44 protein-coding genes and 1 pseudogene (1 of these 45 running past the window's edge) are annotated in these 57,671 nt (G+C 70.5%); 21 read left to right on the forward strand and 24 right to left on the reverse strand.

Annotation, left to right across the window (positions count from 1 at the left end):
- On the forward strand, positions 1-802 hold an 802-nt coding region (locus tag ACLQ29_RS23935; protein WP_425773707.1), incomplete at its 5' end, for a CbrC family protein.
- Positions 803-866: 64 nt separating this feature from the next.
- On the opposite strand, the gene ACLQ29_RS23940 is transcribed toward ACLQ29_RS23935, so the two are convergent.
- Together ACLQ29_RS23940 and ACLQ29_RS23945 are read right to left on the reverse strand one after the other, a co-directional pair.
- Positions 867-1,847, reverse strand: a complete 981-nt coding sequence (locus ACLQ29_RS23940; protein WP_425773708.1) for an aldo/keto reductase — start codon at positions 1,845-1,847, stop codon at positions 867-869.
- 43 nt (positions 1,848-1,890) lie between these two features.
- Entirely contained in the window at positions 1,891-2,823 is a 933-nt protein-coding gene (locus tag ACLQ29_RS23945; RefSeq protein WP_425773709.1) for an NADP-dependent oxidoreductase, read from the reverse strand.
- A gap of 289 nt (positions 2,824-3,112) precedes the next feature.
- Between ACLQ29_RS23945 and ACLQ29_RS23950 the strand changes: the two genes are divergently transcribed.
- A complete protein-coding gene (locus ACLQ29_RS23950; protein ID WP_425773710.1) occupies positions 3,113-3,739 on the forward strand; it encodes a TetR/AcrR family transcriptional regulator in 627 nt (208 codons plus the stop codon).
- 48 nt (positions 3,740-3,787) lie between these two features.
- Here ACLQ29_RS23950 and ACLQ29_RS23955 read toward each other — a convergent pair whose 3' ends face one another.
- From ACLQ29_RS23955 to ACLQ29_RS23980, 6 genes are all read right to left on the reverse strand, one after another.
- Complete coding sequence (locus tag ACLQ29_RS23955) at positions 3,788-5,179, reverse strand: nitrate/nitrite transporter (RefSeq protein WP_425773711.1); 1,392 nt, start codon at positions 5,177-5,179, stop codon at positions 3,788-3,790.
- 53 nt (positions 5,180-5,232) lie between these two features.
- Positions 5,233-5,562: a Rieske (2Fe-2S) protein gene (locus ACLQ29_RS23960; protein WP_425773712.1), complete on the reverse strand. Its 330-nt coding sequence runs from the start codon at positions 5,560-5,562 to the stop codon at positions 5,233-5,235.
- Positions 5,562-8,078 carry a nitrite reductase large subunit NirB gene (nirB, locus tag ACLQ29_RS23965; protein ID WP_425773713.1) on the reverse strand — a complete coding sequence of 839 codons (2,517 nt, stop codon included), beginning with the start codon at positions 8,076-8,078 and terminating at the stop codon, positions 5,562-5,564. Before nirB ends, ACLQ29_RS23960 begins: the two co-directional genes overlap by 1 nt.
- Positions 8,078-8,425 carry a hypothetical protein gene (locus ACLQ29_RS23970; protein WP_007462233.1) on the reverse strand — a complete coding sequence of 116 codons (348 nt, stop codon included), beginning with the start codon at positions 8,423-8,425 and terminating at the stop codon, positions 8,078-8,080. The genes nirB and ACLQ29_RS23970 overlap by 1 nt, the downstream gene beginning before the upstream one ends.
- A gap of 16 nt (positions 8,426-8,441) precedes the next feature.
- Positions 8,442-10,568 carry a molybdopterin oxidoreductase family protein gene (locus ACLQ29_RS23975; protein WP_425773714.1) on the reverse strand — a complete coding sequence of 709 codons (2,127 nt, stop codon included), beginning with the start codon at positions 10,566-10,568 and terminating at the stop codon, positions 8,442-8,444.
- A gap of 137 nt (positions 10,569-10,705) precedes the next feature.
- A complete protein-coding gene (locus ACLQ29_RS23980; RefSeq protein ID WP_425773715.1) occupies positions 10,706-12,916 on the reverse strand; it encodes a hypothetical protein in 2,211 nt (736 codons plus the stop codon).
- Positions 12,917-13,176: 260 nt separating this feature from the next.
- Here ACLQ29_RS23980 and ACLQ29_RS23985 point away from each other — a divergent pair, with 260 nt between their 5' ends.
- Complete coding sequence (locus tag ACLQ29_RS23985; RefSeq protein WP_425773716.1) at positions 13,177-14,379, forward strand: low temperature requirement protein A; 1,203 nt, start codon at positions 13,177-13,179, stop codon at positions 14,377-14,379.
- Positions 14,380-14,424: 45 nt separating this feature from the next.
- Here ACLQ29_RS23985 and ACLQ29_RS23990 read toward each other — a convergent pair whose 3' ends face one another.
- Positions 14,425-15,144 (reverse strand): hypothetical protein, encoded by a 720-nt coding sequence (locus ACLQ29_RS23990; RefSeq protein WP_425773717.1) that lies wholly within the window; start codon positions 15,142-15,144, stop codon positions 14,425-14,427.
- Between the two features lie 27 nt (positions 15,145-15,171).
- Positions 15,172-16,053: an ABC transporter ATP-binding protein gene (locus tag ACLQ29_RS23995; RefSeq protein ID WP_425773718.1), complete on the reverse strand. Its 882-nt coding sequence runs from the start codon at positions 16,051-16,053 to the stop codon at positions 15,172-15,174.
- 107 nt (positions 16,054-16,160) lie between these two features.
- On the opposite strand from ACLQ29_RS23995, the gene ACLQ29_RS24000 reads away from it, so the two are divergent.
- The 4 genes from ACLQ29_RS24000 (at position 16,161) to gap (ending at position 19,637) form a co-directional block, all read left to right on the forward strand.
- Positions 16,161-17,315 (forward strand): sensor histidine kinase, encoded by a 1,155-nt coding sequence (locus ACLQ29_RS24000; protein ID WP_425773719.1) that lies wholly within the window; start codon positions 16,161-16,163, stop codon positions 17,313-17,315.
- Positions 17,312-17,914: a response regulator gene (locus ACLQ29_RS24005; RefSeq protein WP_425773720.1), complete on the forward strand. Its 603-nt coding sequence runs from the start codon at positions 17,312-17,314 to the stop codon at positions 17,912-17,914. Before ACLQ29_RS24000 ends, ACLQ29_RS24005 begins: the two co-directional genes overlap by 4 nt.
- A 119-nt stretch (positions 17,915-18,033) precedes the next feature.
- Positions 18,034-18,630: a TetR/AcrR family transcriptional regulator gene (locus ACLQ29_RS24010; protein WP_425773721.1), complete on the forward strand. Its 597-nt coding sequence runs from the start codon at positions 18,034-18,036 to the stop codon at positions 18,628-18,630.
- Positions 18,627-19,637: a type I glyceraldehyde-3-phosphate dehydrogenase gene (gap, locus tag ACLQ29_RS24015; protein ID WP_425773722.1), complete on the forward strand. Its 1,011-nt coding sequence runs from the start codon at positions 18,627-18,629 to the stop codon at positions 19,635-19,637. Before ACLQ29_RS24010 ends, gap begins: the two co-directional genes overlap by 4 nt.
- 102 nt (positions 19,638-19,739) lie before the next feature.
- On the opposite strand, the gene ACLQ29_RS24020 is transcribed toward gap, so the two are convergent.
- On the reverse strand, positions 19,740-21,158 hold the full coding sequence (locus tag ACLQ29_RS24020; protein WP_425773723.1) for an MFS transporter: 1,419 nt from the start codon (positions 21,156-21,158) through the stop codon (positions 19,740-19,742).
- An 85-nt stretch (positions 21,159-21,243) separates the two neighbouring features.
- Here ACLQ29_RS24020 and ACLQ29_RS24025 point away from each other — a divergent pair, with 85 nt between their 5' ends.
- Positions 21,244-22,209 carry an Lrp/AsnC family transcriptional regulator gene (locus ACLQ29_RS24025; protein ID WP_425773724.1) on the forward strand — a complete coding sequence of 322 codons (966 nt, stop codon included), beginning with the start codon at positions 21,244-21,246 and terminating at the stop codon, positions 22,207-22,209.
- 115 nt (positions 22,210-22,324) lie between these two features.
- On the opposite strand, the gene ACLQ29_RS24030 is transcribed toward ACLQ29_RS24025, so the two are convergent.
- On the reverse strand, positions 22,325-23,206 hold the full coding sequence (locus ACLQ29_RS24030; protein WP_425773725.1) for a hypothetical protein: 882 nt from the start codon (positions 23,204-23,206) through the stop codon (positions 22,325-22,327).
- 78 nt (positions 23,207-23,284) lie between these two features.
- Positions 23,285-25,723, reverse strand: coding sequence for an ATP-binding protein (locus ACLQ29_RS24035; protein WP_425773726.1), 2,439 nt, complete (start codon positions 25,721-25,723; stop codon positions 23,285-23,287).
- A 178-nt stretch (positions 25,724-25,901) separates the two neighbouring features.
- Between ACLQ29_RS24035 and ACLQ29_RS24040 the strand changes: the two genes are divergently transcribed.
- The 6 genes from ACLQ29_RS24040 to ACLQ29_RS24065 all read left to right on the forward strand — a co-directional run bounded on the left by ACLQ29_RS24040 (position 25,902) and on the right by ACLQ29_RS24065 (position 36,343).
- The gene (locus ACLQ29_RS24040) at positions 25,902-26,372 is read left to right on the forward strand and encodes a hypothetical protein (protein WP_425773727.1); all 471 of its coding nucleotides are present in this window, start codon (positions 25,902-25,904) and stop codon (positions 26,370-26,372) included.
- A 10-nt stretch (positions 26,373-26,382) separates the two neighbouring features.
- Entirely contained in the window at positions 26,383-27,438 is a 1,056-nt protein-coding gene (locus ACLQ29_RS24045; RefSeq protein WP_425773728.1) for a hypothetical protein, read from the forward strand.
- Positions 27,439-27,481: 43 nt separating this feature from the next.
- Complete coding sequence (locus ACLQ29_RS24050; RefSeq protein ID WP_425773729.1) at positions 27,482-32,212, forward strand: hypothetical protein; 4,731 nt, start codon at positions 27,482-27,484, stop codon at positions 32,210-32,212.
- A gap of 40 nt (positions 32,213-32,252) precedes the next feature.
- The gene (locus tag ACLQ29_RS24055; RefSeq protein ID WP_425773730.1) at positions 32,253-33,149 is read left to right on the forward strand and encodes an RICIN domain-containing protein; all 897 of its coding nucleotides are present in this window, start codon (positions 32,253-32,255) and stop codon (positions 33,147-33,149) included.
- Between the two features lie 359 nt (positions 33,150-33,508).
- Complete coding sequence (locus tag ACLQ29_RS24060; RefSeq protein ID WP_425773731.1) at positions 33,509-34,936, forward strand: MFS transporter; 1,428 nt, start codon at positions 33,509-33,511, stop codon at positions 34,934-34,936.
- A 36-nt stretch (positions 34,937-34,972) separates the two neighbouring features.
- Entirely contained in the window at positions 34,973-36,343 is a 1,371-nt protein-coding gene (locus ACLQ29_RS24065; RefSeq protein WP_425773732.1) for a carotenoid oxygenase family protein, read from the forward strand.
- A gap of 162 nt (positions 36,344-36,505) precedes the next feature.
- On the opposite strand, the gene ACLQ29_RS24070 is transcribed toward ACLQ29_RS24065, so the two are convergent.
- A complete protein-coding gene (locus ACLQ29_RS24070) occupies positions 36,506-38,581 on the reverse strand; it encodes an ATP-binding protein (RefSeq protein ID WP_425773733.1) in 2,076 nt (691 codons plus the stop codon).
- A gap of 550 nt (positions 38,582-39,131) precedes the next feature.
- Here ACLQ29_RS24070 and ACLQ29_RS24075 point away from each other — a divergent pair.
- On the forward strand, positions 39,132-39,539 hold the full coding sequence (locus tag ACLQ29_RS24075; RefSeq protein WP_425773734.1) for a nitroreductase family deazaflavin-dependent oxidoreductase: 408 nt from the start codon (positions 39,132-39,134) through the stop codon (positions 39,537-39,539).
- A 29-nt stretch (positions 39,540-39,568) separates the two neighbouring features.
- Here ACLQ29_RS24075 and ACLQ29_RS24080 read toward each other — a convergent pair whose 3' ends face one another.
- Positions 39,569-40,285 (reverse strand): VOC family protein, encoded by a 717-nt coding sequence (locus ACLQ29_RS24080; protein ID WP_425773735.1) that lies wholly within the window; start codon positions 40,283-40,285, stop codon positions 39,569-39,571.
- A gap of 172 nt (positions 40,286-40,457) precedes the next feature.
- Between ACLQ29_RS24080 and ACLQ29_RS24085 the strand changes: the two genes are divergently transcribed.
- Positions 40,458-40,757, forward strand: a complete 300-nt coding sequence (locus tag ACLQ29_RS24085) for a hypothetical protein (RefSeq protein WP_425773736.1) — start codon at positions 40,458-40,460, stop codon at positions 40,755-40,757.
- A gap of 92 nt (positions 40,758-40,849) precedes the next feature.
- Here the strand turns inward: ACLQ29_RS24085 and ACLQ29_RS24090 are convergent, their stop codons facing one another.
- Together ACLQ29_RS24090 and ACLQ29_RS24095 are read right to left on the reverse strand one after the other, a co-directional pair.
- On the reverse strand, positions 40,850-41,149 hold the full coding sequence (locus ACLQ29_RS24090; RefSeq protein WP_425773737.1) for a hypothetical protein: 300 nt from the start codon (positions 41,147-41,149) through the stop codon (positions 40,850-40,852).
- 220 nt (positions 41,150-41,369) lie between these two features.
- Positions 41,370-42,497 (reverse strand): hypothetical protein, encoded by a 1,128-nt coding sequence (locus tag ACLQ29_RS24095; RefSeq protein WP_425773738.1) that lies wholly within the window; start codon positions 42,495-42,497, stop codon positions 41,370-41,372.
- Between the two features lie 190 nt (positions 42,498-42,687).
- Between ACLQ29_RS24095 and ACLQ29_RS24100 the strand changes: the two genes are divergently transcribed.
- Positions 42,688-43,587, forward strand: a complete 900-nt coding sequence (locus ACLQ29_RS24100) for an ABC transporter substrate-binding protein (protein WP_425773739.1) — start codon at positions 42,688-42,690, stop codon at positions 43,585-43,587.
- 114 nt (positions 43,588-43,701) lie between these two features.
- Here ACLQ29_RS24100 and ACLQ29_RS24105 read toward each other — a convergent pair.
- Positions 43,702-44,106, reverse strand: a pseudogene (locus ACLQ29_RS24105) (5-methyltetrahydropteroyltriglutamate--homocysteine S-methyltransferase); the annotation flags it as partial.
- 29 nt (positions 44,107-44,135) lie between these two features.
- Here ACLQ29_RS24105 and ACLQ29_RS24110 point away from each other — a divergent pair.
- Together ACLQ29_RS24110 and ACLQ29_RS24115 are read left to right on the forward strand one after the other, a co-directional pair.
- Entirely contained in the window at positions 44,136-44,750 is a 615-nt protein-coding gene (locus tag ACLQ29_RS24110; protein WP_124818209.1) for a superoxide dismutase, read from the forward strand.
- 6 nt (positions 44,751-44,756) lie between these two features.
- A complete protein-coding gene (locus ACLQ29_RS24115) occupies positions 44,757-45,017 on the forward strand; it encodes a superoxide dismutase (protein WP_425773740.1) in 261 nt (86 codons plus the stop codon).
- Positions 45,018-45,169: 152 nt separating this feature from the next.
- On the opposite strand, the gene ACLQ29_RS24120 is transcribed toward ACLQ29_RS24115, so the two are convergent.
- Positions 45,170-46,018 (reverse strand): sigma-70 family RNA polymerase sigma factor, encoded by an 849-nt coding sequence (locus tag ACLQ29_RS24120; protein ID WP_425773741.1) that lies wholly within the window; start codon positions 46,016-46,018, stop codon positions 45,170-45,172.
- A gap of 69 nt (positions 46,019-46,087) precedes the next feature.
- On the opposite strand from ACLQ29_RS24120, the gene ACLQ29_RS24125 reads away from it, so the two are divergent.
- A complete protein-coding gene (locus tag ACLQ29_RS24125) occupies positions 46,088-46,507 on the forward strand; it encodes a DoxX family protein (RefSeq protein ID WP_425773742.1) in 420 nt (139 codons plus the stop codon).
- Between the two features lie 50 nt (positions 46,508-46,557).
- Positions 46,558-47,577: an NAD-dependent epimerase/dehydratase family protein gene (locus ACLQ29_RS24130; RefSeq protein WP_425773743.1), complete on the forward strand. Its 1,020-nt coding sequence runs from the start codon at positions 46,558-46,560 to the stop codon at positions 47,575-47,577.
- Here ACLQ29_RS24130 and ACLQ29_RS24135 read toward each other — a convergent pair.
- The 5 genes from ACLQ29_RS24135 to ACLQ29_RS24155 all read right to left on the reverse strand — a co-directional run.
- Entirely contained in the window at positions 47,564-49,072 is a 1,509-nt protein-coding gene (locus tag ACLQ29_RS24135) for a hypothetical protein (RefSeq protein ID WP_425773744.1), read from the reverse strand. The two genes, ACLQ29_RS24130 and ACLQ29_RS24135, sit on opposite strands and share 14 nt — an antisense overlap.
- An 82-nt stretch (positions 49,073-49,154) precedes the next feature.
- Positions 49,155-52,295 carry a non-ribosomal peptide synthetase gene (locus ACLQ29_RS24140; protein ID WP_425773745.1) on the reverse strand — a complete coding sequence of 1,047 codons (3,141 nt, stop codon included), beginning with the start codon at positions 52,293-52,295 and terminating at the stop codon, positions 49,155-49,157.
- Positions 52,295-56,356 (reverse strand): amino acid adenylation domain-containing protein, encoded by a 4,062-nt coding sequence (locus tag ACLQ29_RS24145; RefSeq protein ID WP_425773746.1) that lies wholly within the window; start codon positions 56,354-56,356, stop codon positions 52,295-52,297. The genes ACLQ29_RS24140 and ACLQ29_RS24145 overlap by 1 nt, the downstream gene beginning before the upstream one ends.
- Positions 56,353-57,591 (reverse strand): MupA/Atu3671 family FMN-dependent luciferase-like monooxygenase, encoded by a 1,239-nt coding sequence (locus tag ACLQ29_RS24150; protein WP_425773747.1) that lies wholly within the window; start codon positions 57,589-57,591, stop codon positions 56,353-56,355. The genes ACLQ29_RS24145 and ACLQ29_RS24150 overlap by 4 nt, the downstream gene beginning before the upstream one ends.
- On the reverse strand, positions 57,584-57,671 hold the final stretch of the coding sequence (locus tag ACLQ29_RS24155; RefSeq protein WP_425773748.1) for an SDR family NAD(P)-dependent oxidoreductase. The gene runs 4,313 nt beyond the window's last position; the window shows 88 of its 4,401 coding nt (coding positions 4,314-4,401); the start codon falls outside the window, past its right edge — the gene reads right to left on this strand; its stop codon occupies positions 57,584-57,586. Before ACLQ29_RS24155 ends, ACLQ29_RS24150 begins: the two co-directional genes overlap by 8 nt.

The following is a 57,671-nucleotide window of genomic DNA, read 5'->3' on the forward strand; positions in this document are numbered from 1 at the left end:
CACAGACGATCATGCGGTGGCCGTCCTCATTCCTGCGGGACCCGAGGTCACCTCACGAACGGCGGCTGCCGTACTAGGATCGGCGGATGCTAAGGCCTTTTTCAAAGAACTGGCCGGCCTGCGGCGGGCCCGGACGACGACCTGCGGCGTTGCGGCTTCGCCCGGATACAACACCGGTATCCGAACGAAACCGCGCCTTGCCGGATCGCCGTCCGGACTCCGCCTCGGCTCGGCCGCCCTTATGAAAAAGGCCTTAGCTGACGAGGAAGGCCTTCCGCGGTTTCCTTATCACCCGGATCCGGTCGGGACGGGTTCGATCGTGGCCGCCGAGGTGGTGTGCGCGTGCTGCGGACGGCGGCGGCCGTTCACGTATGTCGGCCCGGTCTACGCGGTGGAGAAGTTGGCCAGGGCGCTGTGTCCGTGGTGCCTCGCGGACGGCCGGGCGGCGGCGATGTTCGACGCGCAGTTCACCGACGCGAGCTGGCGGGTTCCGGACGACGTGCCTGCCGACGTGACCGAGGTGGTTCTCCGCCGGACGCCCGGCTTTGTGGGGTGGCAGCAGGAGCGGTGGTTGCACCATTGCCGCGACGCGGCGGAGTTTCATGGCGCGGTCGGGGCGGACGAGTTGGCTGACTTTCCGGACGCGCTGGAACACCTTCGGCGGGAGCAGGCCGGGTCTGGCTGGTCGGCCGAGGACAGGGACTGGTATCTACGAGCGCTGAGCAAGGACGGCCCGGTCACCGCGTATCTCTTCCGTTGCCGGCACTGTGGCAGTCACCTCGCGTACTCGGACTCGACCTGACCGTTTGTTCTCTGTCGCGAGGGCTCCGGCCTGCAACCAACCCACGTCTTGCCGCCGATCCGATTCAGCGGCGCGCCGGCGGTGGCTGCTCCGGATAGCGGCCGCCGGCCGCGGCGCCGGGCGGCGTGGCCGCGTCGATCGCGTTCAGCTCGGCCTCGGTCAGCTCGACGTCGACTGCCCGGGAATTTTCCGTCAGGTAGCGACGTCGTTTGGTGCCAGGGATCGGCACCACGTCAGGGCCGCGGCTGAGCACCCAGGCGAGTGCCAGCTGGGCGGCGGTGATGCCCTTGGCGGTGGCCAATTCGCGCACCCGCGCCACCAGCTCCATGTTGTGCCGCAGATTGTCGCCCTGGAATCGGGGCGTACCGCGCCGGTAGTCGTCGGCTTCCAACTGGGTGAGGTCGGTGATCGCGCCGGTCAGTAGCCCTCGCCCGAGCGGGCAGTACGCCACCAGCCCGATGCCCAGCTCGCGCAGGGCGGGCAGCAGTTCGGTCTCCGGCTCCCTGCTGAACAGCGAGTACTCATACTGTCCGGCGGTCACCGGGTGCACAGCGTGAGCCCGGCGCACCAGGTCCGCCGGGGCCTCGGAAATGCCGAGGTGGCGCACCTTGCCGGCCGCGACGAGCTCGGCCAGCGCGCCCCAGGTCTCCTCAATGGGCACCTGTGGATCGACGCGGTGCTGGTAGTACAGGTCGATGTGGTCCACGCCGAGCCGGCGCAGCGACGCGTCGCAGGCCCGGCGCACGTAGTCAGGGCGGCCGTTGATGCCGAAATAGCCATCCTCCGGGCGGCGTTCCACGCCGAACTTCGTGGCGATCACCGCGTGCTCGCGGCGGACGGCGACGGCCTTGCCGACCAGTTCCTCGTTGGTGAACGGGCCGTACATGTCGGCGGTGTCGAGCAGGGTGACGCCGAGCTCCAGCGCCCGGTGAACCGTGGCGATCGACTCGACGTCGTCGCGGTCACCGTAGAAATCGCTCATGCCCATGCAGCCGAGGCCGAGAGCGGAGGTGGTCAGGTTCTGGCCGAGCACGCGGTGATGCATCGCGGGGGTTACCTCGCCTCTCGGGCGTCGTGGGGGGAGACGGTCAGAAGGTGATGACGACCTTGCCGCGGGTGTGCTTGCCGGCGAACTCGGCGACCGCGCGCTGCGCCTCGGCAAACGGGAACCGGGCGCTCACCTCGACCCGCAGCCGACCCGACGCCGTCGCCTCGACGATCCGCTGCAGCAGGCCGTTGGTGGCCTCGATGTGGGCGTACGAGGCGCGCACCTCGCGGTCGAAGACCGGCGGACCGCCGGCCGGAGAGATGAGCAGCCCGCCGGGCTTGACGGCGGCGGCGGTTGCGGCCAGCGCGGGACCGGCATTGATCAGGTCGACGGCGACGTCGACACCGCCGGGAACGTGGCGCAGCGCCTCCTCGGTCGTGTCGCCGGAGGTGTAGTCGACGGTCGTCGCGGCACCAAGGCCACGCATGTGGTCGGCGTCCGACGGCGGCGCGGTCGCCACCACGCGGACGCCGGCCTGGGCGGCGAGCTGCACCACGAACGAGCCGACACCCCCGGTCGCGCCGACCACCAGTAGCGAGTCGCCGCCGTTCAGCCCGGCCTGCTCGACAATGCCGGTCGCGGTCATCGCGGCCACCGGCAGAGCAGCGGCGTCCACCGCGTCCAGCGTCTCCGGCCGGGCCGCCACCTCGGGGCCGTCCAGCGCCAACGTGTACTCGGCGACCGCGCCGGCGACCGGGTGGGTGAACGCCACCACCTCGTCACCGGGGGTGAATCGGGTGACGCCCTCGCCGACCGCTTCGACCGTGCCGGCCGCGTCCAGACCCAGCACGAAGGGATGCGACACCGGCATCATCTCGCGCAGCACTCCGGTGGCGAGCTTGACGTCGAGAGGGTTGAGCGCTGCCGCCCGCAGTTTGATCAGGATCTGGCCCGGCCCGGGCGCCGGCTTGGCCAGCTCGGCGATGGTGAGCTGGTCGATCGGGCCGTACGAGGGTGCGACGAGTGCCTTCATGGTGACGAGCCTTTCTGCGGTTCCGAGCCGACCATCCGAGCCGACCATCCGGGCCGGCCCGTGCGGAGAGAGGTAACGGGACCCGTCGCGAAAGACGAGATAAGTGGAATCTGTTCCACTTAATCGGAAGGCTATCCGGAAAGGTTTCCGATTGCAACGGTTGCGGCACCGCTGGCCCCGACCCGGTGAAGGGCTGCGTACACTGCCGCGACAGCGCAGGTCACGGCAGAATGGGCGGCAGGGCGCAACCGGCTGCCGGAAACGTGGCCGGGGGAGAGAGGACCGTCGGGTGGTGGGGGAGCCGGAGGCGGCATCGACGCCGGCCCCCGCGACACTGTCGATCGCGGGACAACCGGGAATCGAACGAGCCGACGCCGCCCGCAACCGCCGCAAGATGCTCGACGCCGCCGCGCGCATCGTCGCCACCGAGGGCGTCAAGGCGCTGGCCCTCGACGAGGTGGCGCGGGCCGCGGGAGTGGGCACCGGCACCGCCTACCGGCGCTTCGGCGACCGCGCCGGGCTGATCTTCGCGCTACTCGACGAGGAGGAGGCCGTTTTCCAGGCCGCCTTCCTGCAGGGCCCGCCGCCGCTGGGCCCCGGCGCGCCGGCGGCGGAGCGGATCCGCGCCTTCCTGCATGCCCTGGTGGACCGGGTGGAGGCGCAGCTGGAGATGTTGCTGGTCACCGAGGCCAGCTCGCCGGTGGCGCGATATCGCAGCGGGCCGTACATGATCTACCACACCCACCTGGCCAGTCTGCTCGGCGAGGCACGCCCCGACGTCGACCCGCACTACGTCGCGGCCGCGCTGCTCGCGCCGGTCTCGGCCACCCTGATCAGTTACCAGCTGCGCGAGCGCGGCCTCGGCACCGACGCGCTCAAGAGCGGTCTCGACGACCTGCTGCGCCTCAACCTCTGATCTCACCATCCACAGTGGCGCGGAAAGCCGGTCGCCCGGGCGCATCGGTCAGACCCCCGCAAGTCTCCGGGGCGACGGGCGCAGGTACACGTACCAGGTGATGACGAAGCAGATCGCGTAGAAGGCGATGAAGGCGATGTAGGCCGCGTCCGCGGTCTGGTAGGCCAGGAACGACTGCCGGAAGGCAAGATTGACGAGGACTCCGCCGAACGCGCCGATGGCGCCGGCGACGCCGATGAGCGCGCCGGAGAGGCGCCGGGCCTCGTGCTCCGCCGCCCGGTCGTGCGGGTCGGCCGCGCCGCCGGCGGTCAACCGCACGCCGGACCTGGCCCGGAAGATCGCCGGGATCATCTTGTACGTCGAGCCGTTGCCGATGCCGCTGAACACGAACAGCGCGATGAAGCCGACCAGGTACAACGGCAGCGAACGGTGCTGGGAGGCCAGCAGGACGATCGACGCGCCGGCCGCCATCGCCACGAAGTTCACGAAGGTGACCCGGGCCCCGCCGAGCCGGTCGGCCAGGACACCGCCCACGGGACGGATGAGCGAGCCGAGCAGCGGTCCGAGGAACGTCAGGTACGCGGCCTTCACCGGGGTGTCGAAGGTGTCGGCGAACTGCACCTGAAGCACCTGGCCGAAGGCGAACCCAAAGCCGATGAACGACCCGAACGTGCCGATGTAGAGCAGGGACATGATCCAGGTGTGCGGTTCGCGGGTGACGTCACGCATGGCCCGCTTCTCGTTGCGGGCATGGCTGAGGTTGTCCATGAACAACGCGGAACAGAGTGCGGCCAGCACGATCGCCGGCAGGTAGATGCCGGCGACGATTCCGGGACTGGCCGTCCCCAGGACTGCCAGCACGAACAGGCCGACGAGCTGGACCGCGGCGACGCCGAGGTTGCCACCGCCAGCGTTGATGCCGAGCGCCCAGCCCTTGAGCCGGTCGGGGTAGTACGCGTTGATGTTCGCCATCGAGGAGGCGAAGTTCCCGCCGCCGACGCCGGCCAGCGCGGCGATGAGCACAAGCGTCGCGTACGAGACACCGGGTCGGATCAGGAAGGCGCCGAGCAGACTCGGGACCAGCAGCAGCGACGCGCTGATGATCGTCCAGTTGCGGCCGCCGAACCGGGCCACGGCAAGGGTGTACGGGATCCGCAGCACCGACCCGACAAGCGCGGGCACGGCGGTGAGCAGGAATTTCCCGGCCGGATCGATGCCGTACTGCGGCCCGAGGAACAGCACCAGCACCGACCACATCGTCCAGATGGAGAAGCCGATGTGCTCGGAGTAGATGGAGAAGATCAGGTTGCGTCGGGCAATGCGGGATCCCCGGCGTTCCCAGAAGATGGGGTCCTCGGGCCGCCAGTCGTCGATCCAGTGCCCGCGAAGGGTCAGGCTGCGCCGGTCCTGCTCGATGCTGCCGGGAACGGCCGTGGTCATGGTTCCTCCCAGGTGAGTCCTCGGTCCGCTCGACACCGTGCGTGGTTCGCTCCTCAGGCCGGCGGCAGACCCACCACCAGGCGTCCGTCGGCGTCGGCACGGACCGGGTACACGGCGAGTGGGGGCTGTCCGGTGGTCGAACAGCCGGTCGCCAACTCGAAGATGTTCTGGTGCAGGGGGCAGACGACGACAGTCATGTCCACCAGGCCGTCCGCGAGCGGCCCGCCGGCGTGCGGACAGACCGCCGACACCGCGCGCAGGCTGCCGTCACGCAGCCGGAAGATGGCGATCATGTCGTCGCCCACGGCGTAGGCGCGCCCCTCCCCGAGGGGGATCTCGTCGACCGGCCCGAGCCGGTGTTCCACGGCGATGAGCCGGGCCATCACGCCCGCCTCGGGGAGGCCGGAGGGACGGGTACGGCTTCGCGGACCGGCACCTGGGGCAGGACCGCCAACGGCAGGGAGGTGCGGAACTGCCCCGGAGTGACCGGGTCGCGCCGTTCCAGCCACGGGTCCCGGTACGCGGCCACGGAGGCGGCCATGGCCGCGTCGAGCCGCTCCGCGATGCCGTCGCTGTCGTCGACGACCACCGCCCGGATGTGGTCGATGCCGAGCCGGGGCACCCACGCGTACGTGCGTTCCAACCAGTTCGCGCTCTCCCGGTAGTACTGCAGGAACCGGCCGGTCAGCGTGATGACCTCGTCGGGCGAGTCGACGACGGCGAGGAGGTCTCCCTTGCGTACGTGGGCGCCGGCGGCCCCGCCGACGTAGATCTCCCACTTGCCGCCGTCGATGGCAACCACCCCAAGATCCTTCACGTACGCCTCGGCGCAGTTCCGGGGGCAGCCGGTGACGGCGAGCTTCATCTTGCCGGGGCCCTCGATGGCCTTGAACCGGTCCTCGATCGCGATGCCGAGAGCTGTGGAGTCGCCGACGCCGAAGCGGCAGAAGTCGGAGCCGACGCAGGTCTTGACCGTCCGGAAGCTCTTGCCGTACGCGTACCCGGACGGCATGTCGAGGTCCGCCCACACCCTCGGCAGGTCTTCCTTGCGGATGCCGAGCAGATCGATGCGCTGGCCGCCGGTGATCTTCACAAGTGGTACGGAGTACTTCTCGGCCACCTCGGCGATCCGCTTGAGCTGCGCCGGTGTGGTCACGCCGCCCTTGATCTGGGGGACGACCGAGAAGGTGCCGTCGCGCTGGATGTTGGCGTGCACACGGTCGTTGATGAAGCGGGCGTCGCGTTCGTCGACGTACTCGTCGCCCCACATCATCCGCAGCAGCGAAGCCAGGCCCATCTTGCTCTTCGCGTCCTCCTCGCCGCCGGGCACGAGGGTGACGAACACCGCGGAGACGGATTTCAGGCCGTGTTCGCGGATCACCGCCATCAGCTCCGCCTTGGGCATCGGCACACCGGGGACGTACCAGCTCGCGGCCGGGTCGTCCTCGACCTTGCCGTCGGCGGCCCACTCGACGATCTGGGCGACCAGGCCCTTGCACGACCCGCAGCCCTTGCCGGCACGGGTGGCGTCCATGACACCGGTGAGCGTCTTCACGCCGCCGTGCACGGTGCCGACCAGCGCCCGCTTGGTGACGCCGTTGCAGTTGCACACCTGCACGTCGTTGCCCAGCTCCGCGGCACTCACCTCCGCCGACGGCGCGCCGAGGTCGAACAACATCTCGACCCGCTCCTTCGGCAGGGCGAGCCCACGGTCGAAGGCCTGCATGAGGAACGCGACCTTCCGCACGTCGCCGAGGAGGGTCGCGCCGACAAGCCGGTCGTCGCGGATGACGAGGCTCTTGTAGACGCCCTTGCGCGGCTCGGCGAAGACGATCGTCTCGTCGTCGTCGCGTTCCGCCTCCTTCAGGCCCATCGAGGCGACGTCCACGCCCGCCACCTTGAGCTTCGTGGCCAGCCGAGAGCCGTGGTACGCAGCGTTCGGGTTCGTCCCGGTGATGTGGTCGGCGAGCACTCGCGCCTGCTCCCACAGCGGAGCCACCAGGCCGTACGTCTCGCCGCGGTGCTGGGCGCACTCGCCGACCGAGTAGATGTCGACCTCGTCCTGCACGCGCATCTGGTCGTCGACGACGATGCCCCGCTCCACCGGCAGGCCGCTGGTCGCGGCCATCTCGGCGTTCGCTCGGATGCCGGCGGCCACGACGACGACGTCGCAGGCGATGGTCCGACCGTCTTTGAGCTTGACCCCCGTCACGGCGTGCTTGCCGAGCACCTCGGTGGTGTGCGCGCCGAGGACGACCTCGATGCCGAGTCGCTCGATGCTGCGGCGCAGGATCGCGCCCGCCTGAGCGTCCAGTTGCGCGTTCATCAGGTGGCCGGCGGCGTGTACCAGGGTCACGTGGGCCAGGTGGTTCTGCAGGCCGCGGGCGGCCTCCAGCCCGAGCAGGCCGCCGCCGATCACCACCGCGCGCTCGTGCTCGCGGGCGTACCGGATCATGTTGCGGGTGTCGTCGATGGTGCGGAACGCGAACACCCCCTGGTGGTAGCCGCGCCCAGGGCGGTGGATGCCGGGAATCGGCGGGACGAACGCCCGGCTGCCGGTGGCGATGATCAGCTTGTCGTACGGCGTCTCGGTGCCGTCGTCCGCGTAGATCCGCCGCGCGAAGCGGTCGACGCGGGTGACCCGGGTGCCGGCGTGCAGGGTGATGTCGTTCTCGGCGTACCACGACATGTCGTTGAGGAAGATGCCCGCCTCGTCGTCGACCCCGGAGAGCACGTTGGAGAGCAGGATGCGGTTGTAGTTGCCGTACGGCTCCTCGCCGAACATCGTGATGGCGAACTGGTCGCCCCCGCCGCGTTCGAGGATCTCCTCGACCGTGCGGGCGCCGGCCATCCCGTTGCCCACCACGACGAGGCGCCGGCGCTTGTCGACGGCGTCCATCAGACCTCGACCAGCCCCAGGTCGACGATCACGGTGCCGGACACCCCGGCGGGCGCCGCCACGTGCACCTCGAGACCGGTGCCGGAGTCGAGGTCCTCGACCACCCGCAGCGGCACGTGGACGTCGGACTTGGCGCCGATCGGGAAGTAGCGCATCGGCTGGCCGTCGCGCATGAGCAGGACACAGATCAGCTCGTCGCTGGCATTGCCGCCCCGGAAGTAGACCGGCTGGGCGACGACACCGCCCGGCACCACGTAGCTGAGCGTGCCGTCGACCAGGCCGGGCCGGTCGAGGCCCTTGCCCTCGAAGCTGTAGACGCCTTGCAAGAAACGGGGAGTGGTGTGCACAGCGACGCTCCCTTGCTCACAGAGATGCTGGATTGGGCGGTGGGTTGGTCAACAGGTCGGTGTCGTCCGGGCCGCCCGCACGCGCGATCGACACCGCGCAGGCCTTGAAGGCAGGCATCCGCGAATGGCGGTCCAGCGTCGGGTCGGTCAGCGCGTTCACCGCGGAGCTGCCGGCCCAGTGGAACGGCGCGAAGATGGTGTCGCGGCGGATGCCGTTGGTGAGACGCGCCCGAAAGAGCGCCCGCCCGCGTCGGCTGCGCAGCTCCACCACGTCGTTGTCGGCGATGCCGTGCCGGCGGGCCAGGTCCGGGTGCAGCTCCGCCCGGGCGTCGGGCAGCGCCATGGTCAGGGCGCCGACCCGGCGGGTCTGGTTGCCGCTCTGGTACTGCTGCATGTTGCGGCCGGTGGTCAGCACGTACGGATAGTCGGCGTCGGGCAGTTCCGCCGGATCCCGGTGCTCCACCCGGAAGAACGTCGCCCGCCCGTCGGCGGTCGGGAATCGGTCGATGAACAGCCGTGGCGTACCGGGATGGTCCTCGCTCGGACACGGCCAGAAGACCCCCTGCTCCGCCTCGATGCGCTCGTACGTGATTCCGGCGTAGTCGGCCGTCCCGCCGGCGCTGGCCCGGCGTAACTCGTCGAAGACGCGGCGCGGATCGTCGTCGAAGTACTGGCCGCGCCCGAGCCGGCCGGCGAGGTCGGCGAGCATCCGCAGGTCGGTGCGGACCTGCGGCGGTGGCGACAGGGCCCGCTGACGGCGGATGACGCGTCCCTCCAGATTCGTCATCGTGCCCTCCTCCTCGGCCCACTGGGCCGTGGGCAGCACCACGTCGGCCACGGCTGCGGTCTCGGAGAGGAAGATGTCGGAGACGACAAGCAGGTCCAGCGCCCGCAGCCGGTCCATCACCCGGTTGGCGTGTGGGGCCGACACCGCGATGTTGCTGGCGAGCACGAGCAGCACGCGTACTCCGTCGTCGGTCCCGAGCCGGTCGAGCATCTCCCAGGCCGACCGGCCCGGCCGGGGCAGCTCGTCCGGGTCGATGCCCCAGACGGCCGCGACGTGCGCGCGCGCCGCGGGGTCGTCCAGGCGCCGGTAGCCGGGCAGTTGGTCGGCTTTCTGCCCGTGCTCGCGGCCACCCTGCCCGTTGCCCTGCCCGGTGATCGTGCCGTAGCCGGAGAAGGGCCGTCCGGGCAGGCCCAGGGCGAGGGCCAGATTGAGGTACGCCTGCGCGGTGTCCGTGCCGTTGCTGTGCTGCTCGGCGCCGCGAGCGGTGAGCACCATCGCCGACGTGGCGGTCGCCAGCAGCCGTACCGTCTCCCGCAGGTCCCGTTCCGGCACGCCGGTCATCCGCTCCACCCGGTCCGGCCAGTACGCCGCCACGGTGGCCCGGACCGCGTCGAAGCCGCTCGTACGGTCGCGCACGTATGTCTCGTCGACCAGGCCCTCGCGGATCGCGACGTGCAGCATCCCGTTCGCCAGTGCGAGATCCGTGCCCGGCAGTGGCTGCAGGTGGAGGTGAGCGCCCCCCGCGGTGGTCGTACGGCGGGGGTCGACGACGACGTGCCGCGCGCCGGCGGCCCGTCCGGCGTCGAAGTACTGCATGGACGGCGGCAACGCGTCGGCCGGATTCGCGCCCACCAGTAGCACGGCCTGCGCCTGGGCGATGTCGGCCAGGGGGAACGGCAGGCCACGGTCGATCCCGAGGGAGCGGTTCGAGGCGGTCGCCGCGGACGACATGCAGAACCGGCCGTTGTAGTCGATCGACGCCGACCGCAGCGCCACCCGGACGAACTTGCCCAGCGCGTACGCCTTTTCGTTCGTCAGCCCGCCGCCACCGAAGGCTCCGACGCTGTCCGCGCCGTACCGGTGTTGGCTGGTACGGATGGCGTCGACGATACGGTCGAGGGCCTCGTCCCAGCCTGCCGGTCGCAACGGGCTGGTGCGGTCGGCGGGATCCTTGCGCACGAGCGGGCTCAGCAGCCGGTCACCGTGGTCGAGAAGGTCGGCAGCGGTCCATCCCTTGGCGCACAGACCGCCCCTGTTGACCGGGAATTCGGTGGGCGCCAGCAGAGGCGGCCCGTTGCCGATCGTCAGGGATATCCCGCACTGCATGGCGCAGTAGGGGCAGTGCGTATCGATCATGCACGATGCGCTCACCCGTCCGATGCTTGCCGGGCACTGTTTCCGATCCATACCGAGGTCGTAACGCTCTGCGACCCTCGGCCGCGTACGGAGGGCTGGGGTGGACGACGCGCGGGAGCCCGCCCGCCACTGCTTGCTCAGCGAAGATGGTCGGCGAGCTCACGCACCGCCTCGTCGAACGCCTTGTCGGATTCGCAGGGGCTGTGTCCCTTGATCGGTGGCGGAAAGATGTCGCCGGCCGGAGCGGTGACGCCGTGCGGGTCGCGAAGCCGTCGGTCCACCGTCGCCTGCCGGTCGGACGCGGTGGTTATCTCGTCGGGTCGGTGCGGTGGAAAGACGGGGCCGCCGATGGGGTCGGTGTCCCGCCACAGGTTCACCCACCGCCAGTCGACCCGGTCGGCGATCTCGTGAATCACCTCGTCGTTGAGGTACGCGGGAAACAGCCGGGCGTACAGCCGTCGCAGCGGCGAGCCGTGGGTGAGAAGGGCGATTCGGTCGGTGATCCGTGGTGGCAGTTGGAGCACGGTCGCGGCGATCAGGACGGAGCCGTGGCTGTGTCCGGTGAGCACCACCGTGTTGCCGGAGTCGACGAGGTGGGTGATCCGGCAGGTCAGTTCGGGAACGGCCCGTTCGGCGTAGCACGGCGGCGCGAACGGGTGGGCGGCTCGGGGCCAGAAGGTGCCCAGGTCCCACAGGACGCCCACGTACCTGCGGAATCCAGGGGTGCGGTAGGCGAAGATCCCGCCGATGACCAGGCCGACGATGATCGCGGCGATCAGGTAGCTGCCGACACCGATGCCGAAGTCGACGAAGCTGGCCGGCAGCCCCACGTAGCGCTGGATCAGTTCGCCCGGTGGCGTCGGCAGCAGGCCGAGCGCGACCATCGTCATGCCGATTCCGGCAAGGCAGGCGTAGAGCACCGCGAGCGGCACCAGTCTCTCGGTGAACCGCGCATGGGCGATGGTCCTGCGCACCTGCCGCAGCCGTGGCGTGGCATCGGTCGGCGCGTCCGGGAAGTCACGAGCGAGGATTGCCGACGCGGCACGGATCCGTCCCGGTCGTGACGCCAGCCAATCCAGGCCAGCGACGGCGAGCGTCACCAGCACCGCCAGTGAGAAGCCGAAGATCGCCCAGACGCAGGCACGCGGTGGGCTGGTGATCAGCGCCTCCGCGGTCGGTGCGCCCCGGTTCAGGACATCGGACACGCGGTAGGCCAGTTCGGCGGAGAACGTCAGTGCCAGACTGATCGCGGCGACGGAGGCCGCCAGGGCGCCGAACCCGAGCGAGGGCGCTCCATCCTGCTGTCGGTCCCGGTGCCAGAACAGCACCGCCCCCAGGGCGGCCAGCAGCACCGCCTGACCGATGAACAGCCCGACAACTGTCAGGTTGTAGCCGGGTAGCCCGTGCCTCTCCGGCCAGGAGGCGGAACTGGTCAGAACGTGGATCCAGACCAGCACGGTCAGAGCGAGGGCGACCGTACACAGCGCGCTGACCAACCGGTCGAGCCGCCATTCCGTGGGCGCGCTCAGCGGTGGAGTGCAGAGCAGCACCGCACACGTGATCAGCAGAAGCCCGGCAGCCGCCGTCAGCGCGACGGTGCCGGTCGACAAACCCTGTGCGGCTCGGGCGCCGAGCAGGCTGAGGTCCAGCGTGGCGAACGCCGCCGCGACGTGAATCGAGCGCAGTCGGCCGACCAGCGGGTCGTTGTCCCACCGGCCGACGGCGGTGAGCCGGTGCGCTGCGAGAGGCTGGCCGGCCGCGCGGAAGACGTGGAAGGGGAGTGCCGGCCGCGCGCTGAGCCCCCACACCAGGCTGATGGCCGCGACTGGCGCAAGCGCGAGCACCGCCAGGCGCAGTCCCGCCGGACGGCCCCCGAGCCAGGAGAGCCAACTGCGTCCGGCCAGACACTCGGGCGAGGACATGCACTTCCACGCGATCACATCCAGCGCGATCCCCACCATGCTCAGCACGTACATCCCGGTCAGGGTGAGCGCCAACAACCGGCACAGGGCCTTGATCACCGGGTCGGAGCCGGCTCTGGCCGGACGCATCCAGATGGCGAGGTTGATCAGCATGAACGGCAACAGGATCACCATTGCCAGCGTTCGCACCGCGTTGCCAGCAGGCAGGTTGTTCCAGCGGTAGGCCTCCAGCGTCACTCCGTCCGCCACGCCGCCCTCGTGGTTTCCCGGCCGCGGCCGGTAGAAGCCGCCCCGGTGGTCACCCGCCACCTGCTGCGCGTGCGGTCGATCCAGCAGGGCCTCCGGGCCGGTGGCGGACACCCCGTGCACCCGTAGTTCCACGAAGCCGTCAGCCCCGGCGCGTCCGCCCGCCTCTCGCCGATCCATCCGGTAACAGCCCCCTGGCGTGTACGCGGCTGACGCCGACCCGCTCGGCTGATCCGACGGCGCCCGCGTGGCGGACCGCGCGTACCCCACGAAGGGAAAAACAACCCTGAGCTGTGGGCGGGACCGCCCCGCCGTCGGCGCGGAATTGACGGCGACAAGCGGCGGTATGGCCAGACGGCATTCTTCGGGTATCGACTCGACGACCTGCCCCGTGTGGTACCAATACCCAGGCACGCGAAGCCGGCAGAAATGGGCGGCCCATGTCGACAAGGGCAGCGGCGCTGCTTCGAAAGCCGGGGCAACCGCAGCGACCCAGTCTGCTGGAACTCTTCTTCGACCTGGTGTTCGTCTTCGCCCTCAATCGGGTCTCACAACGGCTGGTCGAGGAGCTCACCGAGCAACGGATCGTCCTCGTCGAGGCTGGCGAGACGCTGCTGTTGCTGCTGGCCTTCATGGTGCTGTGGTTCGTCACGGCGTGGGTCACCGACCTCTACGATCCGCAGCGGCCGCAGCTCCAGTTGCTTGTCTACACGGCAATGCTCGGCGCGCTGCTGATGGCGGTCGCGGTGCCGCATGCGTTCGGTGACCGGGGTCTGGCCTTCGCCGGCGCGTACGTCGCGGTCCACATCATTCGTGGGCTGGTCATCGTCCCGCTGCTGCGTGGCCACGCGGCTCAGCGTCGAGCGGCCGGAGTGTTCTTCTGGTTCACGCTGTCGGCCCTGCCGTGGATCGCTGGAGGGATCGCGACGGACCTGGCCCGCAGCCTGTTGTGGACGCTCGCGATCGCCATCGACTGCGCGGCACTGCTGCTGTTCTATCCCGCGCCGTGGTCCCGACCCACCCAACAGCAGTGGCCCGTCCTGGCCGAATATCTGTCCGAGCGCTACCGACAATTCTTCATCATCGCTCTCGGCGAACTCATTCTCACAACGGGATCGGCCTACAGCGACACATCGTTTCGGCACAGCGGAGCCGCGGCGGCCTTCGCGGTCGCATTCATCACCACCGTGCTGCTGTTCCGCGTCTATCTCTTCCGGGCGGGCCAGTTGTTGCCCGAAGCCATCAGAGCCTCCGTCGAGCCCGCGCACCTCATCCGGGAGGCTTTCCTGGCGCACGTCCTCATGGTCGCGGGGATCGTCGCCGTCGCCGTCGGATACGAAATCGTGATCGAACATCCGTTTGGGCACACAAACGCGGCGTGGATCCTCGTCGTCCTCGGCGGACCGATGCTCTTCCTGATCGGGCGAGCCTTGGTGGAATACGCCGTATTCGCCCGGGTGTCCCACTCGCGGATCATCGGCGCTCTGACGCTCGCCGGCGCCTCGCCGTTCATGATCCTTCTGCCGCCGCTGGCCGTGGCCGTCACCGCCGTCGTCGTCCTCGCCGGCATCGCCGCCTCCGACGCCATCCACGCCAGGGGGAGACCGCCCGAGCGGCCCCATCCGCCCAACCCCAGACTGTGAGCGGCTGCCGCTGACACCGGCCCCAACTGTCCGGGGTTCCGGTGGTCATCGGCGGGGCTCCCAGCGGAAGAGGCGGGTGGCGAGGGCGACGGCGATGACGACCCAGCCGAGCGTGGGGGCGAGCAGAAGCAGTGAGTCGGCCACGGCGACGCCGCCGTTCCAGGCGTTCATTGTCAGTTCGGTGGCCGCGCCGCCGGGCAGCAGCCGCTTGAGCCAGGCGAGGTCCTCGGTGCCGGAGATGCCCACCCAACTGGCCACGGCGATCACCCCGAGGGTGACGGGCAGGGTGGTGACCTGGGCGTGTTCGGGGGAGTTCGTCAGCCCGGCCGTGGCCAGCGCCAGGCCGATCATCATGGCCGCGGTCGTGAGGACCGCCACCACCAGCAGGGCGACGTTCGCCGGTCCGCCGGCGACCACGGCCAGGGCGGTCAGGATCGCGGTCACCTGCACCACGGTGAGGAGGAGTACGGGCAGCAGGAGGCCGGCGAGGATGCCGGCGTCGCCTTCGGCGGTGGAGCGCAGCCGCTTGAGGAAGAGGTTCTGCCGCCGCGACGCCAACGTGGTGACGGCCGTGGCGTAGAGCCCGAACGCGGCCACGGTGAACACCACGATCGCGGCGACGTAGCCGAGGCTCCCGATCGCGGCGTAGGTCTCGTGCTGACGGACGAAGAACACGCAGACCGCGAGCGGGATGATGAGGCTGGTGATCAGTACCAGCCGGTTGCGGAAGATCTGGATCAGTTCGCTGGACGCGATGGACAACACGGTGAGGCTCCTGTCGGATGAACGAAATCAACTGTTGATGGCGCGGAAGACGTCGTCGAGCCGGGTCGGCCCCGCCGCCAGGTCCCGCAGCTCCGCGGAGTGGTCCTGCGCCCAGCCGAGCAGGAGGTGCAGGTCCTTCTGCAGCTCGAAGGTCTCGACCACGACCTTCCCGTCCCCGTCGACGGCGGCCCGCACCGGCAGCGTCGGCGTCGGTGCCGGGAGGGAGAAGCGGATGACCGCGGGCAGGGTGCGGGTCAGCTCGGAGACGGTGCCTTCCCGGTGGAGGGCGCCCTCGTGCATCAGCCCGATCCGGTCGGCGCGCTGTTGCGCCTCCTCCAGGTAGTGCGTGGTGAGCACGACGGTCGCGCCGTTCTCCCGCAGCCGGTCCACCGTCGCCCAGACCGCGTCGCGGGACTGGATGTCGAGGCCGGTGGTCGGCTCGTCCAGAAAGATCAGCTCCGGGCTGCCGTAGACCGCGGTGGCGAAGTCCAGCCGCCGTTTCTCCCCGCCGGACAGTTGCGACACCTTGCGGCCGGCTCGGCCGGTGAGGTCGACCAGGTCGAGCACCCGGTCGACGTCGTCGGTGCGTCGGGTGAGCCGGCCGACCAGACCGACCGACTCACGGACGGTGAGGTCCGGGGAGAATCCGCTCTCCTGGAGCATGACGCCCATCCGGGGACGTACCGCCCGCCGGTCGTCGGGGCTGCGCCCGAAGACGCGTACGGTGCCCGAGGTCGGCGGGCGGTGTCCCTCGACAACTTCCAGTGTCGAGGTCTTCCCGGCTCCGTTGGTGCCCAGCAGTGCGTAGAGCTCTCCGGGCCGTACCTCGAAGGAAAGATCCTTCACGGCGTGGAAGTCGCCGTAGGTGAGGTTCAGCCGTTCGACTTCGATGACGGGTGTGGTGGACATGCACCCATGACAGCGCGGGGACGGCCGACCCGTCAGTGGCACCACGTCATCACCGGATGTGACGTGGTGTCACTGGTCGTGGCCCCGGGCTGCCGGATACTGAGGCGGTGACCGCGAGATCGCCGCGCTTCACCGAGTCGACGCAGGGAAGGCTGCGCCGGCTCAACCTCGCCACGGCACTGCCGCCTGTGGTGTTCGCCGCGGTGGTCCTGCTCTACACCGACGCGCGTACCTGGTGGCACCTCGTCGTCCTCACGCCGGGGGCCGCGGCGGCCGTGGTGGCCTTCGAATGGTGGACGGCCAACGACCTCGCCCGGGTCGCGCTGCCCTGCCTGGTCGTGGCGGCAGCGGTCTGGCCGCTCGGGGTCCTGGTGACCGGCAGCCCCAACGCCTACTGGGGTGTCTGCGCCGTCGGCTCGCTTGCCCTGCGGGAGGTGCGACGGCGCCGGGCCCGGACGATGGCCGGGCTGTTCACCTATGTCGCCGCCGTCGGTACGGCGCGGCTGCTGGTGCAGCGGGACGACATCGGTCACGTCCTGCTGACGTACGTCCTGATCCCGACCGTCCTCACCGTCGTCGTGACGGTCTTCACGGTGGTGGGCGAGCGGTTCTACGACCTCATCCGGGAGCTCGAACAGACCCGGGAACGCGAGGCGGAGCTGGCCGTGGTCCGGGAGCGCGTGCGGTTCGCCAGCGACCTGCACGACATCCAGGGCCACACCCTGCACGTGGTCAAGCTGAAGATCGCCCTGGCCCAGCGACTGCTGCTCCGCGACTCCGCTCGGGCGGAGAAGGAACTGCGCGAGACGTACGCGCTGGTCAGCGACACCATCGCGCAGACCAAGGAACTCGCGTACGCGCAACGGCGGCTCAACCTGACCGCGGAGATCGAGAACGCGAAGAACCTGTTCGAGGCCGCCGGCATCCGGGTCCGGGTGACCCGGGAGGCCGAGGTCGATGCCCGCGCCAGCGAACTGCTCGGGCAGGTGCTGCGGGAGACGACCACGAACATCCTGCGGCACGCGCAGGCCACCCACGTGCAGATCACGCTCACCGGCTCGGGCATCAGCATCGTCAACGACGGCGCAACCGCCACCACGCCCCCCGAACTCAGGGGACTGGCGGCACTCAGGCAACGGGTGGCCGGCGACGGAGGCGAGCTGACCGTGGAACAGAAGGACCAGCGGTTCCTGACCGCGGCCGTCTTCCCAGCAGCTCGGGCCGACGCGGCCCCGACGGTCAGGGGGAGGGACCGCCGATGACCACGATCGTGCTCGCCGACGACGAGGCGCTGCTGCGCACCGCCCTGGCCGCGCTGCTGCCGATGGAGGGCGACATCACTGTGCTCGCCGAGGCCCAGGACGGCCGGACGGCGATCGACGCCACCCTGCGTCACCGGCCCGACGTGCTGGTCATCGACCTGGAGATGCCGGGCGTGGACGGCCTGGGCGCGGTCGCCGAGATCCGCCGCGAGCGACCGGAGCAGGTGATCCTCATGCTGACCCGGCACGCCCGCCCCGGCGTGCTGCGCAAGGCGCTGAAGCTCGGCGTCCAGGGATTCGTCAGCAAGTCCGCCGAGCCAGGCCACATCACCTCGGTCATCGCCACGCTGCACGCGGGGAAACGCTGGATCGACCCGGACGTGTCCGCGCTCGCCGTCACCGAGGACTGCCCCCTCACCGATCGTGAAGCCGACGTCCTGCGGGTCACCGCCGAGGGCTACTCGGTCGCCGACATCGCCGCGCGGCTCCATCTCGCCCCGGGCACCGTCCGCAACTACCTCTCCAACGCGATGCGCAAGACGCAGACCCGGACCCGCCACGAAGCGGCCCGCTACGCCCGCGAACACGACTGGCTGTAACCGGCGGTCCGGCCGGGGCTCCTGCCACGACCGGCTGGCCGAGGAGGTCGTGCGCCACGTGTGACCGCAGTCGACGCTTCCGGGAGTGCGTTGTACATACCAGTAGGTACACTGCTGGAATGGATTCGCGGAAACTCCTTGTCGACACGATGAGCGAGCTCATGTGGGAGCGCGGCTACGCCGACACCAGCCCGCGTGACGTGCGCGAACGGTCGGGTGTCGGCCAGGGGAGCATGTACCACCACTTCCCGTCCAAACGCGACCTTGCGCTCGCCGCGCTTGAGCGCAACGTCAACGACCTGCTGCCGGCCGTGTCCGAACTGGACGGCCCGGGCGACCCGATGGCCCGCATCGAGGCGTACCTGATGCGCACGCGCGACGCCCTCAAGGGCTGCAAGGTCGGCCGGATGACCCAGGACCCGCAGGTCCGGGAGGACCCGGTGTTACTTGCCCCGGTGGCGCGCGCGTTCGCTCAGGTACACGTCAGCTGGGTCCGGGTGCTGCGGGAAGCCATCGCCGCAGGCGAACTGCAGGACGACCTCGACCCCGAGCGTCTTGCCCACACCCTGATGGCCGTCCTGCAGGGCGGGTACGTGCTCGCGATCGCTCAGCAGGATCCGGGCCCGTTCGACGACGCTCGCGCCGGCGCACTCGACCTGCTCCGGGCGGCGGCGCCATCCGTGCTCGACACACAACAGGAGGAACTGAAGCCATGACGGTACGCATCGGCATCAACGGGTTCGGACGGATCGGGCGTAGCTACCTGCGCGCGGCCTTGGCGAACAACGCCGACGTCGAGGTGGTCGCGGTCAACGACCTCACCGACGCCCGCACGCTGGCTACCCTGCTCGAGTGGGACTCGGTTTCCGGCCACCTCGACGGTGTCGCCTTCGACGGTGACGCAATCGTCGTCCAGGGCACGCGCATGAAGGTTTTCGCGCAGTCTGATCCGGCCCTCATCCCCTGGGGTGAGGTAGGCGCCGATGTCGTCATCGAGTCCACCGGCCACTTCACGGACGGCCCCGCCGCGGCGGCCCACCTCAAAGGTGGCGCGAGGAAGGTCGTCATCTCGGCCCCGGCCAAGGGGGACGTCCCCACGTTCGTGCTCGGGGTCAACGACGACAGGCTCGACCCGGACAGCCACGACGTCTTCTCCAACGGCTCGTGCACCACGAACTCGCTGGCGCCGCTGGCGAAGGTGCTCAACGACTCGTTCGGCGTCGAATCCGGACTGATGACGACGGTCCACGCCTACACAAGCGACCAGCGGCTCCACGATGCCCCGCACTCCGATCTGCGCCGGGCCCGCGCGGCAGCCCTGTCGATCATTCCCACGTCGTCGGGCGCGGCGAAGGCGATCGGTAAGGTCATCCCGGAACTCGACGGCCGTCTCACCGGCTCCGCTCTACGCGTCCCCATCCCGGCGGGGTCGATCACCGACCTCACCGTGGTCCTCCGGCGACGTGCCGATGCCGAGGACGTCAACGCGGCGTTCCGCGAGGCGGCCGGCTCCCCGCGGCTGCGGCACTACCTGCAGTACTCCGAGGCGCCGCTGGTCTCGGTGGACATCGTCGGCAACCCATACTCGTCCATCTTCGACGCGCCGCTTACCGAGACCGTCGGCAACCAGGTGAAGGTGCGCGGCTGGTACGACAACGAGTGGGGGTTCTCCAACCGCCTCGTCGAGTTCTCCGAGCGGATCGCCGGGACAGCGGCGGCCTGACCGTCGCGGATAGTCCACATCTGCCGGGAGGTCGAGGTAGGTGCACATGCCCGGGTGAACGGCGTCACACTCGGTGCGCCGCACACCCGGGGACGAGCACCTTTATCGATGGGCCGAGGGTTCCGCCGGTTCCAGGGCCGGTGCCGCGACCGGCGCGGCGGCGTGCTTGCGGACCAGGACGAGCACCAGGACCCCGCCGGCCAGGGCGGTTCCGGAGGCGATCAGCAGGGTCGCGTTCAGTCCGTCAGCGAACCCGTCCGGCGAGCCGTGCCCGTCGGCGATCCGGTTGGTGAAGACGGTCCCGAAGACCGCGACGCCGAACGCGAGCCCGAGCTGGCGGAACGTGTTGAGCGCCCCGCCGGCCATCCCGCTGCGCTCGCGTGGCACTTCGGCCATCACCGCCGAGGCGTTCGTGGGCAGCACGCAGCCGACGCCGAGACCGGCCACGATCAGTCCGGGGATCAGGGTCGCGCCGGTGCTGTCCGTGTCGATCCTGGCCTGCAGCAGGTTTCCGACGGCGATCAGGAGCAGCCCGAGGCCGACGGTCCAGCGCGGGGCGATCCGCTGCAGGAACCGGCCGGCGGACGCGCCGACGACCAGGGCAGCGGCGGCCATCGGAAGGGCGCCGTACAGGCCGGCGTCGACGGGGCCATCGCCGAGTACCCGCTGCAGCCAGATCATGCTGAACGGCAGGTAGCTGAACGCGGCTGCGTGGGCGAGGAACGCGGCGACGATCAGCACGGTGAACGGCACCCGGCGGAACAGGGTCAGGTCGAGCATCGGGTGGTCCGAGCGGGTTTCGGCGAAGAGGAACAGGACCAGGGCGAGCAGGCCGGCGGCGAACGCGGCCAGGGTTACGCCGTCGGTCCAGCCGGCTTCACCGGTGCGGATCAGACCGTACGTCAGGGCGGCTGCCGCCGCGGTGAAGCTGATCGTGCCGGGCAGGTCGAAGCGGCCACCCCACGGCGCCCGGGACTCGCTCACCCCGCGGATCGTGAACCAGACCGCGACCAGGCAGATCGGCAGGTTGATCAGGAACACCGAGCGCCAACTGAAGTGCTCGGTGAGCAGGCCGCCGGCGAGCGGGCCGGCCGCGGCGGCGACGCCGTTGACCGCGCCCCAGATGCCGAACGCGACGCCCCGGTCGTGGCCGTGGTAGGTGAAGTTGAGCAGGGCGGCGGTGCACGCGAACATGGCCGCGCCGCCGAAGCCCTGCAGGATCCGGCCGGCGATCAGGGCCTGCTCGTTCGGGGCGAGCGCGCAGAGCAGCGAGGAGATCGCGAAGATGCCGATGCCGCTCAGGTAGGTGCGGCGGCGGCCGAACCGGTCCGCGAGCGAGCCGGCGCCGAGCACCAGGGCGGCCAGGGACAGGGCGTACCCGTCGATGACCCACTGGAGGTCGGTGTAGTCCGCGTGGAAGTCGTCGGAGATCGCCGGAAGGGCGACGACGACGATGAGGACGTCCACCAGCAGGAGGAAGGTGCCGAGGCAGACGGCGATCAGTGGTGACCATTTGCGCATGCACTGCAGGATGCCGACCCTCGCACAATTATCTCTAGTCGGAGTCATCATTCCTGCGGATCTCGACGTTCGATAAGATAAGGCGGTGGAAATCGACGATCTGGACCGGCAGGTGACGCACGCCCTGCGGATCAACGGCCGGGCCGGGTACCGGGAGATCGGCACAGTGCTCGGTGTCTCCGACCAGACGGTCGCCCGGCGTTACCGTCGGTTGCGCGCCGAGGCAGGGCTGCGGGTGGTCGGCATGCCCAACCCCATCGAGCTGGGGTACGAGACCTGGTTGATCCGCCTGCGCGCCGCCCCGGACTCGGCGTTGCCGATCGCTGGCGCATTGGCCCGCCGCCCGGATACCGGCTGGGTGTCGATCACCTCGGGTGGTACCGAGATTGTCTGCAACGTGCGGGTGCCGGCCTCGGTCGACCGGGAGACCCTGCTGCTGCAGAAGCTGCCCCGGACCCCGCGGGTGACCTCGGTCAGCGCGCACTGCGTGGTTCACCAGTTCGTCGGCGGGGCGGTCGGCCCGGACCTTCATGACGACGCGCTGACCGCCGAGCAGATCGCCGCGCTGACCCCGGTCTGGGCGGCACCGGGCGGTGGCCGGTCGGCGGCGCACCTCACCTCCGCCGACGCGCCGCTGCTGGAGGCGCTCGCCTGGGAGGGGCGGCTCAGTTACGCGCAGCTGGCGGCCTCCACCGGCTGGCCGGAGTCGAGCGCCCGCCGCCGGATGCAGGAGCTGTTCGAGTCCGGGTCGCTCTACACCGACGTGGAGGTCGAGCCGGAGCTGTACGGGTTCCGCGCCGCGGTCCTGCTCTGGCTGGCGGTGAGTCCGTCCCGGCTGGCGGCGGTCGGTGCGGCGCTTCGCGAGCACGAGGAGATCGTCTTCGCGGCGGCCACCACCGGGCCGACGAACGTGCAGGCCTTGGTGCTCTGCCGGGATATGCCGGCGTTCTACCGGTACCTGACCGAGAAGCTGAGCTCGCTGGAAGGCGTGGAGCGGGTCGAGTCCGAACCGCTGCTACGAAACGTCAAACAGCTCGGCACGGTGCGATGACACTTGGTGTAGGCGGCGGCTGGATCTCCTCTCGTGGTGAGGGATCGGGCGACCGACGGTCAGGCGTGGGCGGCCACGGACTCGGTGCTACCCGTACGGAGCTTCGCTGACCAACTCAGATGAGGAAGACGTAGCAGTCACGGAGGATGCTGACGTCGTCGTCCGACTCGGGCCAGGCGACAAGCGGCTGACCGTGCACGTCGAGGTCGTCGGGCCAGCCGGTGAACACCGGGTCGATGCTCAGCTCGGCCGCGACCTGCGGTGCCGCGCACTCGCCGACGAAGTCCCACAGCTCGTCGGCGTCAAGCCGTTCGGGCGGCCCGGTGCGACCGAGACGGGCCAAGGCGCGCTGCTCGATCGGCAGCGGCTCACCCGTCGACGTCTCCGGCTTCTCACTGCTGAAGCGGCGCACGATCTGCCCACGCGAGCCGACCAGCCACGCGTCGCCGTCGCCCTGGCTGCCGTAGAAGTAGGCCTGCGCGTCGCCGTACCGGGAACTCAGCTCCTGGACCCAGCCTTCCACCTGAGGATCGTCGTCGGGACCGCAACTCGGGCCGGAGACCACCGTCCAGCCGTTGAGCATCGGTGAGATGAAGACGTGTCGCCACGTACGCGATCGGTCGGGCCCGCCGTGACCGAGGTGGGCGACGAGCGTCTCGCCGAGGCCGTAGGTGGCGGGCGCGGACCTGGTCAGACCGAGCACCCGCATGATCTCCTGCTGGTCACCGCCACGCACGGTCAGCCACGAGTTGAAGCAGCCATCGATCGAGTACGGCCGGTCGTGGGGAAGCTTGATCGCGATGAGCCGTCGCAGCACGGCCAGGTCCGCGGGGTCGAGCGCCAGTTCGCCGCCGAGGTGCAGCAGCGCGAGCAGCGCGGGCCGCCGGGCCGGCGCGGGACCATCGCGGCGGATCGCCCGCAACTCCGGCAGCATGGCTGCGTCCAGGTCACCGAAGCCCTTGTCCGCCGCGTCGGTCAGCAGGTCCACGAGGTTCACAGTGGACACCCTAGCCCCGGCGACTCACCCCGGGACGGGGCCTCGTTTCGTGGTGACGCCCGGTGTGGCGGCCTCGTGTTACTCCGACGGCGTGACCGTTGGTGGTGCGAGGGCACGCAACCGGGTGCGTACGGCGGAGGCACGCGCATGATGGAGGTCGTCAAGGATGATCAGAGCCTGCCGCCAGGAATCGCAGGCCGCCTGCAGGTCTCCGTGGCGGTGGAGGGTGTCGCCCAGTCCGACGAGGACCTCGGCCTCGTAGAAGCGGTTGCCCAGATCCTGCAGCAGGGCGAGTGCGTGGTGGTAGCAGGTGAGGGCTTGCGCGTACTGACCGAGGCGGTAGTGGGCGAGACCCATGCTGTGCCAGGTGCTGGCCTGCCCTTCCCGGTTGGCGAGGGTCTGCTGCAGGCCGAGGGCGTCATTGCCGCAGGTGAGCGCCAGCTGGTACTCGCCGAGCCCCGCGTGACTCCAGCTGATCCGGGTGAGGGCTTCGGCCTGCCCGGCCGCGTAGCCGAGATCTCGGAACATCTCGTGGGCGTGGTTTGCGTGTGCCAGCGCTGACGAGTACTGCCCTCGCCAGTCCGCCAGGTAGCACAGGCTGATCTGTGTATGGGCCTGGCCGAGTCGATCGCCGGCCCGCTCGGCCAGGTCGAGGGTCCGGCGCAGCAGCGCGTCGGACTCGTCGAAGTTGCTCATCTGCATCTCAGCGTGGGCGAGGAGGCGGTTGGCGTGGATCTGGGCGCCCGGGTCGGCCGTCCGAGCTGCGGCGGCCACCGCGGCACGCCCGACAGCTACCCAGTGCGACCAGTAACCCCGGGGGTAGAGAAACGCCCACATCACCCAGGCGAGCTGCCAGATGTGGGTGTCGAAGTCGTCACCTCGGGTGTGTTCGACGACAGCCAGCAGTACGGCGTGCTCCGCGGCGAACCAGTCCAGGGCCTGCCGACCACTCGTGAGCTGATCGGGGGCGACTCCGGGCCGAGCCGGGGGGAGGCTGATCGGTTCGCGGGTCGGGTTCAGCAGGCGGTCGGCGGCGTAGCCGGAATGCAGGTAGTGGTCCAGTAGACGGACAGTCGCCAGGTGTCGCTCCCGCGCGGAGTCGATCGTGTGCACCTGGTCCGCGGCGTACGCGCGAAGCAGGTCGTGAAAGACGTACCGGCCCGGGACGTGTTCGATGACCAGGTTGGCCCCGGCGAGTTCGGTCAGCGACCGACGGGCCACGGCCCGGGACTGGCCGGCCAGGCTGGCCGCAGCCGAGATGCTGATGTCCGGACCGGGGTGGAGCCCGAGCATTCGGAACAGGAGCGCCGCCGGTGTGCTCAGTGCCTGGTAGGACCAGGAGAACACGGCTCTCACCTGGCTGGCCCGATCCCCGGTATCCAATACGTCCAGCCGCTGCCCGGTCTCGTGTAGTTCGGCGGCGAGAGCTGCCAGGGGGAGACCGAACCGGTGGGCGCGGGCGGCGATGACGGCCAGGGCCAGCGGTAGCCGAGCGCAGGCGGTGATGAGCTGCTGGACGGCGTCCGGTTCGGCAGCGACCCGGGCATCGCCCAGCCGGTTGGCCAGAAGGGTGCGAGCCTCGTCGTCGGACAGTGTGTCCAGGGTCAACGGGTGGGCGCCGTTGAGGGCGAGCAGGCCGACGAGCACAGTGCGGCTGGTGACCACCACCAGGCATCCCGGCGCGCCGGGCAGCAGATATCGGACCTGTTCACTATCTCGGGCGTTGTCCAGCACGATGAGCATCCGACGGCCGGACAGCAGGCTGCGGTACAGGGCGGCCTGCGCGTCCAGGGTGGTCGGGATCCGGTGCGGGTCGACGCCGAAGGCGTCGAGGAAGCTACGTACCGCGTCCGCCGGGTCTGTCGCCGCCTTGACCGGATCGAAACCGTGGAGGTTCACGTACAACTGCCCGTCCGGGAACCGGTCCGCCACCCGGTGTGCCCACCGGATCGCCAGAGCGGTCTTGCCGACCCCAGGCGTGCCGTCGATCGCCACGATCGCCGCCGCTGCCGGCCGAGCATCTCCCTGTCCGGCGTGCTCACACCCGGGGTCGGTGGCGACGTCACCATGGCGATCCAACTCGGCCAACTGCGCCGTCCGGCCAGCGAAGGTGGGCAGGTCCGCGGGTAGCTGACTGGGCACCACCACCGCTCGACGCTGGGCGGCCACCCGGACCGTGGGCGCGTGCCGCGCCCCGGCCCGGACAGCCCGATCGGCGAGAGCGTTCTCCATCGCCCGGTACCGGGCGTGCCACCGGTCCGCCGTCACCAGGTGGGCCGGCACGGTGATCCGGTGCGCGTGCGCGTGCCGGGCGCAGGCCCCGACGAACGCCTGCACGGTCGCCCACCGCGGTGTGCCCGGCCCGTTGAGCAGGTCGCCAACCGTCGAGATCCGCAACACCGACCCGTCGAAATCGGCGTGTGCCTCCAGACTGCGGTACGTCGGTCGCCGTACCGCCAGGTACAGCTCCTGCAGTTCGGTCCGGAACACCTCGACCGGGTCACCGTCTTGTCTCACCAAATCATCTGACCACAGGATCGACGGCCATGGAAACGACCGTTTCATGACCGGACGCCCGCTTTCCGATTGCGTCCGGCGCCGGACCGCGCGCCGCCTTCCGTCCGGCACCGTAAACGCCTGGACGTTTCCGGACGGCGCCCGCGAGTGCCGGTGGCCGTCCCAGAGGAGGTAGCTCATGTTCCGAAAGGCGTTCACGGCGTCGCTGGTGACCATCGCCGCGGCGGGTGCGGTCGTGGCCCTGACCGACGCTCCGGCCTCCGCGGCGGACCAACCGACCTTCTGCGGCAACTGGCTGCAGCAGCCGTCCAAGGCGTCGAACATACGCACCGTGCCCGGCACGGAGGGGAGGGTGGACGACCCACAGGAAGGCGAATACATCCGGGTCAGGGAGGGCAGCTACGGCGGGCACTGGTACGCCTGGGCGCAGCTCGTCAACAGTGGCCAGAACTCGTCGGACACCGTTGCCCTGCTCTGGAAGTACACCCCCAACGGGGGGCTCTACCAGTGCGGCGACCGGTCGGGCGGCAGCGGCTGGGCGCTCGACTACACGGCCGGCGTCCGGGACACGCAGTCGTCCCGGGTGCAGCCCAAGTTCCAGACCGGCAACGGGAGAGTCGAGTTGGGCGCAGCGGTGCCCTGGCGGTAGCGAGGATTCGATGACCCGGGTCGCCGACCAGGTCGGCGATCCGGGTCCTACCCAAGGCGAGGACGAGATGCCCGCACCGGCCCGTGCGGCCTGCCTGTTGGGCCTGGCCGCCACCCTCATCACCGGCTGCTCGGTCGCCGAGCCCGGCACCGAGCCAGCCGTCCCGGTCGTCGCGCAGGCCGCGGACGCCGCGGCCGAGCTGCGGCTGCCGTTGGACGAGTACGAGCTGACACCTGCCGAGAACCAGCAGGTGCAGCGGGCCGTGTTCGACCGGCTGCGGTCCTGCCTGGCGACCTTCGACCTGGCTGTCTCCCTGCCCGAGTCCCGGGTGGCGACCTATCCCGCACACGCCACCCAACTCGACTGGTTGGGCGGCCACGACGTGACCCGGTACGGCTACCGGGGCCCGCCGGGTTTCGCCGAGGAGATGTCCGCGGCGGCCCGACGGGGCAGCCGGCCGATCGTCGTACCTCCCGAGGCCATTGCCGTGTTCTTCGGTGACACCGCCGTCCACAACGGCCGGCCGGTGCCGGCGAAGGGTTGCGACGGGGAGAGCCAACGGGCCGTCAACGGTGGCAGTGACTCATCTTCGGTCGACGGCCTCGCCCCCGGCGTCTCCCCGGAACAGGGCATCGAGTGGCTGGAACAGCAGGCCGCGGACCAGGCTCGCGCCGATCGGCGCTACCTGCACGTCGTCGACAGGTGGAGTGCGTGCATGGACCGCCGGGGTCATCACTACGACACCCCGGACGACGCCCAGGGCGACCCCCGATGGAACCGGGAGGAGGACGGCGGACCGGCACCGTCGCCCGACGAGGTGGCCACGGCCACCGCCGACCGTTCCTGCCGGGACGCCACGAACATGTCCGGAATGCTCAGGAATCTCATCGCGCAGCGGGAGGAGCAGGTCATCCGAGCCCGGTCCGACACCGTGCGGCAGGTGTCGGCCCTGCTGCACCGGCGCGCCGCGAACGCCGCCGCCCTCCTGCCCGGAGCGGTGGCCGGCAGCCGAGGCCGATCGGACGGCGCCCCGGGCACGTCGGAGGATCCGGCGCCCGGCCAGTAGTCCCACCCGACCGCTGCATAGATCAGCACCGAGAGGCTTCGTCATGTCCGTACCCCGTCGCGTCGTCGCTGGCTTCGTCAGCGTTCTCCTTCTCCTGCTGTCCGCCCAGGTGCCGCCCGGCTCTGCCGCCGCGGCCACCGCGGCGCCATCCGCGACCGCGGTGTCTCCGGTGGCCGCGGAGCCGCCACCGTCCCCGCCGCCGCAGATCACCCCGGACCAGCGGGACGGCGTGCTCGGCGCCGGCTGGCGGACCTCGAAGGACCGGGCCTGGGCGCTGTCCGGCGATGCCACCGGGCTGCACGTGCTGGTCGCGAAGGCTGCCGAGGGCTACACCTGGCGGACCGCGACGACTCTCGCCGAGCCGGGCTTCGAGACCGACACGTGGATCGGCAACGCCTGCGTGACCGGGTCCGGGCGTCGGCTGGCGGTCGCGTACGCGCCACGGACCTTCACCAACGACGCGAACCTGTTCTCACGTGGGGCATTCACGGCCGTGGTGGATCTCGACAGCGGGACCGTGCGGAAGCTCCCGACGCTGTCCACGCTGGCCTACTACAGCCCAGGCTGCGGCACCGCGGAGACCGCCGTCTTCACCCAGGCGGCGAGCGAGAGCACGCGTACCCGACTGGTGCGGGTCGACGCCGCCACCGGGCGGGTCACGGCTCGGCCGACCGTCCTGGACGGGCAGGTGACCTCCGCCGTACCGGTCGGCACGACGATCGTGGCGGCGGACCGGCACCGGCTGATCCGGATCACCGCCGGCGGGCGGCGTACCACCCTCACCCGGACCCGGGCCGTACCGTTCCGGCTCACCGCGACGGCTGGCGGCGGCGTCGCGTTCCTCGACCGGGCCGGCGACACGGCGATGGTCGCGCACCTCGACCCGGCGGCGGTCCGCGCGGCCGCCGGCAAACCGGCCCGGAGCCTGTTCAGCGGTCCCCTCACCAGCCTGGACCTGACCCGCGACGCGGCCGGACACGCTTACGTCACAGGCATCGCACGGCCGGCCACCGCCCAGGCGCCCAGCGCCGCCAGACCGACCCCGGCCGCAGCCGTCGGCGCGGTGACGACACTTGCCGACGCGCCCAAGGACGCATTGGCCTCCACTCGTGGCGCAGCGGTGCTGACGTCCGTGGCGCGGGCCGGCCCGGCCGATCCCCGCGGCCGCTCCGCAGATCCGCCGGCGGGCCGCGCCACCGACCTCACGTTGCGGATCCGCGCCACGGGCCGGCAAGCCACGTTCACGGTCACCCCCGGTGCCCAGGACCTGGACCACGCCCACACCGGCAGCCGCCCGCACCCGACGCTGACCGGAGCCGGCGCGCCGTCGAAGAACGGGGACGGGCAGCTGCCCCGGGCCGTGGCCGCTGGCGGGTCGGCGACCGATCCGGTGGAGGCCGAACGGACCTGTTCGGTGCCGCGCAACGACCCGCGCAACCAGGCCCTGCAACCCAAGCCCCGGCAGGTGGAGTGGGCCGTCGACCAGGCCGTCACCGGTGCGTTGACAGTCCAGCGAGAGGCGAACTGGAAGAACCTGGGCATGCCCGCGTACACCCCGGCGGGGCTGTTCCCGCCCGGGGACCTCTACGGCGGCGGCCACGTGCCGCCCCAGATCCTGCTCGGCATCGCCGCACAGGAGTCGAACCTGTGGCAGACCACCGGCCGCGCGCTGCCCGGGATGACCGCGAACCCGCTGATCGGAAACTTCTACGGCCGGGAGATCTACGACGACGACACCGCGAACGACTGGGACATCCGCTGGGACAAGGCCGACTGCGGGTACGGCGTCATGCAGGTCACCGACGGGATGCGGCTGGCCGGGCGGGAGGGCGACAGTCCCGCGGCGCTGCCGTACCAGAGCCAGCGGGCCGTCGCGCTGGACTTCGCCGCCAACGTCGCCGCCGGACTGAAGCTGCTGATCACCAAGTGGAACCAGACCAGAGCCGCCGGCATGTACGTCAACAACGGCGACCCGAAGTTCATCGAGAACTGGTTCTTCGCGATCTGGGCCTACAACTCCGGGTTCCACCCCGACGCCGGCGACGGGTCGCCATGGGGGGTGGGCTGGCTCAACAACCCGGTCAACCCGCACTACCCGGCCAACCGCGACGCTTTCCTGGACAAGACCATGGCCGACGCCGCGCACCCGCAGTACTGGCCGTACCAGGAGAAGGTGCTCGGCTTCGCTGGCCACCCGATCGAGCTGCCGGAGGGGCCGAACACGCTCGTGTCGGCATTCCGGCCGGCCAGCTGGAACGGCGGCGACATCCAGGGCCCGATCAACCGCACAAACGTCAAACCGCCCGCCACCAAGTTCTGCGACGCCACGAACGACTGCGTGCCCGGTGGCTCCTACCAGCCCACCGACCCCGACGTGTCCGGTGAGCCCGCGGGGCCATGTGCGCACCGCAACGCCAGCGGGCAGTATGACTTGAAATGCTGGTACCACAAGCCTGCGGTGTGGAAGACCGACTGCCCGGCCACCTGCGGGATCGAGCTGCTGCGCTTCAACCCCGGATACGCCTACCAGGAGGACGGGACGTCGTACCCGCCGCGCTGCGACCCGTCCGGACTGCCCAGCACGGCCCTGGTCGTGGACGACGTGCCCAGAAGCGTCCCGTCCATCCGGCCGGGATGCGCGGCGAACTTCACCGAGGGCGGCACGTTCTCGCTGAACTTCGGCGCCGACGGCAACGGCAGGTTCCCGTCGAAAGTCGACTTCCACCAGTTCGGCGCCGGATTCAACGGCCATTTCTACTCGTCGTTCACCCGGGGCCCGCGCTACCAACCCAACGGGTTCGAGAGCAAGCTCCGAGTCGAGGGCACCTGGCGGCTGTCCGAGGCGCGGCACCAGTGGATGCGGCTCAAGGTGTTCATCCCCGACGTCGGGGCATGGACCCGGCAGGCCCGCTACGACATCGACCTCGGTAACGGGCAGCGCCGGTTCCGGGTGGTCAACCAGGCGTGGCAGGCACACACCTGGGTCGACCTCGGCGTCTTCAAGGTCGACGGCATTCCGAGTGTCACCCTGAGCACCCGCACCGCGGACGGCATCGGCGCCGACACGGCCGTCTTCGACGCGATGGCGTTCATCCCGGCCACCGCCCCGACGGCGCAGTACGTCGCCCTGGGTGACTCGTACAGCTCCGGGGAGGGACTGGGGCCGTTCCTGGCCAACAGCGACTACCGGCGGTCGGACAACACCTCGGCGAGCGCCTGTCACCGGTCGTCGTCCGGGGCGTACCCCACCCAGGTGAAGCTCCCCGGGCACAGTGCCACGATCGCCCAGGAGGCTGCCAACGGCACCGCGTCGTTCGCGTTCCTCGCCTGTTCTGGGGCGCTGACCACGAACGTCACAAAGGCCGCCTACAACAACCCGCCCAAGCAGAGCGACCTCGACGGCCACACCGACTGGGGCTGGGCGCCCGACGACTTCGGGTTCGCCGACGAGTTCCAGTACGGCGAACTGCCGCAGGTCGAGCAGGGCTACCTCGACCAGGACACCACGCACGTCACACTGACGATCGGCGGCAACGACGCCCGGTTCGCCGAGGTCGTCCGAAGCTGCATCACGGCCCTGGACAACTGCTACACCGACCGGCACAAGCTCACCCGGGGCAACGGGATCGTCGACCCGGAACCGCTGCGGGTGTACGAGAAGAAGCTCATGCGGGAGTGGCTGCCCACGCACCTGAAGGCCGTCTACCGGGCGGTTCACCACAGCGCGCCGAACGCGAAGATCATCGTCCCCGGCTATCCGCAACTGTTCGAGGACCGCCAGACCGACTGGAGCTGCCAGGGCATCTCCACCGGCGGGGCGAAGTTCCTGAACACTCTCGCGGACCTGCTGAACACCACAATCGCGCACGCGGTCGCCGAGGTCCACGACGAGGGCGTCGACATCCGCTTCGTCAACGTCACCCAACGATGGCGAGACAGCCACCAGAACTGGACCTGCAGCGGGGCCACCGTCCCATGGGTGAACGGTGGAATCCTCACCTGCACCAATGGCAGCGGCCCGGAGACTCCGTGCAGGGCCAGCTACCACCCCACGCTGGCCGGGCAGACCCAGCTCGCCGACGTGGTGAACCTGGCCCTGCGCGGCACCGGTTCCGCGGCCACCGTGCAGCGGCGGATTCTCGACTACGTCGCCACCAGGACCCCCGACCCAAAGGACCCCACCGGCGGCCAACGCTGGATCGTCTCGGCGGCGCAGGCCCTGGAGGTCGCACAGCGCTGCCTGGACCTGACCCGGATCGGCGGCGTGCTGGGCGACCCGTGCATGACCGAGCCGATGCTTGTGGTGACCACCCGGGACGCGGCCCGGCCGGCGCGCACCGACGCCGAGGCGATCGAGCGGCTGCCCTGGTGGGTGCACCTCAACTACACCAGCAGCCCTACCCGGACTAAGTGGATCGCTTCGCGGCGCTGGTACGAGACCTTGGACTATCAACCGAACGGCTGCAGCATGAACCCGAGGCCGACCGATTACCAATGCGATGAGTACCCCTTCTTCTCCAGTGAGTTCGGCGCCGCTTGGGATCCGTTCGAGGGCTACGACTCGGAGAGCTCGAGCCGCGTGAACTGGGCCTCGAAGCGCGAGAACCAGATCATCGAGGGAACCATGCTCGGCGCGATGTACAACGCGTGTGCGGTGGACAGCAGCGTCTACAGCTCCACTGGCTCACTGATGATCCTCGGCGATCCCTACCTCACCATCCCGGTGATCGCGGGCGACTCCGCCGACAAGCCCTCAACCTTCTACGTCTGCTGATTCCGCAGACGCTCCCCACCAATTGTCGAAGGAGAACACCGTGCGAAGACTCCGCCATGCTCTGGCCCTCGCCGCCGCCGTATTGATCGCGCTGACAGTGGCCATCGTGATCCCCACCGCCGCGCAGGCCGCCCCACCGTTCGACCCGGCCAACGGAAACTGGTCCCGCTGGACGTTCCACTCCGGCGGCAATTACGACCTGGTGATCGATGCCAGCAGGTCCGGCGGGAACGGCAGCGCGGTGCAGCTCTACGGCGACCACCTCGGCTCGAACCAGGTCTGGTTCCAGGAGGCCGCTTCCGGCGGCGGGCAGTATCTGCACCCCGGTTACGACAGGTGGCTCTGCCTGGGCCGCACCGGTAACGGGTGGGGCGACCGGGCCGAGATCCAGAACTGCAACGGAACGGTGAGCCAGTTGTGGAACCTGCCTCGGTACAGCCAGCAGCAGTACTTCATCACGCCGTTCGACGACTCGAACATCTGCCTCGACGTGCCGAGCAGCAACTTCAGCCAGGGGGTCGACCTCCAACTGTGGGGATGCAACTACAGCAACGCCCAGGCATGGTCCACCGCGAGGTGCTACGCGGGCGGCTGCGACCGGGAGTGGCCGGACATTTCGGACTGCGACACCGCGGGCGCTCGCCAGGTGGACGACGTCAGCCAGGCCGGCGACCGAGTCGTGCTGTTCTACTCGGCCGGCTGCCAGGCCTACTGGGCGACGGCGAGCCGCTCTTCGGCTTGGGCTAGCTCTTCAGTTCTCACCCTGCGACGCCACGGCCCGGACGGCACCCTGGAACTTCGACTCACTGTCAATCGTGGCGAATCCCGCTGGTCGTCCCTGCTCGGCAAGCGCCAGGCCGAGGATTCATTCGAAGCGTGTTCAGGCAGCTCGCAGTATCCGTCCGACGGGATATTCTGCACCAGCCGGCATTCCTGATGTGTGAAGGCCTCCAAGCCGCGCCTGGCAGCGGTCTAGTACTCCAGCAGGAGATCCTGACGCGGCGAGAGCCGTCATTTGACCGGGTAGCCGTCAACCTTGGCCTGGTTCTTGATCGCGGCCCCTCGCCCGGGCGGCAGTTCCAGCCCCACCGCAGTTGGTCCGTACGCACTGTTACCGGTGCGGAAGCCCGCTCGCTGCTGACATGGCGTATCAGTGGGTTTCGACATCGTTGGACCGTGCTGGACGGACGTGGACAGCGCTGAACCCTGGAACGTGGACGCCGCTGAGACAAAGACTCCTCATCGAGCGCAGCCGTCACCCCCGGCGGCTGCGACACCTGATGGCAGGAGTGAGCGATGTCCACCGTCTCGACGGCAATCCCGGTCGCCATCACACGGCATCCGCGTGCCGTCGTGGTGCTCGCCACCGCGCAGTTCCTGGTGCTGCTCTCGACCTCCATCGTCAACGTCGCGCTGCCCTCGGTGCGTGACGGCCTCGGGCTCAGCGCGGGGTCGGTGACGTGGGTCGTCAATGCCTACGTTCTCGCATTCGGTGCCCTGCTGCTGCTCGGTGGGCGCCTGGCTGACGTCGTCGGGCAGCGACGGACGTACACCATCGGTCTTGGCATCTTTCTCGTCGCCACGCTGGGCGCCGGGCTCGCGCCTACCCCGGAGGTCCTGTTCGCGTCGCGGGCCGGGCAGGGCGTCGGCGCGGCAGTCCTGTCCCCCGCAGCGCTGGCCCTGTTGCTCCGCCTGCATTCCGGCCCCGAGGAGCGCAACCGCGCCCTCGCCGTCTGGGGCGGGGTCTCCGCGGCTGGGGGCGCGGCAGGAGTGCTGCTCGGCGGTGTGCTGACCGAATCGCTGGGCTGGCGATGGGTGTTCCTGGCTGCCGTACCCCTCGCCCTGGCTGCGTTGTTGCCCGTGGCCCAGGTGCTGCCGGCGGACGAGGTGCGCACTCAGCGCTCGCTCGACATTGGCGGTGCGACGCTGGTAACCGCAGGCGTGGTGCTGGCGACGTACGCCGTGGTGCAGGGTGGCACGAACGGCTGGTTGACCGTGACCACCGCGCTGGTGGCGGCCGCCGCCGCCGGAGCGCTCGTGGCTTTCGTCCTCGTCGAGCGCCAGCAGCCGCAGCCCCTGCTGCCCCTACGGCTGTTCGCGAACGTCGAACTCAGCCGGGCCAACGTGGCCATGGCGTTGTTGGGAACCGTCTGGGTCGGGCTGTTCGTGGTGCTGCCGCTCTACCAGCAGCAGGTGCTGGGCTGGTCGCCGCTGAAGTCCGGAGTCACCCAGCTTCCGTTGGCGCTGGCCAACATCGCCGCGGCCATGCTCACGCCCCGGATCGTCGCACGCGTCGGAGCTGCATCGGCCACCGTCGGCGCGCTGCTGCTGCTCGCAGTGGGGCTCGCCTGGCTGGGTGCCGCCGGCACCGACGGGACCTTCCTGCGGGCGCTGCTCGGGCCCACAGTCCTGATCGGCGTCGGCATCGGTGCGGCCTTCGTGCTGCTCACCGACGCGGCAACCGCCGGCGTGGCCCCCGGTGACGTCGGCGTCGCGGGTGGCTTGGTGAACACCACACGCCAGGTGGGCGGTGCGATCGGTCTCGCCGCCATGCTCGCGGTGGCAAAGGCGCGTACGTCGGCCTCGCAAGCCCTGCCTGCCGTCGAAGCGCTCGCCGCGGGGTACCGCGCCGCATTGCTCACCGCCGCGCTCGTCGCGCTGCTCGCGGCTGTCGTCAGCGCCACCGGGTTACGCCGCCGCGCGGTCCGCGGTCTGACTCTCTGACCGAATGCCCCTGTCATATACAGAAGGAGACGCCACATGTCTGTCACCACTGCCGCCTCCGTCGGCAATGCCCCGAAGCCGTACCTGCAAGCCCACTTCGCCCCGGTCGTCGACGAGATCAGCGCGACCTCGCTGACCGTGCAGGGCTCCCTCCCCTCCGAGCTGGACGGGCGCTACTTCCGCAACAGCCACAACCCGCTGCCCGGTGTCGTCCCCTCGAACTGGTTCGCCGGCTCGGGCATGATCCATGGCATTCGACTGCGCGGCGGACAGGCCGAGTGGTACCGCAACTCCTGGGTCCGCACTCCCGCGCTCGACGGTGCCCCCTACCGCCGTGCCGACGGCAGCACCGATCTGACCGCGAGCGTCGCGGGGACCAACATCATCGAGCACGCCGGCAGGATCCTCGCCCTTCAGGAACAGAATCTGCCGTTCGAGATGACACCTGAGTTGGCCACCGTCGGGCCCTACGACTTCGGCGGCACGTTGCGGACCTCCATGACGGCCCACCCCAAGGAGGACCCCGTGACCGGCGAGCTGCACTTCTTCTCCTGGTCGCCCTACCCGCCGCACGTCACCTACTACGTCGCCGACTCCTCGGGTGAGATCGTTCGCGCGGTACCCGTGCCCGCCGCCGGGCCGACGCTGCAGCATGACTTCGGTCTGACCACCAACTACGTCGTGTGGCTCGACATGTCACTGGTGTTCGACCACACGAACCCCGGCCTGCCGTTCGGGTGGAGCGACAGCTATGTCCCGCGCCTCGGCGTCATGCCCCGCACCGGCCCCGCCGAGGTCCGCTGGTTCGAGGTCGAGGCCGGCGCCCTCCTGCACGTCGGCAACGCCTACGAGGACGGGGACGGCAACATCGTGGTCGAGGGTCCGCGGTACGACCGCAGCGCCTGGGAAGTCACCGACAAGTTCACCCTCGGCGCCCCCGGTCACCTGGGTACACCCAACGGCGGCGCGGTGCAGACCCGCTGGGTCCTCAACCCCGGCACCGGGAAGGCCGGTGAGGCCGTCGTCGATGACCTGGTCACGGAGTTCCCCACCATCAACGAGGACTACCTCGGCCGCGCCAACCAGTTCAGCTACGCCATGGCCTTCCCCGGCGGCGGGCTGGACGAGTACGCCGTGGTCAAGATGGACGCCGGCAGCGGCCGGACGACAGTGGCCCGGATGGGCGACCGGCGGATGCCCGGCGAGGCCGTCTTCGTGCCCGCTCAGGATGGCACCCGCGAGGACGACGGCTGGCTGCTCACCCTGGTCAGCGACACCTTGGCCGACGCATCCCAACTGCTGGTCATCGACGCCTCGAACCTGAACACCATCGCGGCCGTCGAACTGCCCCGCCGGGTGCCCTCCGGCATCCACGGCAACTGGATCCCGGACTCGGACCTCGGCTGACAGCCCGACCGACCAGCAAGGAGAACCCAGCCATGGACACCATCATCAACCGGTGGCACCCGACCGTCACGGCCACCGCCGCCCACCAGGGGCCTGCCGTTCAGGACGGGCTCGTACCCGGGCCCTGTGCCGACTCCACAAAGTCGGATGGCCGCCGCTGATTCACGTGGACGCGACTTCGGCTTCCCACAGCACGTCGCTCACCCGGGCGACAGCCGCTCGCAGGTGCCGGCGGTAGGTGCCGAAGGGTAGGCCGAGGCGTCGCGCCGCCGCCTCCTGGGTCGGGGCGCCGGAGAAGTAGGTCGCCGCCAGCGCCGCGTGGGCCTTCACACCGGCCAGGTCCGTACGCATCGCGTCGGCCGCATCCTGCACCATGGCCCGCAGAACGACGACCGTGTCATCGCCGGCCGACGTCAGGAAGCTCCGGCGCAGCAGGGGGTTCGACGCGAAACCCTCGGGGTGACGCCAGGTCTGCAGAGCGAGGCGGACGTACTCGTCGAACTCCTCGCGCTCCAGCTCGGCGTCGCCCCGCTGGTCGGAACACCGCGGCGGGATCGGCACCGCGGTGTCCAGCTCACCGACACTGACCGGGACGTCGCCGCCGACCACGGCGTGGAACCACTCCTCGAACGACTCCAGCCGCCAGTCGCTGACGAACAGCCCGTAGGTCGCATCGCCGACTCGCGCGGATCGACCCGAGTCCGCCATGGCACTGCCGAACCGAGCCGCCCAGGCCTCCATGTCCTGGTAGACATCGAAGTCGTGCGCCCTCCCGGTCGCCCGATAGGCCTCGACCAGCGCTCGCCAGTGGTTCAGCTCAAGCACCGGCGACGGTTGCTCGTACGCGGGTGGATAGACCGCGAAGCGCGTGATGGAGATGTGCTCGCCAGGCCCCGCCGGGCTGATGTCGTTGCTGTATCCCCAGGCCGCCGCGACCACCGGGTCGGTGGCGAGATCCTCGGAATCGGCTGGCACGGGGAGCACGAGGTGCGCCGAGAAGGCCAGAACCTCGCTGCTGCGGGCCTCCCGGAAGACGTGGAAGGCCTGCGGCTGCTTGGCGTACCAGTAGGAGACCAGCTCTGCTGACTCCTCGCCCTCGGCCGCACGACACAGTTCGAGCACGCGCGGGAGGTGCTCCGGCGCCATGTCGTCCTCGTACACCCGACCCTGGCGCGCCCACGAGTACATCGCGCCCACAAGCCGCACGTCGCGGTACAGGTAGAACGCACGGCCCATCGCCTCGAGCATCTGGCTGGCCGGGGCTTCGCGCGCCTGGCGAAGGTACGCCTCCAGCAGCCGCATCCGGATAGCGTCGTACGCCTGCGGCGACCGCCAGCGCAGATCGGCGGCGAGCGTCGCCCGTGCGGCGTCGTGCGGAAAGAGCCCCTGCGGCGAGGACTCCATGAACGGCAGCCCGCGCAGCCAGTCGAACAACGCCCGCGCGTCCTCGCCCGGCAGGGCCGCGAACAGCAGTTCCTCGGTCGTCGAGTAAGCCTGCGCGGCTATCTCCAGCGCCCGCTGGTGGATGGCCGAGGGGACGTCGCCGATCAGCCGTGTCATCAGGGTCGCGAGTACCTCGCCAGTCGGTGTCCAGTCCTGGGTCTCCCGGACAGGGTGCTGTAAGACGGCTGCGGCGAGCGACAGCGCGAGCGGGTTGCCGCCGGCGAATCCAGCAACGGCGGGCACATCCGCTGCCCGGACACCACGAGCCGCGAGCAGCGCACCTGTCTGCCCGGGGGTCATGGGGGACAGCTCGATCACCCTCAGGATCTCCGACCAGCCAGGGTCCATCGACCACTCGACCTCGGGCCGTGTACGACCGCTGAGCACCACGAGGGCACCGTCGGCGAGGCGGGGGAGGAAACGCTCGCGCAACCACCCCTCGATCCACTGGCACTTGCCGAAGGAGTCGACGACGAGCACGGCGGAGCCGTCTTCCAGCACCGCGGCCGCCGTCTGCTCGAACTCCTGCGGCGACCGCCCGACGAAGCGCCCGTCGACCTCGACCACCGCCCGCCCCGCCCGCAGCGCCTCCTGCACCCACAGGCGCGTCAGCGTCGACTTGCCGATGCCACCCGGCCCGTGGACCCAGAGAACAGCGACCGCCGAGCCACCGGACAGGGCGTCATGAAAGGCAGCCCGCTCCTGTTCGCGGCCCACGAAGGCGCGCTCACGGGCGGCTTCGAGTCGGCCTGCCAGACCGCCACCGGAGGAAGGGGAAACCAGCTCTGACCGCATCGTGCGCTACTCCCGGTGGCTCGTCGGCAGTGTTTCGTGCACAACTCTCCCAGACAGTCGGCGCTCAGCTGTCGCGCTCCGAGCCAGGGGTACCGCCCGGCATGCGGATGGTGGTCATGGCCGCGAGGAGTCCGTCTGTCAGCCGCTCGATCCTGGCGGGATCCAGGTCAACGCCTCGGACGACGACACGCCAGTAGAGCGGCCCGATCATGAGGTCCAGGGACTGATCACGCGGGGTATCGCTGGCCCGCCAGATCCTGACCGAGCCCGAGGTGGCCGGAACGGCCTCGACTCAATTCAAGGCTACTTATTCGCCGATGTCGTCTTGGCCTTGCGTCTCTTCGATTTTGAGGGCCGAGAATGGGAGCCGGTCGGCCCTTAGGCCCGAACGGAAGCCGGACATCGCGGCCTTCGACATCCACACCTGCCGCGAACCGAGCGCTACGCATTGTAGCCGCCGGCTCGTTTGTGGGTGCTGACAGTGTCGCGCCCCGGTCGAGGCTGTCAGAATCGTGTCGACGGAGCCCGTATGCGGAGGCAGGGAGAAGACGTGAGCGACTGGAACGACAAGATCATCGCTGAGTTCCGCGCCAACGGTGGCCAGGTCGGCGGTCAGTTCGCCGGCGCGCCGCTGTTGCTGTTGCACAGTGTGGGCGCCAAGAGCGGCCAGCCCCGCGTGCACCCGATGATGTACCAGGAGGTGGACGGCGGCTACGCCGTGTTCGCGTCCAAGGGCGGTGCGCCCACAAACCCTGACTGGTACCACAACCTGCTGGCTCACCCGAATGCCCAAGCGGAGATCGGCATGGACAAGGTCGAGTTGGTCGCCAGAGTCGCCACCGGGGACGAGCGGGAACGGATCTGGAGCGCGCAGAAGGCCGCGTATCCAGGCTTCGCCGACTACGAGCGGAAGACCACCCGCGAGATCCCCGTCGTCGTACTGGAACCGGCGCCGTAGGCGGAGACGGCACCGGGTCGTAGGGTGAGTCACCGCAGTGCCGCCGCGAGTTCGGCGGCGTTGCCGTACGCGGATGCCGCCCTCGCGGATTCGTCTTCCGTGAGCGTGACGGACCGGGCGCGGGTCAGCATCTCGGCGGCGGTCTGTGGATCGTGCAACACCATCGCGAGTTCGGCGCGGTAGACGAGGACCTCCACCTGCTCGACCGGATCGTCGTCGGCTCGTGGGCGGGCCAACGCGCTGTCGAGGATCCGTACGGCCTGTCCGACGCTTCCCCTGGAGTCGGCCTGCACGACAGCATTCGCCAGGGCCTTGGCCAGTCGCCCGGCGGGCGTGGCGGCCGGCATGGGCGCGGCGGCGTCCCGAAAGACGCGGATCCAGTTGCCGCCCGGGTCGATGACGCTGAATCCGCCCAGCCCGTCGGCGTTCTTCCGCGCCCTGGGCCGGGTCATCCGCGGCGTGCCGGACACCAGTACCTTGCCGTACGCGGCGCGCATGCCGGCTGCGAATGCCCGATGTAGTCCCTCGATGTCCGCGGTGATCACGAGGCAGGAGCCGTAGGACTGCTCCGGGTCGAATCCGGGGATCTCGAAGAACTGCAGATGCAGGTCTTCCCGCTGCACCCCCACGCACGCGTTGGGCTTGCGTTGCTTGTAGGTGGTGTGGAAGCCGAGAACTCCGTAGAAGGTTTCGATGTCGTCAATTGATGCGCACGGCAGCAGGGGAACGGTCCGTTCGTTGGTCATGCCTCCTTCCTAGGCGTCCCAGGGTGTCCGTCGCACATGGAAATAGCCGTCCATCGCCATCGGCCATCCGATCGGCCGATGACTCAGAACGCGACGATGCCCGGCCGAGCCGCCGGCTGACGACGTCCTCGGGTCGGTCGGTCCGCGGCGCGGTTGGGCATGATGGACAGGCATGCGGTGCGCTGAAGCGAGGGGGTACGCCGTGGAGCTGCGACTGCGCATGTCCGACAAGGCGCGAGATCTCGTCGAGCAGATCCTGCACGAGATGCTGGTGCGCTTCCCGATCACTCGGGACGAGGCGGTGGGCCGGGTGAACCAGGCGTGGGGACACCTCGACCACATCGGCGACAAGAACCTGATCTTCCACGAACCGCCTGACGACTGGGCTCGTACCATCTACTACGGCAAGGACTCGCGCTGGTGGCAAGGCGAGGACGGGCTCACGCCCCTGCCGTACGAGTCGGACGCGTGATCGGGCACGTGCTGCCCGGGTGCTCCGGCGTGGTGCGGCCGGGCGCACGTCTCAGAGTCGCCCGGAGGGCGGCAACTCCGGATGCGCGACGTTCAGCTCTTGGGCAGCCGCAGCCGCGCGATGCGGCGCTCGCCGTCCAGGGCGCGCATCGCCCGGGCCAGCGTCGCGGCGTGCAGCTCGTCCTCGCCACGTTCGAGCATGGTCTCCGCCGCCACGCCGATCGCCCTGGCCTCCGACGCCAGCGCCTGCGCGGCAAGGACGCAACCCCGTGCGTCGAAGTGACCGCTGTCCCGAGCCGGGTTGAGCCGGGCCACCAGGTCGATGATGCGCAGGTAGCGGTCGACGAGTTCCTGCTCGGCGCGGGTCAGCGCGGGGAGCTCTCGTTCCGTCATCGCGCTCCTTCCGTGGGCATCCCGCGTGCCGGGCGGGGAGGGAGGCGCAACCCGTGCGCGGCAGGATGGAACGAGCCTATCCACCGCTGACCGGGCCGTCCGGGTGCCGTCCGCCGCCGTGCGGACGGCCTTCATCGCCGGCGCGGACCTGCTCATCGCCGTTGGCGCCATCGCCGCCGGGCGCTACTAATCACCTGGGCTGAGCCCCACCGGCGCCCGCCTACCTGCCGCTGTGCGGCTGCCCGCCCTTCTCGTCCCGCCAGCCATCGGGTTGGGGATGGTAGCCGTACGCGGCAGCCCGGACCGTCTCCTCGTTTTCCAGCCCGGAGCCGATCGCGCCGCCGACGGTGGCCAGCGAACTGGTGATCCAGGCCAGCGTCAGATAGTCGGTGACGTCGACCGACCGCTGCAGGATCTGTTCCAGCACGGAGGTGTCGATCAGCAGTGCCGCGACGAGCGCCGTTCCCACGAACAGCACGACGTAGGACACTGCCGTGGCCAGAGTGAGGGTGAGGACCGTACCCAGGTTGAACAGCCGTGCCAGCTCGGTCGGTGTGTCGTGGTCTGGCTTCTCCCACAGGTTGTGCGCGACGATCAGCCAGGCCACCAACGCGGCCAGCCCGAGCACCATGATCACGGCGAGCCGGAGTCCGCCGAGCGCGTCGCCCATCTGCCAGATGGTGTCCGTGGTGAGCGCGAACGCGGCGGTGCCGAACGCGCCGACCAGCAGCTTGGACAGGCCCAGCAGGGCACGCCCGGGGCGGTTGGCGCGGACCATGCCGGTCAACAGCCGCGCCCGGCCGATCAGGCGGGAGGCGACGTAGCGCCGCTCGCCGGCGTCGGCCTCGCTGACCACTCGGTGGACGGCGGGAATCCGCCGTGGCATCTCGGCCGGCGTCCCGTCGGCCGGCTGCACCCGCTTGTCGGAGGTCTCGGTCAGCAGCCTGCTCACCAGATCCGGGATGGCCATGCGGGCGGCTCGCAGCTGGTGCAACCCCAGCGCGGGTAGGGACACCACCGCGACTCGACGCCTGGCGCTGGTCTGCGCGACCAGCGGCACCCGTTCGGTATGCAGTGGCAGGTCGGTCAGGCAGATCGCGACATCCCACTGGTCATCGGAACGGCGTCGGGCAAGATCGTCGAGCAGCGCCTCGACGCCGCTGTCGCGGCGCGGCGAAACCTCTCCCCAGCCTTGCCGCACAGTCCACCGCACGTCCGCGTCAACCCGTTCGGCGAGACCGCGGGCCAGCTCGGCGGTGAGCCGCTCGGCCACCCGGGCGGGGTGGTCCGGTGGGATCGCCACCAGCCCGACAACGATCTCCGGGTGTTGCTGTTCGCGGTGGGTCATCGGTGCTCCTCACCGGTAGCGGGCGCGCCGCCCAGACAGCCTAAGAGCTCACCCTGACCGTTGTAGCGGATTCAGGAGAAGGAACCGCGCCGCGCGGAGTACGCGAACCGGGTGCCGCAGCGTGAACGGATGGCCGGCCGGCACCTGTGCGGGAGTGGACGTGCCCGGTTGTGCCTGGTAGGCACAGAGCGTGCGGATCCTTTCGTTACTGCCGGCGGCGACGGACATCGTGGCCATGCTTGGCCTGACCGGGCACCTGGTCGGGCGTACCCATGAGTGTGACTGGCCGCCGGGGGCCCTGGCCGAGGTCCCGGCGGTGACTGCGACGTCCCTGCCGGAGGCCCTGACCAGCCGGGAGATCTCGGCGGCGATCGCTGGTGACGCGCACCGGGGATCATCGCTGTACCAGCTCGATGTCGCCATGCTGGAGGACCTGAAGCCGGATCTGATCCTGACCCAGGATCTGTGTGACGTGTGTGCGGTCTCGTACGAGCGGGTCAACGACGCCGTTCGTCTGATCGATCTCGACACCACTGTGGTGTCCCTGGAGGCGCGGACCATCGACGGGATCCTGGACACCGTCGATGCCGTGGCCGCGCTGACCGGCGCCGAGGGCCGGGCGGCGGAGATCCGAGCCGACGCCGGACGTCGCCTCGCCGCGTTGCCCGGATCCGTGACCGGCGCGCCGACGGTGTTGTTCGTCGAGTGGCTCGACCCGTTGATGCCCGGCGGACACTGGGTGCCGGAGCAGATCGCCTATGCGGGTGGGCGCTCTCTGCTGCTCGGGCCGGGCGCGCACAGCACCCCGCACCTGTGGTCGGTGGTCGCCGACCTGGCTCCCGAGGTGGTGGTGTTCGGGCCGTGCGGGTTCACGCCCGAGCGCACCGTCGACGAGTTGCCGGTGGCGACGGCGCAACCCGGGTGGGCGGACCTGCCCGCGGTGCGTCAGGGGCAGGTGTGGGTGGTCGACGGGCCTGCCTACTTCAACCGCCCCGGCCCGAGGGTCGTCGACGGCGCGGAGATCCTCGCCGCCATCCTTGCCGGCCGTCCCGACTCCCGCGCTCGGCGGGTTCCCCTCGACGTGGGGTGACACCTCCGCGCCTGAGCAGTCGGGACGGACATCGGCGGCAGCGCGTGGCCAGGAGCCACGGTGGGGCGGCGGCGCACCGCCGCCCCACCGCCGCTCAGGTGAGCCCTTGACCGGCTGGTTCGTCAGCGACTGCGCGTAGGTGGACCAGGCGACAGTCATCGGGCCGGTCCGGGTGACGTCGCCGTAGATGATGGGTGGGCGGACGCAGCGAGAGCCGTACGACTGCACCCAGCCATTGACCGTGGCGGCGAATCCGGCCAACTGTTCGCCGAAATACTGCACCATGTCGTTGCGTTCCGGCTCGCCGTGCACCAGCACGTCCAGCCCGAGCCGTTCCTGCAGCGCGACGACGTGCGCGACCTCGGCGCACATCCGCTCGGCGTAGCCGGCGTCGTCGAGTTGGCCGGCCCGGTGCGCCGCCCCGGCCTGGCGCAGTTCCCGCGTCTGTGGAAACGACCCGATGGTGGTGGTGGGCAGCCGACATGCGGGCTCTTGTTGCAAGATAATGGCAACAGCCATAATAAGGCAGCAGTGAGAGGACGTACCTGATGGCCGTGTACAACCTGCCCGACCTGCCCTACGACTACGGGGCACTCGAGCCCGCGATGTCCGGGGAGATCCTGGAGTTGCACCACGACAAGCACCACGCCGCGTACGTCAAGGGCGCCAACGACGGCCTCGACCGGCTCGCCGAGGCTCGGGACAAGGGCGACTACGCGACGCTCGTCGGGTTGGAGAAGACGTTTGCGTTCAACCTGTCCGGGCACGTGCTGCACTCGATCTTCTGGAACAACCTGTCCCCGGACGGCGGTGACCGTCCCGACGGTGAGCTGGCCGCGGCGATCGACGAGCACTTCGGCTCCTTCGACGGCTTCGCCGGCCAGTTGTCCGCGGCTACGAAGGGTGTGCAGGGCTCCGGGTGGGGTGTCCTGGCGTGGGAGCCGCTGAGCCAACGGTTGATCGTGGAGCAGGTCTACGACCACCACGGCAACGTCGGGCAGGGTTCGACCCCGGTGCTGGTGTTCGACGCCTGGGAGCACGCTTACTACCTGCAGTACCGCAACGTGCGCCCGGACTACGTGGACCGGTTGTGGAACCTGGTCAACTGGACCGACGTCACCGCCCGTTTCGACGCCGCCCGCGCCGCGACCCCGAAGATCTGATCCGGCGTGAGCGGCTACACCCCCGAGGCCGCCGAGATCGTGCAACGCGCCGCCGGGGTCATCGCGGCCAAACACCGCGGTGACCTCGACGGCGCCGAGGCGCTGATGTCGGCGTTCAGCTCCGAGCAGGCCCGTACCCTCGGCTTCTACCTGCTCGCCGACCTCGCGCTCGGCCTGGTCAAGGCGCAGAGCGGGCAGACGATGGACGACCTGGTCCGGGAGCTGTCCCTCCTTCTGGCCGAGACCGCCCAGTCACCGCCCGGCTGACGGTCCGCTGGGTCCCACACGTGGTGGGACCCAGCGGATGCCGCAGCGTCCACTGCTCAACCCGAGGAGTCGAGGGTCGGGTGCATGCCCTCGCCGCGCCGGCACGGTCGACGATCCGGTCGCTCCAGCGGGCCAGTTGGGCCGGCGGGCCGTCAGCCGGCAGCGGGGAGGGACACGACGCGGCGCTCGTAGGGTGCGATGGTGATGCTCGTGACGAGTCCGTCGTGGACGCGGATCCGGATCAGCGCGAACGGGTGCCCGCCGGGAGCGATGACCGCGCCGGGGCGGCCGTCGACGAGGACTGGGACGGCGGCGGCGATGCGGTCCACGAATGCCCTTGTCTCCTCCGCGACCGCCCGCGCGCCTCGGACGACGGGCTCGGCACCGTTGGCGAGGAATCCGAGGTCGGCCGTGCGGACGACGTCGGGTGCCAGGAGCGTGACGAGCCGCGCGATGTCGCCACCACGCGCGGCGTCGAGGAAGGCGTCGATGACCTCGAGCTGGCGGGCGGGCCGCGGTGGGTCGACCGGACCGGCCGTCCGGAGTCGGATCCGCGCCCGACTCGCGAGTTTCTTCGCCGCGACCGTCGTCGTGTCGAGCACCAACGCGACCTGGTCGAACGGGACACCGAACAGGTCGTGGAGCACGTAGGCCACCCGCTGCGGGGGAGAGAGTTCGCCGAGGACGACGAGCAGCGCGCGGGAGATGTTCTCACGACGGATGAACTCCTCGTCGGTCGCGAGGTGTGCGCCGGGGATGTCGTCGGCCCGGAGCGGGAGCTCTCCCCTGCGGTGGCGGGCGCGGAGCTGGTCCAGGCACAGGCGTGCGGTCACCGTGGTGAGCCAGCCGTCGAGGTTCGCCAGTTGCGCGGGGTCGGCTGAACGCGCGCGCACCCAGGTGGCCTGCACCGCGTCCTCGGCGTCGTGGTGCGAGCCGACGATGCGATAGGCCAACGACATCAGTCGTGCCCGCGACGCCTCGAAGTGTTCGATCAGTTCCACGTCTGGTCACCTTTCCCGCGTGCCGGGCGTCAGGAGGGCGGGAAACCAGAACCTGACGACCCTGCGCACATGGGAGGCACTGATGAGCTTACCGATCCCTCGACCACGTCGACGCGCGTCATGATCGCCGTACTCGAAGGCGTACTGCTCGGTGCGACGATGCTCTGCGCCCTCGCCAACGGCTTCGAGGTGGTGGCGAAGGCGATCAGGGCGGATTTCGTGCTGCGCAACTGCGCCGAGGTCGGGCTGTCCACGCGGTGGATCCCGTACCTCGCGTTGCTCGAGGGAGCCGGCGTTGTGGGGCTGGTGCTCGGCCTCCTGGGCGTGCGTCTCATCGGGCTGGCCGCGGCCGTCGGTCTCGTCCTGTTCTTCGTCGGCGCGCTCCTGGCTCACGTCCGGGCACGGGTGTTCCACACCATCGCGTTCCCCGCCGTGTTCCTCGTCCTCGCCGTGGCCGCCGTGCCGCAGTTCGGGTGGACGGCCGCCTGATCGGTGCTGCGGGCCGGAGATCCGCGGTAGGCCGTGATGTGATAGCCGGCATGGACTTGCTGATTCTCGGTGGAACGGCATGGCTGGGACGTGAGATCGCGCGGCAGGCACTCGACCGCGGGCACCGCGTCACCTGTCTGGCCCGTGGTGACAGCGGTCCGGTGGCCGACGGTGCCGAGCTGGTGCGCGCCGACCGGCTCGGGCCGGACGCGTACGCGCAGGTAGCCGATCGGGATTGGGACGCGGTGCTGGAGGTCTCGTGGCAGCCCGGCATGGTGCGGGCGGCACTCGACGCGCTGGCCGGGAAGGCCCGCCACTGGTCGTACGTGTCCTCGGTGAACGCGTACGCGGACACCGACGTGCCCGGCGCCGACGAGTCCGCCCGCGTGGCCGAGCCGCTGACCGGGGACGAGGCCGACGGCGAGCAGTACGGCCCGGCCAAGGTCGCGTGCGAGCAGGCGTCCACGGCCGCGTGCGGCGACCGGCTGCTGATCGTGCGGCCGGGGCTGATCGGCGGTCCCGGCGACGGCAGTGGCCGCACCGGCTACTGGGTCGCCCGGGCGGCGCGCGCCCCGCGTGAGCCGATGCTGGTGCCCGACACCCCGGACGTGCCCACCCAGGTGATCGACGTCCGCGATCTGGCGGTGTGGCTGGTGACCGCGGCCGAGGACGGCCTGACCGGCACGTTCAACGCGGTCGGCCCGACCGTCCCGTTCGGTGAATGGGTGGAGCTGTGCCGGACCACGGGCGGCCACGACGGCCCGGTCCGGCGGGTGCCGGTGGCCGCGCTGCTCGAGCAGAAGGTCGCGCAGTGGGCCGGCGCCGACTCGCTGGCCATGTGGCTCGTCGAGCCCGGTTGGGAGGGCTGGTCCACCCGGGACGGTTCGGCCGCGATCCGGGCCGGGCTGCGCCACCGCTCCCGCGCGGACCTGGTCGCGGACATGCTGGCCTGGGAACGCGACCAGGGGTTGGACCGGGAGCGGGGCGCTGGCCTGAGCCCGCAACGGGAACGGGAGCTGATCTCAGCCCTGTCGGCAACGTCCATGGGTAGAACACCTAGCGGCCGCTGAGCAGCTCGGGTTCCAGTGGGCCGTCGGGGGAGCGGCGCGTCATGATCACTTCCTTGTGCGGGTCGCCGTCGAGCATCGCCTGCAGGATGTTGCCTCGGCCCTCGCTCACGCCCAGCAGCGTCGCGCCACCGTAGAGGGTGCGCAACTGACGCGGCTCCAGGCCGCTGGCCGCGCTCAGCTCGGCGGCGACGTCCGAATCGGGGCCGCCGGCGAGGAAATCGTGGATCTCGTCCAGGCGGTCCAGCAGATGCGGTCGCTCCCGGGTCAGATAGTCGCCGAGCCGCTCGCCCTTGCCCGCGAAGGGGGAGTAGACCATGCAGATCAGCTGCTCCTCGCCGAGCCCGTACGCCTCGGCGGCGAAGCCGTTGGCCCGCTCCCGCATCCGCACGGCCGCGTCCGGGCCGTCGTACCGCTGCCGCACCCGGTCGACAAGCCAGTCGGGGAACTCCTTTGTGTGCATCAGCCGGGTGGCGAAGGCGACGTACTCGTCGAGGCCCTCGCCGTAGTCCCGGCCGTACAGCCGCTCGCACTTGAGCCCGCGCAGGTGCGCCATCAGCGTCGGGTTGGCGCAGTCGGACTCGGTGAAGCTGAACGCCAGCTCGTCGAACGCGAAGCCGAGGAAGCCGGTCAGCAGCGGCCAGTGGTGCAACGACGAGTATCCGGTGTCCTCGAAGATGGAGAAGAACCGCAGTTCCTTCGGCACGTCCGAGGCCACGCCCCGGGCGGCCACCTCGTCTTTCGCGTCGGCGCCGAAGATCTCGGTGAAGTACACACCGGCGATCGCGTCGGCGGAGCGCAGGAAGCTGCCGAAACCGGCGTCACCCGGCTGGCGCGGCTGCCGGCCGTGGTTACGCGCCAGCCGGTTCACCCAGAGGTAGTAGGACCGCTGTTCGGCAGGTGAGTCACCGGTGATGACGAGATCGACCCCGCCGTCGTACGCGGTCGCGATGCCGAACGAGTTGACCATGCTGAGGTTGCACGAGTTGCAGAACGTGGGCCGGCCCTCGGCCATCGTCCGGTGCCCGGTCATCAGCATGTCCAGGCGGTTGCGGGCGAGCACCCGGGGCGACGCCGGCTCGTCGCGGCCAAACGGACGCACCTCGTCGTCCTCGATCATGATCGCGGTGCAGTCCGGGTCCTCCGCGAAACCCAGCGCCTGGTACGCCCGGTCGATGTTGTCCATCACCGCCTGCGGCATGCCCGCCTGTCGGTTGGTGGCCGAGCGCAGCCGGAACGTGCTGCCGTACCGGTCGTGCAACAGCAGCTGCACCATCCGGACGAACGCCAGCGTGTACGTGCTGTCCTTGCCGCCGCCGTACGCGACGAGGACGACGTTGTCGCCGGGCCGCTCCCGGACCGGCAGCGCCGCGTACAGCCGCTGCGCGCAGTTCTCGGCGCCCGCCACGTCCTCGGCGGACAGTGCGTCGCGTAGCCCGGCGAGCGTGCGCGCCCGGATGTCGGCGAGGTCGGGCGGGACGGTCCTGGTTGTCGGCATGCGGTTTCCCCCGGGAGCGAACGGCGTACGGAAATCGTCGAGTGCATCGACGACCGTGAGCCGAAGACGGAACGAGACGGGATCAGGTGGTGGTCCGCGACCGGCGGGCGGCGGAGAGCTGGGCGGTCCGGCGCGCCGAGCCGCGCTCGCTGCCGGTGGACACGGACTCGGGCGCGGCCGCACCGGTGAGGAACGTCGCCATGGCACGGATGGTCGGATGCCGGAACAGGTCGATGACGTGGACGTCACGACCGAACGCGGCGCGCAGGGCCTCCCGCAGCCGGATGATCAGCAGCGAGTTGCCGCCCGCGTCGAAGAAGTTGTCGGTCGCGCCGGCCACGCCGCCGAGCACCTCCGCCCAGCAGGCGGCCACCCGCTCCTCGGCCTCGCCGACGGTGGCCTCCTTGGGCCGGTCGGCGGAAGCGGCCGCGAGCAGGGCCAGCACCGCCTTGCGGTCCAGCTTGCCGCTCGGCAGCAGCGGCAGGCTGTCGGTCACCCGCAGCACCGCGGGCACCATGTACGCGGGCAGCCGGTCGGCCAGGAAACCGCGCACCTCGGCATCGCTCACCGCGGCTCCCGGTCGGGGTGCGGCCGCCGCCACCAGTTCGTCGCCGGACGCCGCGCGGCGCACCATCGCGCAGGCCTCGCCGACCGCCGGATGGGTGAGGATGATCGCCTCGACCTCGCCCAGCTCGATCCGCGCTCCGCGCAGTTTGACCTGGTGGTCGACCCGGCCGACGTAGAGGATGCGCCCGTCCGAGGCGTACCGGACGAGGTCGCCGGTGGCGTACAGCCGCTCGCCGCCGGTGGTGGAGAACGGGTCGGGGATGAACCGTTCGGCGGTGAGTGCCGGCCGGTTCAGGTAGCCGCGGGTGACCCCGGCGCCGCCGAGGTGCAGCTCGCCGACCACCCCCGGCGGCACCGGCCGCTTGCGCGGATCCAGGATGTACGCCTTGGTGTTGAGCATCGGCCGCCCGATCGGGATCGCTTCCCCCGGACGCACGATGGTGAACAGTGAGAACGTGGTGGTCTCGGTCGGGGCGTACATGTTGTAGATCCGCTCGACGCCGGGCAGTTCGGCGAGCCCTCGCAGCACCGACGGGGCCAGCACCTCGCCGTTGGAGACGACGGTGGGCGGGGAGCCGGGCGGGCCACCCATCTTCAGCAGCTCGCTCCAGATCGACGGCACCGCTGTGACAAGCGACAGCGTGTCGGTGCCCGGGGTACGGGGCAGCGCGAGCGCGTCCTCGGCGATCACCACCGTGCCACCGCCGGCCAGCGCGGTGAAGATCTCCCACATGCACACGTCGAAGGTCATCGAGCTGATCAGCGGCACCGAGGTGAAGGTCTCCGGGCCCAGCTCACGGTGCGCCCAGGTGATGATGTTGATCAGGTTGCGGTGCTCCAGCACCACGCCCTTGGGGCCGCCGGTCGAGCCGGAGGTGAACAGGATGTACGCGGCGTTGGCCGGCCGGACCGGTGAGTCGACCGGGCCGTCCGGGCCGGTGAGCAGCCGCGGATCGTCCTCGGTCAGCTCGACGTGTCGGGCGGGATACCCGGCCACCCGCTCGGCGTACCGTGGTGCCGCGACGATCACGGCCAGGCCGGCATCCGCGACGATCTGGTCCAGCCGTCGCTGCGGGAGTGCCGGGTCGAGCGGCACCCACACGCCACCGGCCTTGAAGATGCCGAGCATGACGGCGAGCATCTCCAGCGAGCGGGGCAGGCACACGCCGACCCGGGCCTCGGGGACGACGCCGAGATCCAGCAGCAGGTGACCGGCGCGGTTCGCGGCGGCGTCGAGCTCGCGGTAGCTCCACCGCCGGTCCCCGGAGCGGGCCGCGACGGCATCCGGGGTGGCCGCCGCCTGGCGTTCGAGCAACTGGTGGATGAGCAGGTCGGGCACCTCACCCGCGGTGTCGTTCCAGTCGTGCAGAACGAGCCGGACGTCCGCGTCGGTGGCCGCGATCAGGTCGGAGACCGGCTGCGCCGGATCCTCGACGATCCGGCCGAGGATCGTCTCCAGCCGCTCCAGCATGCGCTGCACGGTCACCGCGTCGAACAGGTCCTCGCGGTAGCCGATCCGGAACCGCAGACCCTGCTCCGTACGGGTGAGCGCGAAGTCCAGCTCCACCTTGGCCGTCGGGAGCAGCGGATAGGACACGCGGACGGTCAGCTCACCCGCGTTGGCCGGCGCGGGCACCTCCTCGTAACCGAACATGACCTGGTAGAACGGGTAGTAGCTGGGGTCGTGTGCGACGCCGAGCGCCCCCAGCACCGTCTCGAACGGCAGGTCCGGCTGCTCCATCGCGTCCAGCAGGCTGCCCCGCACGCGGCCCAGCAGGTCGCCGAACGACGGGTCGTCGCCGAACTCGGTGCGCACCACGACCGGCCGGGCGAGATAGCCGATCAGATCGGCCGTCGCCGGATCGTCGCGGCCGGCGAGCGCGAGCGCGGTCACCACGTCGGTGACGCCGTGCTGGCGGAGCAGCACGTCGCAGGCCGCCTTGGTGAGCATGTACTCGCTCGCCCGGAACCGTCGGGCCACACCGGCGAGCCGGTCGGCCACGGCCGGGGCGATCGTCCGGCTCAGGTACGCCATCCGGTGCCGCGTCACCGCCGGGCGGGAGCGGTCCAGCGGCAGGTCCATCACCTCCGGAGCGCCGGTCAGGTGTTTGGTCCAGAACGTCGCCGCGCCGTCACCGGCCGCCGCCGCACGGCGACGAGAGTAGCCGGCGTAGTCGGCGGGCTCCCGGGGTGCCGGCTCGGCGCCCGCGGCGTACGTCGCGTACAGGCTGATCAGCTCGGTGCGGAAGAGGTCCAGCGAGACGCCGTCGAAGACGATGTGATGCACGCAGCCGGCCAGCCGGTGCTCCGTCTCGGACACCCGGACCAGCAGGAACCGGGCGAGCGGCCCGGCGGCGAGGTCGAAGCCCCGGTCGAGGAAGGCGGCTACGTCGTCGTCCTGCCCGGTCGCCACCTCCACCGGCCCGGGCGCCGCGACGACCTGCTCGACGTGGCCGTCGACGGCGCGCAGCCCGGTCCGCAGCGCGGGTTGCCGCCGGGCCAGCTCGGTCAGCGCGCGGCGCAGCGCCGCCGGGTCGAGCGGGCCGTCGAACCGCAACTCGAACGGCACGTTGTAGAACGGGTCGCCCGGCCGCATCTCCGCCATGAACCACAGCCGCTGCTGTGCCGCGGACGCGGGCAGGATCTCGACGCTCATCAGGCGTCCTCCCTCGGCTCGTTGAGTACGGCTGCGACCGCGGCCACCAGCGGCTCGCGCATCATCGTGTAGTGGTTGCCGTCGACCGTCCGGACGGTGAGCCCGCCGCCGGCCAGCTCGTTCCAGCGGGCGTACAGCGCCGGGTCCTCGTCGCGGGCCAGCACCAGCGTGTACGGCGTGGCCAGCGGCCGCGGCCGGTACTTCCACACCAGATGCAGGTTCGCGACCCACAGGTCGAGCACCAGCGCCATCCGGTCGCGGCCGGCGTCCGGTGGCAGGTAGTCGCCCTTGCGCGCGATGTCGAGCAGGTAGTCCAGGTGCTCGTCGTCGGTCATCTCGCGCAGTTGGTCGAGGCCGAGCAGACCGTCGCCGTAGTCCCACTGCAGGTTCTGCGCGAGGGCGGCCACGATGTCCGACCGGTCGGGCTCCTCATCCGCGGTGACGTAGACCGGCGGGTGCGAGTCGAACAACGTCAGCTCGACCTGCTCGCCCTGGCTCTCCAGCTCGGCGGCGATGGCGAACGCGTTCACGCCGCCGTAGCACCACCCGGCGACCGTGTACGGGCCGGCCGGCTGCTGTCGGCGGATCAGCTCGACGTACGCGGCGGCCCGCTGCTCGAACGTCGCGTACGGCAACTCGCCGTCGACAAGCGGTGGGGGTGCGATCGCGTACATGGGGCGGTGCAGCGGCTCGGTCAGCCGGGCGAACGGCATGTAGCAGACCACCTCGCTGCCGGCCGGGTGCGCGAAGAAGATCGGCCGCCCGGCGGTCCCGTACCGGATCTCCACCAGGTGCGCCTCCTGCTCCGGCGCGTAGCCGTCGCGCAGCAGGTGGGCGAACCGTTCCACGGTCGCGCCCTGGAAGATCGCCGCCATCGGCAACTGCCGGCCGAACCTGCTTTCGATCTCGGTCATCAGCTTCAGCACCAGCAGCGAGTGGCCGCCCAGGTCGAAGAACCGGTCGTGCAGGCCGACCGGGCGGGTGCCGAGCACGTCCTCCCAGATCGCGGCCACGGCGAGTTCCACCGGATCGCGGGGCGCGACGAACCCGGCGCCCTGTCGTTCGGCAGGCGGTGGCGGCAGCGCCCGGCGGTCGATCTTGCCGCTGGTGGTCAGCGGGAAGTCGGACATCGCGACCAGGGCGGCGGGCACCATGTAGTCGGGCACGAACGCGCGCAGATGCTCGCGCAGGTCCTCGGGCCGGAACGCCTCGCCGCTCGGCTGGACATAGGCGACCAGGCGGCGGTCGCCGGGCCGGTCCTCGCGCACCATGGCGACCGCGCGGGCCACCTCCGGATGCTCGGCCAGCCGGGTTTCGATCTCGCCCAGCTCGATCCGGTAGCCGCGTAGTTTCACCTGGCCGTCGTCGCGGCCGAGGAAGAGCAGGGTGCCGTCCGGGCGGTAGCGGACCTGGTCGCCGGTGCGGTACAGCCGGGCGCCGGGGCGACCGCTGAGGTGGTCGGGCACGAACCGTCCGGCGGTGAGCCCGGGCCGGTCGTGGTAGCCGCGGGCCACCCCGGCGCCGCCGATGTACAGCTCACCGGGCAGCCCGGCACTCACCGGTTCCAGGTGCTCGTCCAGGACGTACACCTCGGTGTTCGCGATCGGGCGGCCGATGGAGATCTGACCCGCGCCCGGCTCGACCGGCCAGCAGGTGGACCAGATCGTCGTCTCGGTCGGGCCGTACACGTTCCACACCGGAGCGGGACCGTCGGCGAGGACCCCGGCCAGCACCGGCGGCAACGCCTCACCGCCGACCAGCACCCGCAGCGCGCCGGTGTTGCGCCAGCCCGACCCGGTCAGCAGGTGCCAGGTGGCCGGGGTCGCCTGCACGACGGTGGCGCCGCGGTCGGTGAGCAGGTCGCGCAGGGCGGCACCGTCCTGGCCGACCGCGCGAGGCACGACCACGACCTCGGCGCCACGCGCCAGCGGTGTGTACAGCTCCAGGCCGGCGATGTCGAACGAGACGGAGGTGACCGCGGCCAGGACGTCACTGGCGGTCAGCTCGATCTCGTCGGCCATGCCCAGCACCAGGTTCACCAGGTTGCGGTGGGTGACCTCGACGCCCTTCGGCCGCCCGGTCGATCCGGACGTGTAGATGACGTACGCGAGCCGCTCGTCGGACCGCGCCGGACCGGCCCCGAGCGGCCCGCAGGCGGCGATCGCGTCCCGGTCGAGATCCAGGCAGACCACCTCGCCGGCACACTCCGCGAGCACCGGGCGCAGCTCCGCCTCGGTCAGCAGCGCCATCGCGCCCGCGTCGGCGCACATGGTGGCGAGCCGCTGCGGCGGATGGCCGGGATCCAGGGGGAGATAGGCCGCGCCGGACATCAGCACGCCGAGCAGACCCACCACCAGGTCGACGGACCGCTCCAGGCAGACGCCGACCACGCGCTCCGGCCCGGCGCCGCGCCCGCGCAGATACGTCGCCAGGGCGCCGGCCCGCTCGACGAGTTCGGCGTACGTGATCCGCTCGTCGCCGGACGACACCGCGACCGCCGCCGGGCTCGCCGCGGCCTGCCGCCGGATCAGCCCGTCCAGGGTGAGCCCGGCCTCCCGGGGGACGGCCGTGCTGTTCCATGCCGTCAGCATCGTGGCGAGCTCGGCGTCGTCGGCAAGCGACAGGCGGCCGACCGGCCGGCCGGCGTCGGTCACCCCCTGCTCCAGCAGCCGGCGCAGATAGCGGGCCAACCGCGCGATCGTCTCGGTGTCGAACAGGTCGGTGTTGTACTCGAACAGCCCGAACAGGTGGTCGGCCAGCACCGCGTCGTCGAAGACGCAGAGCATGCACTCGTCCTTGGCCGTGTGGTTGTCGAAGATCAGCGCTTCCAGCCGCAGCCCGGACAACGGCACCGGGTCCTCGTGGAAGTCGACGAACATGAACGACGTCTGGTAGACCGGGTTGCGGCTCGGATCCCGGTCGACGTCCAGCTCGTCGAGCAGCGTCCCGAACGGGATGTCCTTGTGGTCGAACGCGTCCACCACGGTGCGCCGCACCGAGTGCAGCAGCTCCCGGAACGTCATCTCCGGACGGATGACCGTACGCAGCGGCAGCATGGTCAGGAAATAGCCGATCAGCGCCTCCAGCTCGGACCGGCTGCGGGTCGACGAGGTGGTGCCGACGATGATGTCCTGCTGCCCGGTGAGCCGGTGCAGCAGCAACTGCCACGCCGCCAGCACGACGACGTACACGGTCGTGCCCTCGCGGCGGGCCAACTCCCGGATCGCCTCGGTGAGCGCGACCGGCAGGTGGAACTCGTAGCGGGCGCCGTTGAACGTCTGCACCGGCGGCCGGGGCCGGTCGGCCGGTAACTCCAGCACCATCGACGCCCCGCCGAGCCGTTCCCGCCAGTACGGCACCTCACGCGCCTTGATCCGCTCGTCCACCCAGCGCGGCTGCCACTCGGCGTAGTCGGCGTACTGGACCGGCAGGGCGCCCAGCTCGGGCTCCCGGCCGGCCAGCTTCGCGTTGTAGAACTCGGCGACCTCGGCGCCGAAGACGCCGAGCGACCGCCGGTCCCACACCAGGTGGTCGATCGTGGCGATCATGACGGTGTGGTCCGCGGCCAGCCGGAGCACCGAGATGCGCACCAGCGGCCCGGCGACGATGTCGAACGGCCGGCGCACCTCGCCGGCGCCGAGCTCCCACATCCGTTGTTCCCGGGCCTCGGCAGGCTCGTCCGTCAGGTCGAACTCGCGGTATTCGTACGCCAGCTCGTCGTGCACCACCTGCACCGGCCGCAGACCGTCGAGCCGGAACGTGGTCCGCAGCGCCTCGTGTCGGGCGACGAGCGCGCCGAGGGCCCAGCGCAGCGCGTCCAGCCGCAGGTCACCGCGCAGGCGCCAGGCGAAGAAGACGTTGTACGCCGGGTCGTCACTGTCGAACTGGTGAATCAGCCAGATCCGCTCCTGGTCCACGGTGAGCGGACTGGGCCGGCCGTGGCCGCGCGGGGCGATCGGCTGCTCGGACGGCGCGGCGCCGCCCCGTTCCCGCAGCCGCCTGTCGAGCAGCGCCCGCTGCTGCGGGGTGAGCTTTGCCAGCCGGTCGGCGATGTCGGTCATGCGGCGTCCTGCTCGCCGCGGTAACGGTCCTTGAGGTCGGTGAGGTGCCGCAGGCTGTCCAGCACCCGGGCCTGCTCGACGCCGAAGTCGACGAGGCAGGCCACCTCGTGCACCCCGATGTCGACCAGGTCCTCGATCAGCGTCTCGCACTTGTCGGGCGTGCCCAGCAGCGCGATCGTGTCGTAGTAGCGATCGAACATCGCGCTCAGCATGGCCTCCCGCTCCTCGGTGTTCAGCTGCGAGAACACGCTGCCGAAGCTGTCCTGTTGGGCCAGAAAGTCGGTGAGGTAGTCGATCAGCGGGCGGCGGACCAGCTCGCGGACCTCGTCGTCGGACGTGCCGACGAACGTGTGCGCCATCGCGCCGACCCGCCCGGGACCGTGGCCGTTGTCCCGCCTGGCCTCCTGGTAGGCGGCGATCTTGCGGCCCAGGTCTGGCAGTTGCTGGGCGACCAGCCCGGTCAGCACGTTCGCGCCGGCCCGGCCGGCCTGGACGAACGTGTCGATGTTGCCCGATGCGGAAATCCAGATCGGCAGCTCCGGCTGCAACGGGCGCGGCATCGACCGGACCTGGATGGTCTCGCCGTCCGGCCGCTGCAACGGCACCGATTCGCCGCGCCACAGCCGCTGCACCAGCGTGATCCGCTCGAACATCTCGGTCCGGCGCTGCTGGTAGCGGTCCGGGCTCGGATCCGGGGCGAGCACGAAGTCGTCCGGATGCCAGCCGGAGGCGCAGGAGATCGACACCCGGCCGCCCGAGAGGTTGTCCACCACCGACCAGTCCTCGGCGATCCGGACCGGATGGTGCAGCGGCACGACCACGCTGCCCGCCCGGATCGACAGCCGCTCGGTCACCGTCGCGATCGCCGCCGCCAGCAGCGCCGGGTTCGGGAACAGGCCGCCGAAGTCGACGAAGTGCCGCTCCGGCACCCAGATCCCGGCGAAGCCGTGCTGGTCGGCGTACCGCGCGCAGTCCAGCAGCATCCGGTATTTGCCCGGGCCCTCGATCGAGCCGTCGCTGGAGAAGAAGAACAGGCTGAAGTCCATCCGGCTGGTCGGCCGCCGGGTGCGGCGGTCCCGGCCGGCCCGGGTGCCCGGCGATCCCTCGTCGGGCCGGGCGAACCACGGCAGTGCGCTGCGTCGCTCCTGCAACCTGCGTTCCAGCAGCCGGCGCTGGGGTTCGGACAGCGACGCCACCCGCTCCCGCAGCGCCCGAGTCGTGTCGACGTCAGACATGATTTTCCCCCAGCCGGTCGGCGGTCTCCTCGGTGGACAGCCCTTCCACCTCGCGCAGCAGCGCCTCGAACTCGTCGAGG

This window comes from Micromonospora sp. DT228, from assembly GCF_049841595.1.
In the GTDB taxonomy this organism is placed as follows: Bacteria; Actinomycetota; Actinomycetes; order Mycobacteriales; family Micromonosporaceae; genus Micromonospora.

What these genes read in the sequence shown, in the direction of transcription:
- ACLQ29_RS23945 (WP_425773709.1), bottom strand. Translation starts at nt 2,823, where the DNA reads ATGAAGGCACTCGTCGCACCCTCGTACGGCCCGATCGACCAGCTCACC.
- ACLQ29_RS24045 (WP_425773728.1), top strand. Translation starts at nt 26,383, where the DNA reads ATGACCCGGGTCGCCGACCAGGTCGGCGATCCGGGTCCTACCCAAGGC.
- ACLQ29_RS24125 (WP_425773742.1), top strand. Translation starts at nt 46,088, where the DNA reads ATGGGAGGCACTGATGAGCTTACCGATCCCTCGACCACGTCGACGCGC.
- ACLQ29_RS23985 (WP_425773716.1), top strand. Translation starts at nt 13,177, where the DNA reads ATGTCGACAAGGGCAGCGGCGCTGCTTCGAAAGCCGGGGCAACCGCAG.
- ACLQ29_RS23940 (WP_425773708.1), bottom strand. Translation starts at nt 1,847, where the DNA reads ATGCATCACCGCGTGCTCGGCCAGAACCTGACCACCTCCGCTCTCGGC.
- ACLQ29_RS23980 (WP_425773715.1), bottom strand. Translation starts at nt 12,916, where the DNA reads ATGGATCGGCGAGAGGCGGGCGGACGCGCCGGGGCTGACGGCTTCGTG.
- ACLQ29_RS24085 (WP_425773736.1), top strand. Translation starts at nt 40,458, where the DNA reads ATGCGGTGCGCTGAAGCGAGGGGGTACGCCGTGGAGCTGCGACTGCGC.
- gap (WP_425773722.1), top strand. Translation starts at nt 18,627, where the DNA reads ATGACGGTACGCATCGGCATCAACGGGTTCGGACGGATCGGGCGTAGC.
- ACLQ29_RS24135 (WP_425773744.1), bottom strand. Translation starts at nt 49,072, where the DNA reads ATGCCGACAACCAGGACCGTCCCGCCCGACCTCGCCGACATCCGGGCG.
- ACLQ29_RS24040 (WP_425773727.1), top strand. Translation starts at nt 25,902, where the DNA reads ATGTTCCGAAAGGCGTTCACGGCGTCGCTGGTGACCATCGCCGCGGCG.
- ACLQ29_RS24060 (WP_425773731.1), top strand. Translation starts at nt 33,509, where the DNA reads ATGTCCACCGTCTCGACGGCAATCCCGGTCGCCATCACACGGCATCCG.
- ACLQ29_RS24090 (WP_425773737.1), bottom strand. Translation starts at nt 41,149, where the DNA reads ATGACGGAACGAGAGCTCCCCGCGCTGACCCGCGCCGAGCAGGAACTC.
- ACLQ29_RS24010 (WP_425773721.1), top strand. Translation starts at nt 18,034, where the DNA reads ATGGATTCGCGGAAACTCCTTGTCGACACGATGAGCGAGCTCATGTGG.
- ACLQ29_RS24150 (WP_425773747.1), bottom strand. Translation starts at nt 57,591, where the DNA reads ATGTCTGACGTCGACACGACTCGGGCGCTGCGGGAGCGGGTGGCGTCG.
- ACLQ29_RS23975 (WP_425773714.1), bottom strand. Translation starts at nt 10,568, where the DNA reads ATGATCGATACGCACTGCCCCTACTGCGCCATGCAGTGCGGGATATCC.
- ACLQ29_RS23955 (WP_425773711.1), bottom strand. Translation starts at nt 5,179, where the DNA reads ATGACCACGGCCGTTCCCGGCAGCATCGAGCAGGACCGGCGCAGCCTG.
- ACLQ29_RS24110 (WP_124818209.1), top strand. Translation starts at nt 44,136, where the DNA reads ATGGCCGTGTACAACCTGCCCGACCTGCCCTACGACTACGGGGCACTC.
- ACLQ29_RS24065 (WP_425773732.1), top strand. Translation starts at nt 34,973, where the DNA reads ATGTCTGTCACCACTGCCGCCTCCGTCGGCAATGCCCCGAAGCCGTAC.
- ACLQ29_RS24070 (WP_425773733.1), bottom strand. Translation starts at nt 38,581, where the DNA reads ATGCGGTCAGAGCTGGTTTCCCCTTCCTCCGGTGGCGGTCTGGCAGGC.
- ACLQ29_RS24145 (WP_425773746.1), bottom strand. Translation starts at nt 56,356, where the DNA reads ATGACCGACATCGCCGACCGGCTGGCAAAGCTCACCCCGCAGCAGCGG.
- ACLQ29_RS23960 (WP_425773712.1), bottom strand. Translation starts at nt 5,562, where the DNA reads ATGGCCCGGCTCATCGCCGTGGAACACCGGCTCGGGCCGGTCGACGAG.
- ACLQ29_RS24130 (WP_425773743.1), top strand. Translation starts at nt 46,558, where the DNA reads ATGGACTTGCTGATTCTCGGTGGAACGGCATGGCTGGGACGTGAGATC.
- ACLQ29_RS23995 (WP_425773718.1), bottom strand. Translation starts at nt 16,053, where the DNA reads ATGTCCACCACACCCGTCATCGAAGTCGAACGGCTGAACCTCACCTAC.
- nirB (WP_425773713.1), bottom strand. Translation starts at nt 8,078, where the DNA reads ATGGACGCCGTCGACAAGCGCCGGCGCCTCGTCGTGGTGGGCAACGGG.
- ACLQ29_RS24050 (WP_425773729.1), top strand. Translation starts at nt 27,482, where the DNA reads ATGTCCGTACCCCGTCGCGTCGTCGCTGGCTTCGTCAGCGTTCTCCTT.
- ACLQ29_RS24095 (WP_425773738.1), bottom strand. Translation starts at nt 42,497, where the DNA reads ATGACCCACCGCGAACAGCAACACCCGGAGATCGTTGTCGGGCTGGTG.
- ACLQ29_RS24005 (WP_425773720.1), top strand. Translation starts at nt 17,312, where the DNA reads ATGACCACGATCGTGCTCGCCGACGACGAGGCGCTGCTGCGCACCGCC.
- ACLQ29_RS24020 (WP_425773723.1), bottom strand. Translation starts at nt 21,158, where the DNA reads ATGCGCAAATGGTCACCACTGATCGCCGTCTGCCTCGGCACCTTCCTC.
- ACLQ29_RS24140 (WP_425773745.1), bottom strand. Translation starts at nt 52,295, where the DNA reads ATGAGCGTCGAGATCCTGCCCGCGTCCGCGGCACAGCAGCGGCTGTGG.
- ACLQ29_RS24080 (WP_425773735.1), bottom strand. Translation starts at nt 40,285, where the DNA reads ATGACCAACGAACGGACCGTTCCCCTGCTGCCGTGCGCATCAATTGAC.